Raw genomic sequence first — 57671 nt, forward strand, 5'->3', positions numbered from 1 at the left:
GGCCATAGCTGCGGGAGCTTCCCTCGCTCGCTGCACTCGCTCAGGTGATCTCCCTCCGCGCCGCGTTTATGCCAGAGAACATTTCCGCTCCGAATGGAATTCCGCTTCAGCCAACTACCATTGATTTTATTGCTGCCAGAGAATGAGCCTTGTACCTTTTTAGTTGCTCTGAATATTCTGGCAGTACTACGCGTGGATAAATTCTGATAGCAAACAAAGACATGCACCACTTCGACAAGGTGCATGTGATAATGGCAAGTTTCATTCAGCCATGACCAAAGGAATACCTTACGAGTCAGAAGAATATGTTCACCATCAGGCGCTGGTCGTGGAGCCGCCTTCCTTAAACTCGCCGGAGCAAACGCGAAGGCGATGGCTGGTGTTGGGCTAATTTGCAAAATACGCGTTTTGCGGTCTGAAAAGGAAGCGCCGGGATTTTGAGCGCAGCGTACTCAACAAGTACGTGAGCATCAAAATTTCGGCGCTGACGCATTCAGGGCGTAAACGTCGGGTTTGCGTAAATCAGCCTGACAGGCTCACCCACCCCGCAAAAAACCTCTCCCCTGCTTTTGCCTTTTCTTTCCCTGCCGCCCCTGCCCGGCCTGCCCCCTCTGCCTCAGCACCCCAGCCCACAAGGCTTTTTTTTGCCAGCACCTTCTGGTAGGCTCTGCCCATGAACAAGCCTTCTACCCAAGCCCCCAGCCCCCTGCTGCAACTGGAAAACCTCTCTGTGACCTTTGCAACCGCAGACGGCCCGCTGCCCGCCGTGCGCAGCATAAACCTCTGCCTGCATGAGGGTGAAACAGTTTGCCTCGTTGGTGAATCCGGCTGCGGTAAAAGCCTCACGGCCAAAGCCATTTTGCGGCTCACCCCGCCCAACGCGGTGCTTGAAGGGCGCATTCTGCTGCACGTTCAGAATCTGCTTGAGCTTTCAGAAAAAAAAATGCGCTCCGTGCGCGGTCGTCAGGTGGGCATGATCTTTCAGGAGCCCATGACCTCCCTCAACCCGGTGCTCAAAATTGGCGATCAGGTGGCGGAACCCTTGCGGCTGCATCAGGGCATGAGCCGCTCTGAAGCCCGCGAGGCTGCCATAGACCTGCTGACGGAAGTGGGCATTCCCGCGCCGCAAAGCCGCTATGACGATTACCCGCACCAGCTCTCGGGCGGTATGCGCCAACGCGTCATGATTGCCATGGCATTGTCGTGCAAACCTGCCCTGCTACTGGCTGATGAACCCACCACAGCTCTGGATGCCACGATTCAGGGCCAGATTCTGCGTCTGCTGGCGGCCCGCTGCCGCGAGCGCCGCATGGCCGTGCTGCTGATTACCCACGATCTCGGCGTAGCCGCCCAGATGGCGGACACAGTGGGCGTCATGTATGCCGGGCGCCTGGTAGAATGCGCTCCGGCCCAGGAGCTGTTCGCCGACCCGCGCCACCCCTACACGCAGGGATTGCTGCACGCTGCGCCCAGCGCCCGTTCACGCGGCCTTGAGCGCCTGCCAACCATACCGGGCACGGTTCCATCCCTTGCCAACATGCCTGCGGGGTGTCCATTCCACCCCCGCTGCAAGTCTGCCCTTGCGCGTTGCGCCGCCGAAATGCCGCCCGCAGTGGTCAGCGGCGCGCACAGCACGGCCTGCTGGCTTGTCGGCCAGCCCTAGCCGAGCCCCCACGCGGGCAATCATCACGCTCAGCCATTGCAGCAGACCACCTTGCGCAGATATATTGCCTCTGCTATAAACTTATTTTCCAGTTCTCCGTAAATTCAGACAGTGGCTCTGTCCGGCTTGTTCCTGAAGCCGCGCCATGCCGCATCTGATTGCTCCCCCCATCGCGTTGCATCCCCCCTACTGGCAACGCTTGGCAATCGGACTTCTGAATTGCGGCGTATCCAAGCATTCCGCCAGACTGTCAGTTTCTGGGCCGCCCCCCTACGGCCCGCCAGAGCATTTCGTGGCGCGGATTTTCAGAATCCGCGTGAACAGACAAACTTGTTCAATGTTCATCTGCTCTATGCTGTCAACAGCGCTGCCCGCGACAAACGGGGCAGTTTCAGCTGAACGTGGAGGATGCCTCACATGAAACTAGGCGCAAAACTTGTGCTCTCTTTCGGCAGTCTTATTGCCGTCATTCTGGTGTCTTCTGCCATCACGATGCACAACGTGGGCGAAATGAACGGCAAGGTGCGCGAGATTGACGAGGCATGGCTGCCTTCCGTCACCGCCATCCAGTCCATGAATGTGCAGCTCAATTCGCTCCGCGCCGATCTTGCGTCAATAATGTCGCAAACCTACGCCGACGAGATCCGCAAGTACGAAAAGAATCTTCAGGATTCCATGGACTCCATCCAGCGCGATCAGACCGCCTATCTGCAACTGCGCAACGCCACCCCCGGCATGGATAGTGAGCAAGGCAAGGCCCTTATGGCGCGCATTGCCGACCTTTCCTTGCAGGAAAGCAAGGCACGCGAAGGCATCATCAAGGGTGTGCTGGACGGTCGGCGCGGCGTGGCAAACGTGGCCTTTGACAAAAAATACCGCCCAGTTTTTCAGGAACTTGGCGAGACCTATGGCGAAGTTGTCCGCATGAACGTCACGGGCAGCAAGGCCGCGGCCCAAAGCGCCACTGACGCAGGGCAAAAAACCCGCAACATGTCCATTGCCATCACTCTGGCTGCCGTTATCATCAGCATCTGCATTACCTGGCTGCTCACGCGTTCTGTGGGGCGGCAACTGGGCAAAGACCCCGGCGAACTGGCCGTCATAGCCCGCCGGGTTGCCAACGGCGATTACGATATTGACGATGGCAGCACCAAAACTGGCGTGTATGCAGATATGGTTTCCATGGCGCAGACGCTTAAAGAAAACATGGCAAAGGCGCATCAGGAATCGGAAAACGCCAGGCAAAGCGCCCAGCGGGCAGAAGAAGCCCTGCGGCAGGCGGAGGCAGCAAGCGTTGAAGCCCAGCGCAAAGCCGAAGCAATGAGCGCCGCTTCTGAGGGTCTTCAGCAGGTTGCGCAGGTTGTGAGCGACGCTTCAACGCGACTGGCAGCGCACATTGAGCAGTCTGACAAGGGAGCATGCGAAACGTCGCTCAGGCTGACGGAGGCCGCCAGCGCCATTCAGCAGATGAACAATACCGTGCTTCAGGTGGCGCAGAACGCCGCAGCCGCCAATGCCGCTTCGCTCGAAACGCGCCAAAAAGCCGAGCAAGGCGCTGAAATCGTCAAGCGCTCCCTGCACAGCATCAGCGAGGTGCACCATGTTTCGCTGGCGACCAAGAACGATATGGCGCAGCTCCGGGAACATACGCAAAACATCAACCGCATCATGAACGTTATTTCGGATATTGCCGACCAGACCAACCTGCTTGCCCTTAATGCCGCTATTGAAGCTGCCCGTGCGGGCGATGCCGGGCGCGGTTTTGCCGTGGTAGCTGATGAGGTGCGCAAACTGGCGGAAAAAACAATGGCCTCCACACATGACGTGGCCAACGCCATCACGGCCATTCAGGACAGTGCAGCAAAAAGCATGGATTCTGTGGATAACGTTGCCCTTCAGATTGAGCAGGCCAATGACTTTGCCCAACAATCCGGACAGGCGCTGACAGATATCGTTGTGATGGTGGAATCCACCTCTGATCAGGTTACCGCTATCACTTCTGCCAGCGAGGGGCAGTCCGCCGCCAGTGACCAGGTCACAAGCGTTATTGACCAGATCAACGGCATGTCCCGGCAAACAGCCTCTGCCATGCGTGCGGCCACAGAAGCTGTGGAAGACCTGGCGGCCCAGGCCAACGGGCTTTCGGGCCTTATTGCGCAGATGCGCGCCCAGTAATTTTTTTCAGGGTATTCACGGTTTGTTGCAACAGGTGTTGCAAAAACGCCGGCCTTCGGGTCGGCGTTTTTGTTTGCGGTGTCATTCTGGGAGTCTGATCAACCGCTATTATACTTAGCCGTATGCATTTGCGGGAGACCAGCCATGAGCGAGCCAGCAGCGGCCATAACCAACCTTTCAGCCCAGGCCAGAGCAACCTCTCATGCAATTGGTAGAAGCCATGAACCACGATTTATTCCGGCTCGCGACAGCGTCCTCCATATACTGCATGGCGCGTACAAAGCGGGGTTCAGAAAAACCACCCCCTTTGTTGTATATTTTGTCCTTCATCCCACTGAAAAAATTTAGCACGCTCTTTGCATAAGTTATACATTCATCGCAAGTGTCTGTAGCACAAACCCCGGAGGTGAAAGCCTATGCGACTGATTGTAAAACTTGGACTATCATTCTTTTTTATTACACTTGTTCTGCTTGCGATGAGTGGAATGTCAATCAAAAACATTTCTGCAATGAATAAAAGATTCATTGAAATAGATACATCTTTGCTCCCATCTCTCATAGAACTTCAGGAAATGCATCTGAAATTCTGGATTATTCGCTCTGACGTATTGGCGCTTATTTCACAAACCTCGCCCTCAGAGATCGAACGATATTCCTCCAACATCACCAGCACGATGGATTCCATCAGGGAAAATCATGATAGATATTTTGCCATTGTGGGTGAATCCGAAGACCAGCACCATGCAGCAGCAAAGGAACTGATAGAAAAAATTGATGCAATTTCTCGCAAACTCAACACGGTACGCAAAGAAATCCTTGCATTTGTGCAATGTGAAGAACGTGGAGAGGCAATAAACATATTTGAAAATAAATACACCACGCTATTCAACAGCCTTGAACCACTCTATGAAGAGCTGATGGCGCTTACCAAGTCAGACAGCAAACAGGTGTCTGCCGAGGCCGTTGCCACAGGCGAAAGTGCAGTTAAAGGCGCATATGCGCTTAGTGCTGCCGCCGTTTTTTTCAGCATCATCGTTTCTCTTGTACTTTCGCGCTCCATAAAGCATCAACTTGGCAAAGACCCGGGAGAACTCCAGGCTGTGGCAAGCCGTGTTGCTGCCGGAGACTACGACATTCATGACGCAAATAGCGACAGCGTTGGCGTGTACGCTTCCATCGTCGCGATGGTGCAGGCACTGAAAACCCACATCGAAAGCGCTCAGCGTGAATCACTGGTGGCGCGGGAGCAATCCGCCAAGGCAACCGAAGCCCTGCGCCAGACGGAAGCCGCCAATATCGAGGCCCAGAGCAAAAGCGAAGCCCTGCGGATGGCCGCCGCCAGACTTCAGGAGGTGGCCCGGGTAGTGAGCGCGGCCACAGCGCGACTGGCGGCGCAGATTGAGCAGTCAGATAAAGGCGCGCAAGAGACATCGGCCCGACTGGGCGAGGCGGCCTCTGCCATGCAGCAGATGAATGCCACAGTGCAGGAAGTGGCGCGCAACGCGTCCGTTGCCTCGCAGGCCTCCACAGAAACCCGCGCCAAGGCGGAAAACGGCTCAGAAATCGTCAAACGCTCGCTGCGCAGCATTGATCAGGTGCATCAGGCATCCATGACGCTCAAGGACGACATGGCCCAACTGCACGGACACACCCAAAACATCAACCGCATCATGGGCGTTATTTCAGACATCGCCGACCAGACCAATCTGCTTGCCCTCAACGCCGCCATTGAGGCTGCCCGTGCGGGTGATGCCGGGCGGGGCTTTGCCGTGGTGGCGGATGAAGTGCGCAAACTGGCGGAAAAAACAATGGCCTCCACCCATGACGTTGCCAATGCCATTGAGGCTATCCAGTCCAGCGCTACCCAGAGCATGGATTCTGTGGACAGGGCCGCAAGGCAGATTGAACAAGCCAATACCTACGCCAGCCAGTCTGGTGCGGCCCTGACCGATATTGTGGCCACGGTTGAGGGCACGGCGGATCAGGTCAATGCCATTGCCGCCGCAAGCGAGCAGCAGTCTGCCGCCAGCGATGAAGTAAGCCGCGCCATAACCCAGATAAGCGAAATGTCGCGCCAGACCTCTGCCGCCATGCGCGAAGCGGCGGATGCCGTGGCCGAACTGGCAGGGCAGACCCAAAATCTTATGGATCTCATGTCCAGCATGCAGCAATAGTACAAAAGAAAGGGGCTGTTCCGGCAGCGCATTGCGCATCTCTGCCGGAACAGCCCCCACAGGCCCGAAATATTTTTTGTCTACGGCTCTTCCGCCACGGCAGGCTTGCACCGCCTGCCCAGCCAGCGGGCGATCACAGGGGGCAGCCAGCCAGCGGCCTTTTGCCCGGCCCCGACAGCTTCATCCCTGCTTGGCGTGTACTGCTTTTTGACAATATAGACGCCCACCAGCACCACCGCTATGCCCAGAACTTCCAGACCCGACAATTTCTCTGAAAATATGACCCACGAGTACACAGCGGCAATGGCAGGCTGGCAAAGGCAGATCACCGCAGAAAGGTTGACGCTGAGCTTGCCCTGACAATGCGTGAGCATGTTATGCCCAATCACCTGCACGCAGAGCGTAAGAGCCAATATGGGCCACAGATCGTCCCAGCTTCGCGGAATCTGCAAGCCCTCCACAGCCCACGAGGCAAAAAACAGGCCCACAAGTCCGCCAACGGCACTGCCAAGCATGATGACGCTGCTCTCCATCCTGTCGCGCAGGCGGTAGGCAATGAGCAGAAATCCCGCGTAAAAAAAGGCCGCAGCCAGTGCCAGAAAATCACCAAAATAGTTGCCCGGCACAGGGCTGGCCTTGCCCCCCACCAAAAGCACCACCCCGGCAAGAGTAACAGCCGCGCCGGGAATGAACAGCCTCGGCAGCCGCTCGTGAAACAGAAAATACGAAACCGGAATGACCGTGAACGGCGTCAGGTTGGTGAGCAGGTTGGCATTGGCAACTGTTGTGTAGCTGAATGCCGTATTCCACAGGGCCACGTCACCCGCCAGAAACAGGCCGGATAACAGCAGCAGGACAATATCCCTGCCGCTGAGCCGCCCAAGCCGACCATAGGCCAGCGGCCAGAGCAGCGGGATGGAAAACAGCATGCGGTACATCCCCGTATTGATGGGTGACAGGCCGCTCTGCCGCACAAATATGCCCCCTGTGGCCAAAAAGGCCACTGCCAGCACCGCCAGCAGAACATATTTTGTGCCGTTTCCCCGCCGCATTCCGCCCTGCGGCACTGTATCGCCTTGCGTGGACATGGATCCTCCCATCCTTTTGTTGTGTTTGCTGCCCCCTTTGATACAGTGGACATGGCACCATCAAAAGTGCCACATGACACATATTTTATGGTGCCACCTGGGAGCAGACATGATCAGCACGGGCAAGGACGGCTCCGGGCCGCTGTATTTGCAGATATACAGCCAGTTGAAGCAGGATATTGCCTGCGGCGCGCTTGCAGAAGGCACGGTTCTGACTGGTAGCAGAATGCTGGCATCCATGCTGGCGGTCAGCCGCAATACTGTGGACAATGCCTATAGTCAACTGGTGGCGGAGGGTTACATAGCCCCCCGCAGGGGCGTGGGCTTTGTGGTGCAGCACGTCCCCAGCATTGACGTCCCAGCCACGCCATCCGGCCACGCCGCGCCGCAGGCGGCGCAGTGCCCCACGCAGCCAGAAATATGTGCGCAAGGGCAGACGCTGGCGCACGGGCAGCCCCTGGTTTACGACCTGACAAACAGCAGCCACACGGTTGATCTTTTCCCCAAAAGCCTCTGGAAAAAATACACCTTTGAATGCCTTGAGATGCTGGAAAGAGAAGAAAAAATCTCTGCCTTGCAGGTCATGCAGGGCGAACCCTACCTGCGCAAAAACCTGTTGGCCTATCTCAAGCGCATTCGCGGCGTGAACTGCACGGAGGACCAGATCGTCATAACCTGCGGTTTGCAGCAGTCGCTGGAATACCTATGTAAAATAGCAGCCCAGCGCGGGCAGAAAATCCTGATGGAAGAACCCGGCTTCAACAAGGCGGCCGCTGTATTCCGCAACAACCACCTGCCCATTGAGACCGTACCCGTGGATGAACACGGCCTGAAAGTGGACGACCTGCCCCACAGGCCGCAGGCCTTTGCCATCTACACCACGCCGTCCCACCAGTTCCCCACCGGGGTCACGCTCCCCATCGGGCGCAGACATGCCCTGCTGCGCTGGGCGCAGAGCAACAACGTCTACGTACTTGAAGACGACTTTGACAGCGAGATGCGCTACTATTCCAAGCCCATACCTTCGCTGCAATCCATCAATACGGAAGCGCGGGTCATCTATCTTGGCACATTTTCCAAGGGCATATCCCCTTCCATCCGTATGGGGTACATGATTCTGCCTCCGCAGCTTGCCGCCGCCTTTCACGAAATGTTTGACGAATACAACAGCACTGTCCCCGTACTGAACCAGTACATCATTGGCCGCCTGCTCGAAACCGGCCAGTACGACAGACACATCCGCCGCCTGAGCCATGTGTTCAAAAACCGCCTTGAGCTGTTTATTCAGGAATTTTCCCGTCTGGGGTCGGGCCTGCGCATGACAGGCAACGGCACGGGCCAGTATTTTCTTTTGCGCTTTTCTGCCGGAACGGACCAGAAGCTACTCATAAAAAAAGCCCTGGAGCAGGGGGTGCGGGTCTACCCCACCATGCAGTTCTGGCAGGACAAGGCCGAGTGCCCGCCGGATACGCTGTTTCTGGGTTTTGGCAAGATTCGCCTTGAGGACATACCCGATTGCGTGACGCGACTTAAGATTGCCTGGGCGGAATGGCTGCACTGAGCTGGAGCAAGCGAGTCAGCAACATGCACCCCTTTTCCTGACTGAAGGGCAAATAATTTTTTCAGAAATAACTCAGAGAAGAAAAACAACGAGGGCCTCTGTGCGGCTTTGCACCGCACAGAGGCCTTCAGCATTTCAAGCTGCGGCTTCACCAAGACTCAAAAAAAGCCCTTCACGCACAGCCAGTTGGATAAGCCAATTATCTCAGGATATCCCCTTAGTTCAAATTTGCCGATGTGATCCAAGAAAATATCAACCTGCCTGGATGGCGAGTAGAAGCTTTTTCGTTCGCCATCCAGGCAATTTCAAAGAAAATGGCCAGTAACTTCCGCACGCCAACTCGGGCCTCAAAATGTTACGCAGAGGTCTCCGCGAATACCCTGGCTTCGGGTGTCGCCTGCAAACTGGCCAGTATAGGAGATGCCGAACGAGACATTCTGGCTGAGGTGGGTGGACAGGCCCGCTTCGACCAAAGCCATGTTCCTCGCTATCGGCACCCCCTCGATGCCGAACCGGTCGGAGCCGGAAAAATTGACCGTCGTCATTGGCGATATGTCGCCGGAGGCATGCCTCCATGCGAGCGAACCGGTGGCGGTCAGTGCGACACCGCCCAGCGTAAAGTCGCTCGCACCCCTCAGACCGGCTGTCGAAAAGGTGACGTTATTGTCGCCGCTCTGCGTCGTCAGCGCCGCAAGCCCACCCTCTTCGGTGAAGCCGTTGGTATGAACGTTCACATAGGCGAGGGAGACGAAGGGCTCGAAGGAAAGCTTGCCAAGCGACGTCTCGCCTGCATCCAGGCGGTAGCCGACATCGCCAAAGGCCTGAAAGGTACGGGCATCGTATTGACCGGACAGCCTGTCGGAGAAACCGGTGAAGTTCACACTTCGATCAGTACGGACGCCACTCCAGGTGTAGGCTGTACCAAGACGTACCCCTAACGCGCCGATCTCGGATCCACCATAAGCACCAAGGGTGTAATTGTCTGAGAAGCCGGAGGCGTTGTTGGAATCCGCATCGTAGGATGAACGACCGTAACCAGTGAGCAAGCCGAGCCGCCATGTGTCGAAGACAGGTGCATCGGCGCCGATCAGGAAGCCTCCTGTATTGTGCGAGAACTTCGCGGCATTGCCATCACTGTCGGTGTTGCCCCACGCACCGTAGCCGTTCGTCCAGACGGTCAGCCCCTCAAAACCATAGGTGGCAGACGGTGCTGCCTGCGCGCCCACGGCGTCGAAAGCCGAGCGTATGCGGTCAATAGCGGCGCTGCGAACAAAGCGACTTTCCTCGACCATCGCGCTCTTGATAGACGGGTAGATGTCGCCCGAAAGCTGGTCGAAAGCGTCGCGCGCCTCGCCGTCGGTCTGAAGATTGCCGATTGCTCCGCGCAAGGTATTGTTCAGCGACATATTTTGCAAAACGCCCGCCGTAGCTAACTGGTTTGGCGTTGCCGCCGCACTGGTGAAGGCGCGGGACTGCGTTACATTGAGGTAGACGTTGTTGGCGTCGTAGCTGTCAGTCGCGGCGTAGAAGCTGGAGAGCGCCGCATTGCTGAGGGAATAGGTGCCCGTCACCCCGCCAGCCGCCGTCAGCACTGTGTAGCGAGCGCCGGGCGTAAAGAATCCGCTACCGTACCGGGAGGCCATGAGGATTGCGCCACTATTGATCGTCGCCGTTCCAGACACCGAGATCAGGTCGGAGACGGAACCGCCGGGAACCAGCTCTGCACTGTAGGTGGAACCCGAAGCCTGGCTGTAGTTGCCCGCCACGGTCAGTGTACCGGGGCTGTTGCCGGGTGCCACTGTCGAGCCCGAGAGTGCCGTCACGCTCCCGACCGTCCCCGAGCCGGTCAGCCGCGCGCCGCTCTCGACCATTGTCGCCGATCCGGCCATCGAGCCGTTGACCGTCAGCACACCGCCGTTCACCACGGTATTGCCCGTGAAGAGCGAATTGTCGCCAGTCAGGATCGTCCTTCCGGCAAGCGCCTTCAAAGTTCCATTTCCGCTGATCGCGCTGTCGAACAACAAGCCGGAACTGGTATGATTGAAGACAATTGTGCCCGTCCCACTACCGAAAGCGATCGACGCAGCCTTGAACGTGCCCGCTGCGGCCGCACTGGAACCGGCGGCGGCACCGATGTTCAGCGTCCCCGTCGACCCGGCATTGGAAGCAATGGTGAGGGTACCGTTGTAGGCACCGTTCGTCAGCGTGCCAACCGTCACCTGGCCGCCATTGGCAACGGTCAGCGTACCCGTGCCATCATAACCGACACGCAGAATGGGGCCGTTATCGGTGAGTGTCGAGCCCGAGCCAGTAACGGTCACAGTGCCAACGCTGTTGGCGCTCAGTCCAATACGACCGCTCGTATTGATAACAGTTCCGCCGTTTTCAACGAGCAGTTCACCAGTCGACGCTCCAAAACCGATAACGAGCTGGCTGCCGATATCCCACGTCGAGCGCGACCCGGTCACCGTCACTTGACCGCTGCCACCGTCACGGGCTCCTATGAAGCCATTGCTGTTGGCAGTAACCCTTCCGCCGTCAGAGACGGTCATCTCACCCCTGCCGCTCCAGCCGACAACGAGTTCGTTAGCGTTCGTCCATGTCGAACCCGCACCAGTCACGGTCACCGTACCCGTACTGCCGACGAAGTGTGCGACCGTGCCGTTTTGATTGCTGACCGTGCCCCCGTTCAGGATGTTCAACGTACCCGTACCGTTCGCGCCGACATCCATATCTTGGCCCGTGGGGTTGGCCCATGCCGAGCCGGTGCCAGTGACGGTCACCGTGCCGTTGCTGCCAGCGTTGTATCCGATATTGCCGCCGATATTGCCGCCTGTTCCGCTGATCGTTCCTCCAGACTCAACGATCAGTGTCGCATTGTGGTCCTTCCCGACATACAGGTCACCAGTGTAGGAGGTCGACGTATTGACGGTGCGTGTCCCAGCATCAATTACCTCATCTGCCAGCGCCTCCCCTCCCCAAGAGACCGTAAGAGCCACAGTTGAAAGGAAGACAGCGAGGATAAGAACAGCCGAAGGCTGCCTCACTATCCTCTGCACCGAGAGGTCTTCTCTCAGTTTAGGATTGCTTCGGTTGCACATCCACGCCCCCAAGAATGCTTTGTTAGAATTAATGATTGGGCCATGACTAGCCGAGGCAGCAAAAGGTTAGAAGTTGATAATGGCAATAAAATACAATTGTTACCTCTCAAAAGTGTCAGAGGACGATATTTGGCAAATCGTAAAGCTGGACGCTTCTCAACTTGCTAAAGTTTCAAGCCTTATGCGTGACCTTACCCCACAACGCATGTCACGTATAGCTTAATGACTTTCCTTAAATGAAGCCCAAGATGGTGAGCCCTCTTATCCCCACAGGCTCAACTGTTCGAGCGATTGCTTTTCTTCAAGCATGCTGAGGTACTAAAAAATCTGCTTTGGGTAGTGCATAATTCCCTGCTGGTCTCAGCGGCTATGAAATTGGCTCGTCAGATGCTCACCTTTGGGGCTGCCCAGTATGTATAGTGTGCCGTAGGCGCGCACAGACTTCCCAATTATATGGAGGCAGTCCCTAGTTTTTCATGTCCACAATCAGCTCGGCCAGCCCCCTGGTCTGAACTGCCAGATCAGCCACTGCTTTTTGGGCCTCATTCATGGCTTCTGCCGTTTGGTGTGCAACCTGGGTGGCGTCGTCAATTGAATGGTTGATTTCTTCGCTGGCGGCAGACTGCTGCCCGCTGGCCTCGGCAATGGCGTTCACCTGGCTGGCGGTGGCTTCTACGGTAGCCACGATTTCCTCCAGAGCCTTGCCCGACTGATTGGCAAAATCCGTGGCCTGCTCTACCTGCTCAACAGCATCATCCATGTCCGAAACGCTCTTGGACGTGCTTTCCTGAATGGCCTTGATGGCGTTGCCCACATCCTGGGTTGAGGCAAGGGTCTTTTCCGCCAGCTTGCGCACTTCATCGGCAACCACGGCAAAACCGCGCCCGGCATCGCCTGCCCGGGCAGCTTCGATGGCGGCATTGAGCGCAAGCAGGTTTGTCTGATCCGCGATATCGGAGATAACGCCCATGATGCGCGTAATGGCCTGTGAATGGTCGTTGAGTTCGGCCATGCCATCCCTGAGCCGCAACGAGACTTCGTGGACATGGCCAATGCTCTGCACGGCCTTTTCCACAATGCCTGCTCCGCTCAGGGCGCGGTCACGTGTCTGGCTGGCCGCGTCTGATGCGGTTGCGGCGCTGAGCGCCACCTCCTGCACGCTGGCGTTCATCTGATTCATGGCTGTTGCGGCCTCTGCAAGCATCTGGGCGGAATGCACGGCCCCTTTGTCCGACTGCTCTATCTGGGCTGAAAGCTGGGTTGAGGCAGTGCTCACAGCCTGGGCAACCTGCTCCAGCCTTTCCGCGGCCTGGAGCATGGCAGCGGTCTTGTCCTTTGCCTTGCGCTCGGCTTCAAGGGCCTCTGTCTGCGCCTGCTGGGCCTCACTGGCGGCCTTGCCAGCCAGACGGCTCTGCTCTTCGGCCTGCCCGATAAATTCCTTGAGTTTCACAACCATTGCGCTCAAGGCCTGTTGCAGGGTCGCCACTTCATCGCGCCCTGTTGTCTCAAATTCTTCATCAAGGTTGCCCTGCGCCACGGCGCGGGCATGCCGGGTTATGCCAGCCAGGGGCCGGGTTATGGACACGACCATCACATAGGAAAGCGGGCAGACCACCAGCAACAGAACCGCCAGAAAACCACCACCATAGATCGCCAGCTTGCTGTGCAGGATGGAGCGCATGGTGGTGATGAGGTGGCTTTCGGCCTTGTCCACATTGTCGATATAGACGCCTGTGCCGATCCAGAAGGGCGTTCCGGCTATAGCTTCCGCATAGCCCAGCTTGAACACGTCGCCAGAGCCGGGCTTGGGGAACACAAAATCCACAAAACCGCCGCCACGCTGGGCGACCTTGTACAGTTCACTAACATAGTGGACGCCATGGCTGTCTGCGGTTGACGCCAGATCCTTGCCGATCAGCTGCTTCTGCGTGGGGTGGGCAGTATTGACCGTGCCCTTGTACACATAAAAATACCCGGAGCTGTCATCCTCAAACCGGGCGCTGTCCACATACTGCGCAATGATGCGCAACTGCTCGGCCTCGGGCTGACCTTGCGTCATGGCCGCCAGACCAAGCGCCTGGGAGTGCGTGATATCCTTGATGCGCGCCCTCTGGGAGTCGAGCAGCATTTCCTTGGCAAGTGCCGTGCCGTCTGCAATGACGCCTTCCGTCATGCGCACGGACAGGCCTGCAATGGCAATAATCAGGGCGATCATGAGGATGACAAAAAAGACAATCCGCTGACTGATACTAAAATTTCTGAGCACGTCTTAATCTCCTGAAAAATCAAGGTGCAGACCGACAAGCCGAAAAGCTGCACCAACTCCCCTGCGCAGGCGCGCGCTGTTGCAGCGGGCGCGGGGTACAAAAAAGTACAGCGCGGGCACAATGTCAGGGCAGGTCATACCAGCGTAACTGGCTGCGTAAATGGGCGGTCGCAAGGCAAAGGCGGGAAGCAATGCACACATGATAAAACCAAAAGCGGAAAGGCCATGCCCGTAAAATACGGCACACCGATGCAGCCCGCAGGATGCTCCGGCGCATGGAAGATAACAACCTTATATACAAGCTGTATGGCCTGATTGTGGCAAACAGTAACTATTTTTGCAACATACACAAGCCGATAAAATTGATCAATTTCCTATGGCAATATCCCCTGTAAGCCTGAAATAATGCCGGCTGTGTCCCAATCCGCTACAGGCTGGCCATTTGAAAAAAAATCTGTTTTATGATTTTAACCGGGCATAAAAAATGGGGCTTTCCACGAAAATTTCGTGGAAAGCCCCAACAAAACGCTTTCAGCCAGCAGCTGAAACAGCGGAACTAGTCTTTCTTGTCCTTCTTGAGCCAGGACATCATGCCGCGCAGTTCCTTGCCCACCTTTTCGATCTGGTGTTCAGACTCGTTGCGGCGGGTGGTGAGGAACATGGGGTACTTGGCGCGGGCTTCAAGAATGAAGTTGCGCGCAAACACGCCGCTCTGGATGTCCTTGAGCACGCCCTTCATTTCCTTTTTCACCGTTTCGGTGATCAGGCGGGGGCCGGTGACGTAGTCGCCGTATTCAGCGGTGTTGCTGATGGAGTAACGCATGCGGGAAAGGCCGCCCTCGTACATAAGGTCAACGATGAGCTTCATTTCGTGCATGCATTCAAAGTAGGCCATTTCTGGCTGATAACCGGCTTCCACCAGGGTTTCAAAACCGGCCTTGATGAGGGCGGAAACGCCACCGCAAAGCACTGCCTGTTCGCCGAAGAGGTCGGTTTCCGTTTCTTCACGGAAGGAGGTTTCAATAACGCCGGAGCGGGTGCCGCCGATGCCTTTGGCATAGGCCAGGGCAATCTTGAGGGCTTCGCCGGTGGCGTCCTGATGAATGGCCACGAGGCAGGGCACACCGCCGCCTTCGGTGAAGGTGCGGCGCACCAGATGGCCGGGGCCCTTGGGGGCGATGAGGAACACGTCCACATCCTTGGGCGGCTGGATCTGGCTGAAGTGGATGTTGAAGCCGTGAGCGAACAACAGGGCCTTGCCCTTGGTCAGGTGGGGCTTCACGTCGTTTTCGTACACGGCGGCCTGCACTTCGTCAGGCAGCAGAATCATGATCAGGTCGGCCTGAGCGGCGGCCTCGGCAGCAGACACGGGGGTGAAGCCGTGTTCCTTGGCCAACTCGTAGTTGGCGCCGCCGGGGCGCTGACCCACCACAACCTTGACGCCGGAATCACGCAGATTCTGGGCATGGGCATGGCCCTGACTGCCATAACCGATGATGGCCACGGTCTTGTTTTTCAAACAATTAAGGTCTGCATCCTGATCGTAATAAACTTTCATCTGAACATCCTCTGAGATCACTCACGGTTAGACAAAAAAATACATCCCTTGCCGCCCTTGCGGCAAGGACAGAGGGGGGGCCGACTGGATACGGCGGGCAAGGCCGCCTGTGGGACGCTTTGCCAATGACCCGGGCTGGTTTATATGGATATACTCACCACTCCGACCTCATGCGCGTTGTCAAGGAGACCTTGTGGGCCATTGACACGCTCACGGGCTAACGCTCCTGTAATCTCGCGGCGCAAGGCCGCGCGACCGGATTCTTTACGCGTGGTGGCAGCCATGCCTTGCGGTGTGTTTTGTGCCAAACACCCCCGGCAAAAGGCCGCACTTCGCGTCCCGGAACCCTAATCCGTTTTCTTGGAACGACGCATGGCAACTGCGCCTGTGCGCGCCAGTTCCTTGATTCCAAACCGTTGCAGCAGGCTGATGATGGCGTCCAGCTTATTCTGGTCGCCAGTGGCCTCAATGGTCATCTCATTGGGGCTTACATCAACCACCTTGCAGCGGAATATTTCAACAGTTCGCAGAATTTCGCCCCGCATGGGGCCTTCTGCCTGCACTTTGACAAAGATCATTTCACGCGCCACAGCGGGAATATCCGCAAAATCCACCACCTTGATGACCGAAACAATCTTGTGGAGCTGCTTCATGATCTGCTCCAGAATAAGACTGTCGCCATCGGTGGTGATGGTCATGTGCGAAACGCCCTCTTCCAGGGCCGGGGCCACATTGAGCGAATGAATATTGAAGCCGCGCCCGCTGAACAGGCCAGCCACGCGGGAAAGCACGCCGGGTTCGTTTTCCACCAGCACGGAAAGCACATGTCGTTGCATAGCCATCTCCCTTACACCAGCAACATTTCATCAAGCGCCGCACCGGCGGGCACGATGGGGTACACGTTTTCTTCGCGCTCTACCACCACGTCAATGAAGGCAGGGTTGGGCGAAGCAAGGGCCTTTTCAAGCACGGCCCGCATGTCTTCAGCCTTTTCAATGCGATAGCCTTCGGCCCCGTAGGCCTCGGCCAGCTTCACAAAGTCGGGCTGGGCTTCCATGTTGGTGGAACTGTAGTTGTTGTTGTAAAAGAGCTCCTGCCACTGCCGCACCATGCCCAGATAGCGGTTGTTCAGAATGACGACCTTGATGGGCAGCCTGTTGGCAACCACGGTTGCCAACTCCTGAATATTCATCTGCAGCGAGGCGTCGCCTGCCACGGCAATGACCTTTTTATCCGGAAAGGCAAACTGCGCCCCCACCGAAGCGGGAAAGCCGTAGCCCATGGTGCCTAGGCCCCCGCTGGTCAGCAGGGTGCGCGGCTTGGTGAACGAATAGAACTGGGCCACCCACATCTGGTGCTGGCCCACCTCGGTGGCGATGATGGCATCGCCGCCGGTGATGTCATACAGGGCCTCAATGACCGACTGCGGCTTGATATTGCCGTTTTCCTGATAGCACAGGGGCTTGCTTGCCTTCCATTCGGCCACGGCCGCAATCCAGGCGGCATGTTCACCCGCCCAGTCCTTGTTTTCCAGCTTGGCCTCGCAGATTTCTGCAATGCCCTCCAGCGCCAGGCGGCAATCACCCACCACAGGAACATGCACCTCCACATTCTTGCGAATGGATGTGGGGTCAATGTCGATGTGCACAATGCGGGCCTTGGGCGCAAAGGCCGCCAGCCTGCCGGTAACGCGGTCGTCAAAGCGCGCGCCCACGCACATCAGCACATCACAGTTGTTGATGGCAAGGTTAGCCGCGTAGGTGCCGTGCATGCCCACCATGCCCAGCCACAGGGGGTCTGTGGCCGGAAAAGCCCCAAGCCCCATGAGGGTGCAGGTTACGGGTATGTTCAGCTTGCGCGCAAGGCTCGTTAGAGCCTCTGCCCCATTGGACAGAATAACCCCGCCGCCCGCCAGAATCACCGGGCGCTCGGCCTTTGCCAGTTCTTCCACCGAGCGGCGCAACTGGTTCAGGTTGGGCTTGTAGGTGGGGTTGTAGCTGCGCATGTAGACGTCTTCAGGCCAGACAAATTCCGCCCGCTTCTGCATGACGTCCTTGGGCAGATCCACCAGTACCGGGCCGGGACGGCCCGAACGCGCAAGGTAAAAGGCCTGACGGATGGTCAATGCCAGCTTGGTGATATCCTTGACCAGAAAATTATGTTTGGTGCAGGGCCGGGTAATACCCACGATATCCACTTCCTGAAAGGCATCGTTGCCGATCAGCTGGGTGGGCACCTGCCCGGTGAACACCACCAGAGGAATGGAATCGGAGTAGGCTGTGGCTATGCCCGTGACCGTATTGGTGGCTCCAGGCCCCGAGGTGACCAGGCATACACCGGTCTTGCCCGAGGCACGGGCATAGCCGTCAGCCGCGTGCACAGCTCCTTGCTCGTGCCGTACCAGCACATGGCGTAGCTCGGGATGTCGCGGTAGTTCATCATAAATATCAATGACCGCACCGCCCGGATAACCGAACAGCACATCCACGCCCTCTCGCTTCATGGACTCAAGGAGAATCTGCGCACCAGTACATTCCATGTCCGACTCCTTAAAAAAAGCCCGGCTATCCTTGTTTCTTCAGACGATCAAGAACGGCCATGAGCTGGGTTTTTCCTTCGAGCTTCTGCTTTTTCAATTGCTTGAGCGTCTGCTCTTCAGTGGGCGAACGGAAGGCCTTGCCTTCGAGCTTTTCCACCTGTTTTTCGTAGAGCACGTGATCTTCCCAAAGGGATTTCAGCTCCGGATCAGTGGCAGCGTACTTTTCCAGCAGTTCCAGTTCTTGCTGATCCATAAGAAATCTCCATTGTTAGATGTTCATAGGCTGTTGCCTGCGCATCAACTGAGGCTTTTGCTCAAGGTGACATCAGCCCGCCTGTGCCGTTGCGCCGATGTGGCTTTGTGCAGCGCGGCTACAAGTCATATGGGCTTATTCTCCTGGCGCGGATTCTCAGACATCCGCATGGAGCATATGAAAAAATCAGTCCTCCGGCGGCGCCAGTTCTTTTAATGAAGCGTCATCGCGTACTGAGCCAGCGAGGCTATGACAATCCGGTTAAACAGCTCAATGGCCAGCAGCACCACCACGGGCGAAAAATCCATGCCGCTTGAATAGGTAAACGGCAACCATTTGCGCACGCGGTAAAACACAGGCTCCGTAAGGGTGCGCAAGGTGCGCACAATAGGATTGTAGGGATCGGGGCGCACCCACGTGAGCACAGCCGCGATAATGACAATCCAGAAATAAAGACTAAGCAGAGACCCGAGCACCAGGGCAATAGCGCTCATGGTATTGGCAACAACAATCATGCGCCCTCCAGCGTGGCTTTCTTTTGTATTCGCAGCGGGGTTAAGCCTTACAGGCCGGAAACAGGCGGCAGCACTGCGGCCAGCGCATTGTGCAGACCGGGATAATCCGCCACCGTAATCTCTCCCCGTAACGGGCCGCCATTAAATGCGGCAAATATCACGCCCGCCCCCCCGGCTGCCTCCTTGTCGTGCTCGCTGTCGCCAACAAAAAGCACCTGCTGCGGAGGGCATTGCCACGCGGCACATATGTGCCGCGTTCCCTCGGGCGAAGGCTTGGGTGCGGCTGTATCCGCCGCGACCACAGGATTAAAATAGGAGGGCAGGGAAAAAATGTCCAGAACCGTTTGTATTCCATCGAGCTTTCGATTGGTGTGCACGGCCATGCGCACCCCCCTGCTCCGCAGATTGCCGATAAAGTCCATAAAACCGGGCTGTAAGCGCAGCATGGGGACGATATCGCGCTGGTAAATAACCTCGTGGCGAATAACATGGTCGATCTGCCCGTGCAGGGATGGCGGCACAATATGCAGCAAGGCCTGACGCGATGTAGCCATGAAACAGTAGTTTTCCTGTTCAATGGTCATGGGCGGCAGGCCAAACCAGGCGAGAACACGATTGTAAAAGATGTTGTTCGCCTCGCGCGAATCAATCATCACGCCGTCGCAGTCAAAGATCACGCCAGCAATGCCGTGAGGGAACAAACCTTGCGCGGTGAGCTGCTGCGCCTGCTGGCTGCTCATGCTCCGGCCCTCCAGGTGATCCACACCCGCTCGGCATCAAGCGGCGGCTGCCCTGCGGGACGGGTATGCCCAAGCAGTTTCCAGCCTGGAGCGCGGACTTCTACCGCCATTGGCAACGGCGAACCTGCGGGGGCTGAGTCAGAAGCTGCGCCAGACGCGCCAATCAAAGCCTGACGGTCTGGAGCGGGGTCAAAAGTCAGAAGGTCCAGCACGTCTTCACGCATGGCCCCTTCAATAATAATAGGCGCATGGGGCGGCACAAAATAGAGCGCGTTGGCCACCACCAGCCGCCACGGCGGCACAAGCCCGGCATCAAGGGCTATGGGCGAGCCAAGGCGCACAAGGTCGCCCGTAAGCACATCCGGCATTAGTCCGGCAAGGTCTTCATCAGGGTCAACACCCAGAGAAGCTGCCAGCCCGCCCGCGTTTTTGGTAAAATGCGCGGTCAGCTCCGCCAGATCAACCAGGCGTTCCTCCTGCTGCCAGACCCAGAGCAGGGCCTTCTGCGCCTGAGTACGCGCAAGCAGCTCCTTGCGGGCCGCCTCTGCCGCCAGAGCGGCTGCGGCGTCGCCATCAGATTTTTTAAGGCCGGAGAGCATTGCCATTTCTGAACTGCGGCGCGCGGCACGCGCGTTGCCGACGGCGGCAGCGCCTACCGGCAGGCCGGAAAGGGCCGCATCGCCCAACTGTTGCAGATCGCCAAGGCAGGCCACGGCCTCGCGGGGTGAAAAGGGATAGGTATCCGGGCAAAAAAAACCTTCGGCAGGCGCATCAGGCAGACCGGGCCACAGGCGCAAAGCGCCAGCCCAGTGAGGGTCTGATCCTTTTCCGGCGGCAGAGGCCTGGCCGGACTGAGCGGACGCTTCAAAAGCGTGCAAAGGCAATGGGCCGCGAAGCAATGGCAAAAGAATGGGGAAACTTTCTGTCATCATACTTCCTTTTGAGTCCTTAAGCATAGCCAGAGGACGCCCGAAGCGCAAGCCGCATGGCCCCATGGCGGAAGTTTTTTGCGGCGGGCTGTCCTGTTGCGGAGCATGGCAGGTATCATATTGTCAGGTGCGGCTTATTGACATATATACACGCCAGCAAAGCCGCCCATGTGTGGCATGCAGACATCATCACCAGCCGGCCTCCGGCTCAGAAGGAGTAGAAAGATATGGAACAGGGCACCATCCGCCTGAAGACAGGCCTTGCTGAAATGCTCAAAGGCGGCGTGATCATGGACGTCACCACTCCCGAACAGGCTAAAATCGCCGAAGCAGCGGGAGCCTGCGCAGTCATGGCCCTGGAACGCGTACCTGCCGATATTCGCGCCGCAGGCGGCGTGGCCCGTATGGCCGACCCCACCATCGTCAAGCGCATCATGGAAGTGGTGAGCATTCCCGTCATGGCCAAGGCCCGTATCGGCCACTTTGTTGAAGCCCGCATTCTTGAGGCTCTGGGCGCCGACTACATTGACGAAAGTGAAGTGCTCACCCCTGCTGACGACAAATACCATATCGACAAGCGCGATTTTACCGTGCCTTTCGTGTGCGGCTGCCGCAATCTGGGGGAAGCCCTGCGCCGCATCGCCGAAGGTGCAGCCATGATCCGCACCAAGGGCGAACCCGGCACCGGCAACGTGGTTGAAGCCGTGCGCCACTGCCGTCAGGTTATGGACGACGTGCGCAAGCTGTGCAGCCTGCCCGAAGCCGAAGTTGCCAACTACGCCAAAGAAATCGGCGCACCCCTTGAAGTGTGCTACGCCGTGCGCAAGGAAGGCCGCCTGCCCGTGGTGAACTTTGCCGCTGGCGGCATCGCCACCCCCGCTGACGCCGCCATGATGATGCACCTCGGCTGCGACGGCGTGTTTGTCGGCTCCGGCATCTTCAAATCAGGCGACCCTGCCAAGCGCGCCAAGGCCATTGTGCAGGCCGTGACCAACTACAATGATTTCGCCATGCTGGCCGAAATCTCCCGCGATCTGGGCGAACCCATGGTGGGCATTGAAATTTCCACCATTCCTTCTGCCCAGCGCATGCAGGAACGGGGTTGGTAATGTCGCAGCTTTGCGTAGGCGTTCTGGCTCTTCAGGGAGCCTTTCGCGAGCATGTGGCCGCTGTTGCCAGCCTTGGCGCAATGGCCCGCGAGGTGCGCCAGCTCAAGGATATTGAGGGCATCGATGCCCTGATCATTCCCGGCGGCGAAAGCACTACCATCGGCAAACTGCTTAATGAATGGAACATGCTTGAGCCCCTGCGCCAGCGCATACTCGACGGCATGCCTGTTTACGGCAGTTGCGCCGGGCTTATACTGCTGTGCCGCGACATTGAAAACTCGGACCAGCCCCGCCTCGGCGTGCTTGACGCCACCGTGCGACGCAACGCCTTTGGCAGGCAGGTGGACAGTTTTGAAACCAACCTGAGCATACCCGAGATCGGGGCCCCCCCCCTCCCGGCTGTTTTCATTCGCGCTCCTGTCATTACTGGCGTGGGCGCGGGTGTAAAGGTGCTGGCTGAGGTTGACGGTCAGGCGGTAGCCGTGCGCCAGAACAATATTCTGGCCACGTCCTTCCACCCCGAGCTTACGCCAGACACGCGCATGCACAGCTACTTTCTGTCCTTCTGCGGCAAGTAGGCCGCTGCGGCAATCCGCCGATAAAGCCTGATATAAAGCCCGTCCCGCATTGCGGGGCGGGCTTTTTTGCATAGGGCCCCCCCCGCATTTTCTGCCCGCCATTCCGCTTCTCTCTCCATCACTTTGCCGCCAACATGACGCACAAATTCACCTTGGCGTCACCATAACGCAAACCAGCACGTTCATGATGCCCCAAGAGCAACAGTTCAACCATCGAAAATTCTCCGAAGGAGGCAGACATGGACAATTTGCACACTTTGCAGCGTCTTCAGGGCGAACTGAACGAAGAAATGCACCGTCTCACCCTGCTGCGCGATGTTTTTCAGGCTCAGCACTGCGCGGACGAACTGGACGCGGCCAGCCACCTTGAGGCGGCCCACATAGCCCATTGCAGCGCCCGCCGCAGCTCCCAGCGCATCCGTGAACTCCAGAGCCTTGTGGCGCTCCTGCGGCACGGCGGCCCTCGCCGCTGCGAAGAATGCGGCGAGGAGATTCCCCTTGTCCGCCTCATGGCAGCACCAGGGGCGACCCGCTGCTGCGAATGCCAGCAGAATATTGAAAACGACCTGCGCACAAATATGATCCAGATGAAGGCAACGCCGCTTCCTCAGGAAGTTTGCGCCGAATGCTGTTAGACTCCCGAATTTTACCATCGCCCGGACCGGCGCGCCGCAACGCGCAGAAAACGGAACCAGCCGGGCATGCGCCCATGCGCATGCCCAGCCCAAGCACAGGAGAATCCCCATGCCCGGCAATGCTGATATTTTACCCCTTGCACCTGGCCGCCCGCTGGTCAGAAGCGTCGGGCGGCTGGCCCGCGCCCTGGCCCGTCAGCTTTCGGGTTTTGCCCGGTTGGAAAAGATGGCCGACACACTGCCCCAGTGCGGCGACCCTCAAACCTTTGCCACCGCCTGCCTCACCGCACTGGATGTGCGTACAGAATGCCTGCGCGGCGATCTGGAGCGCATCCCTGCCCGAGGGCCGGTGGTGCTTTTTGCCAACCATCCCTCCGGCGCGCTTGAAGGGTTGATGCTTGCAGCCCTCTGCGGCAAGGCACGTCCCGATCTCAAAATTCTTGCCAGCGATGCCTTGCTGCGCATTCCCCAACTGGCGCAGCTTGCCCCCATGCTGCTGCCCCTGAATCTTTCTGGCGGCGCAGCCGCCAACGCCGCGGTGCTACGCACCGCCATGACCCACCTGCGATCGGGCGGAGCACTGGGTATTTTCCCTTCTGGGAGCGTGGCCCGCTGGCAATTGGGACGCGGCATTGCGGAACAGCCCTGGTCACGCCTGCTCAGCAGGCTTGGCGGTCGCAATGCCGACATCCCTGGCCTGAATTTTGTTCCCCTGCATATGGGCGTACGGCAAAATCCTCTGTTTATCGCCGCAACGGCACTGAAAGAAAATGTGGGCGAAATCCTGCTGCCCCACACCCTGTTCAAACAGCGGGGAAGCACGGCCCGCATGATCGTGGGCGAGGCCATCCCCGCAGAAATTCTGACCGGGCTGAACCACGAGCAACGCACTCACTGTCTGGGGCTTTGCCGCTCTGCCCTAGGTTCTGAACACGGCGCTGCCGGGCATGCAGCCAATTGTCAGCCTCTGGCCCCTGCCGCTGCCAAGATGGATATAATGGTCAGCCTTGCCGCCCTGCCGGAAAACCGCATGCTGGCCCGCGAAGGCCGCTACTGCGTCTATCTGCTTGAGGGCAACGAATCGCCCCTGCTGCTGGACGAACTGAGCAGAAGGCGCGAAGAGGCCTTCCGCGCGCTGGGTGAAGGATCGGGACAGGCGCGGGATACAGACCGCTACGACCCCCAGTATTCACACCTGTTGCTCATGGACGAAGAAGGCAAAAACATTGCAGGTTCATACCGGGCACGCGTGGTGCAACCAGAAGGAACCTGGCAGTATGACAAAAAACGCCTCTACACTGCCTCGCTCTTTGAGTACGATCCGGAATTTTTCCGCCAGTGCGGCAACGCGCTGGAACTGGGACGCGCCTTTGTCTGCCCCGAATACCAGCGCGATTACACTCCCCTGCTTCTGCTGTGGAAGGGCATTGGGCAAATGGCCCTGCGCAATGACGTGCGTACTCTTTTTGGCCCTGCCAGCATTGGCCTCAACTATCGCCCGCAATCGGTAGACCTGCTCTGGCGGCACCTGCGCCTGCGCCACTGGGATACGCCTCTGGCAAGTCTGGTGCGCGGCAAACAGCCTCGCAAACTGCGCGAAGAACTGCCCTTTGCCCAGCACCTTGATTACAAGTCCGTCAACGCGCTGGTGCGCCAGATGGAAGGCGGGCGCACCCTGCCCATACTTTTTAAGCACTACCTGCAACTGGGCGGGCGGATTGCCGCCTTTCACGAAGACAGATCCTTTGGCACCCTTGATGCCCTGCTGGTGGTGGATCTGCTCAACGCACCCGACAAACAGTTGCGCCGCTATGTGGGTGAAGAAGGCATGCGCAGGCTGCGCGAAGGCAGCTGGCCCGCATAGGACAGACGAGCATCAGGTATTTATGAGGGAAGGCCCTTTCGCCGTCCTGCCCTGAAATTTTATCCCAGCTTCAAACGATGGCAGTAAACCCCAGTGAAACGGGCCAACAACAGATAGTAGTCTGACGCGCTACCTGCGCACAGGGGCCATCACGCATGCCCGGCGTGACGGCCTCTTTTTTGTAGGGTTCTGCGCACAAGCAAAAAGCCCCTTTCGGGGCTTCTTTGCTTGCACAAAACATCTTTGATTTTATGACTACCGCTTTTTCGCGGGTTCCTTGTCCTCAGGTTTGAGGTAGGGCAAATAGGTGGGGTCAGTGCCCATGATGTGCTGTACCAGCCAATCCTTGAGGAAGGTCAGCAGATCCATGCTCACGGTGGCGGTGCCCATGCGCAACTGCCCTTCCACCTCATCCAGCTTGGCAACAAACTTCTTATGGATCTTCATGTGTTCCGCTGCGGCCTTGTAGGCGGGAACATTGAACAGCCTTTCTTCATCGCCAAAGTGGGTGGCCGTGTAGTCGCGCAGTTTCTTGAGCACCGTGATCATTTCAGACACGGGCTTGTTATGCGTCATGGCCTGATGCAGTTCGTTGATATACTCCACCAGCAGCTTGTGTTCCCTGTCCACCAGGGGCACGTGCAGTTCGAGTTTGGGCGTCCACTCCACAAACTTGTCGGAGAGGGCCTGATCAAAGTCGCCTGAAACAAGCGCGTTGACGATCATATCCAGCTCTTCCATGCCGCTCTGGAACGTCAGCAGCGAAGCCGTAAACATCTCCATGTTTTTGGAGGTGCTTTCCGCCACGCAACGCACTTCTTCCAGCGCGCCGCTGGTTCCGGAGCTCTGCTCGGACTGCTCAGCGGCGCCGGCAGCGATGCTGGCAAGGTGCCCGGCTGTATCCGCCATGCTTTGCAGAATAGCACGCATCACATCACCGGCGTTGTTGGCCTTGTCTGCCGCGTCCACGCTCAGTTGGGCGGCCTTGTCCACAGTCAGCACGTTGCGCCGAGTTTCATCCTGAATGGCCTTTACGGCCTCTTCGACTTCCTTGGTGGCGCCCATGGTTTTTTCAGCCAGCTTGCGCACCTCGTCGGCCACCACGGCAAATCCGCGCCCGGCCTCGCCTGCGCGCGCGGCTTCGATGGCGGCGTTGAGGGCCAGCAGATTGGTCTGATCTGCCACTTCGTTGATGACGCTCATGACCTGACCGATATTGCTGGCTTTTTCGCCCAGCCCCGCCATGGCTTCCTTGAGCTGCACGATGGTGTCGCGCACACTGTCAATGGAGCCAACTGCACCTTCCACTTCCTGCTCGCCCGTGGCGGCGCTGGCGCTTGAATTCTGGGCGCTCTCCGAGAGTTCACGCACACGCAGGGAGGCCTGACTGGCAGAATCGGCCACGCGCCCCATAGCCGCGCCTGTTTCCTCAAGCCTGTCGCGCTGCACGGCAACGCCGCCGTTCACGTCCGTAATGAGGCTGGCAAGCCTGCGCATGTCGCCAGAAAGTCTGGTGCACACCGCATGGGCCTTGTGCAGGGCGATAACACCTTTTTCGCGCCGCCCACGCAAGGTTACGACAAGTTCCTCAGATTCCTTGAGCTGCTTGGCAAGTTCGCTGTTCTGCGCCTGCAAGGATTCCACAACCTGAGCGTCCGCCTTGGTTTTCAGCGTTTCACGCAGGCTTTCAATGCACTGCATGGCCCGCTGTTCCACATCGCCATCAGCAGATGGCGATGTGGCCTGAGCGTCCAGATACTGCGCCAGACGGGCAGCACGGGAACGCCCGCTCAGCCAGAGCCAGATGTTTGCACCGGCGCAGACAAAAATAATGCCGACCACCAGCCAGCTTATTCCCTGTATACCGCCCAAAACGGCCAAACCGCCTAAAGCGGCAATGATTACTACCTGAAGCGCAATGCCCATATATGCCTACCTTAGTTTATCTTGCTTATCGGCTTTTTTCTAACTACCCTTACCCCTAATAGTTGTAAATCGCAGATATCATGAACAGGAGGATATTCATGGAACGATTTGATTGCAGAGGGCTGGCCTGCCCCCAGCCCGTCATGCGCACCCGCGATGCTCTGGCAGCAGGAGCAAATGCCCTTGAAGTGCTGGTAGACAACGAGCCTGCTCGGGAAAACGTGCGGCGTTTTCTGGAAGGCCGCGGCTTTACTGTTGCCGCCAGCCAGGAAGGCCCCGACTGCTGGCGCATCACGGCAAGTGCTGTGGAATCTGCGGCATCCGCCCCGCAGCAGGCCGAGGAAGCATCCCGCCCCCTGGGTGAAACCAACCGGACGCTGGTGCTCATCACCACTGAGACCATTGGCCGTGGCGACGACGGGCTGGGTGCAAAACTCATGGGCAATTTTGTGGCTACTCTGCCAGAACTTGGACCTCGCCTGTGGCGCATTGTGCTGATCAACGGCGGCGTCAAACTGGCATCCCAGCCTGGCCCTGCGCTGGATGCCCTGAAAAAAATGGCAGCCGATGGCGTTTCTGTGCTTGTGTGCGGCACCTGCCTTGCGCACTTTGGCCTGCTGGAGGCCAAGGAAGTTGGCGACACCTCAAACATGCTTGATATTGTCACCAGCCTTGATCTGGCGGACAAAGTCATCCGTCCCTGAGCCACCGCTCCTCGGGCATGGGCTGCCTTAACACGCAAAAAGCGGCATGGATTCCATGCCGCTTTTTTTGTTATGGAGCAAAGCCACGCAGTTTTTCATTTCATATTGCTGTCAGATACGTAGAGCTGAAACACGGCACACGGAGCGGGGCGGGGCGTAAACCACAACGCAAAAGCAAGAAAAACGGCGCGGAAAGCCCGCGCCGTTTTTCATACCGCAATGTCTGCCAAAGACCTGTCCCACCGGGGGGCATCAGGCAAACGGCCTACATTCTGGAGGACACTGTGTTACAGGGCCGCCTTGTAGATAGCCGCCACAGCCGCATCCGTCATGGAGCGGGGGTTGGTAAGACCGCAGGCGTCTTTCTGGGCGTTGGCGGTCATGGTGGGGATATCGGCTTCGCGTACTTCCTTGCCGTACTTTTTGCCAAGGGCGACCAGGCCATCAGGGATGCCCACGTCCTTAGACAGGATGTTGATGGCGGTGATGGCTTTGCGCGAGGCTTCGTCAGAGCTGATGCCCTGGGTGAGTTCACCCAGCAGCTGGGCAATACGGCCAAAGCGGCGACGGCTGGAGATACGGTTGTATTCACACACATGGGGCAGCAGGATGGCGTTGCATTCACCATGGGGCAGATCATAGAAGCCGCCCAGCTGGTGAGCCATGGCGTGCACGTGACCGAGGCTGGCGTTGTTGAAGGCCATGCCAGCCAGATACTGGGCATAGCACATGCCTTCGCGGGCTTCCTTGTCCCGGCCGTTGGCAACGGCGCGGCGCAGGTAGCGGTTGATGTATTCCATGGCCTTTTCAGCGCAGGCATCAGTCATGGGCGTGGCGGCGGTGGAAACGTAGGCTTCCACTGCGTGGGTCAGGGCGTCCATGCCGGTGGCCGCGGTCAGGGCCGGGGGCATGCCCATCATCAGGACGGGATCGTCAATGGCCACGCTGGGGGTACAGCGCCAGTCAACAATGGCCATTTTCACCTTACGCGAGGTGTCGGTGATAATGCAGAAACGCGTCATTTCAGAGGCGGTGCCAGCGGTGGTGTTCACTGCAACATACGGGGGGAAGGGCTTTTTGGACTTGTCCACGCCTTCGTAGTCATGAATCTTGCCACCGTTGCCTGCCAAAAAGCCTACGCCCTTGCCGCAGTCATGCGAGCTGCCGCCGCCAAGGGTAACGATGCTGTCGCACTTTTCTTTTTTGTACAGTTCAAAAGCTTCTGCAACGTTTTTGTCCGTGGGGTTCGGGATGGTCTTATCGTATATGGCATACTTCATCTTGGCGGCATCAAGGATGTCGGTGATCACTTTAAGGATACCGGCATTAACGATACCCTGGTCAGTTACAACCAGCGGCTTCGCACCATTGATGCTCTTCAATCGAGCAGGAATCTCTTTGGAACACCCCTCGCCCACCAGTGTGACGTTGGGGATAAAGAACGAGGTGATCTGACCCATATGCATGCTCTTAAGATCCGTACTCATTCGTAACTCCTTTTGTTATACAGAACGATATCAGTGCGAAATGCTCTGTCGTAAGTATGAAAGACTCCTGTGGAAAAAAATATACCATATAAAAAACCAATGCAAGCATAACACAGCATTTAGTTAGTTCTTTTTTTCCTTTTAGTTTCACATTCAAATGTTATTTTTTGCACAAGCAACTAGAGTGTAAAATTATTTTTTGCACAAGCGCACCTTTGATTGATTGACCACACAATGCACTCGCTTAAAATAAAACCGTGAAAAAACAAATAACTAACAGTTTTGCATTGTACTTTTGCTGCAACAATAAAAAACCACCGGAGCAGGCAAACCTGCAACGGTGGTTTGAAGACGGGAACCGCGTCGTTCCCATACTTCCGGTGTGTACTGGCGTTGCCTGTCAGGCAGGCGCGCCCTGTGCCCGGCGCAAAGACAAATGCCCGCGCCCGCTGTATGATTTTATTCAGATGACGCCTGCGTAGCAGGCAAGACCTGTTCTATTGCTATCCTTTGTCCTACGTCTGGCCTTCCGGCATCGGTTACGATCGATTGTCAGAAGGTTCCCGGCTCCCGCATCTTTCCGGGGCGGCACAGGCGGCTTAGCCGCCTCAGATATTCTTTACGCTTATCCAGATAAAAAGCCAGCGGCCGGGAAAAATTGCGCCCAAGCAATCCGTCCACCAGCATCTGACTGACCTCGCGTTCTCGCGTCAGCACCAGCTGCGCCCGCGCAAGCACGTTGCGGTCAGCTTCGGGCATGGCTCTGGCAATCTGCCGGAATGCATCCTGCGCACGTGGCTGGTAGAACCATATATACATGAGGTCAAGGGCGTTAATGATGAAAGCCCGTTCAAGCTCCTTGCCCATCACCCCGCCGCTGCCCTGCAAGCCGCCGGGTTTCGCCAGCTTGATAAGAGCGTCTTCGTCAGGAAACAACAGCTCCAGGCGCGTGTAGCAGTCAAAAACACTGGCAAGCTTACTGCGATAATCCCATCTGCGCATGCGCAGGTTCACCTGGCTGTCGGCATAACCTTCAATGAGAGCGGCAACCGAATCCGAGGCCATCTTGGAAATAACCGCAGCGCTCGGCACAAGATACATGGCCGGATTATCCACACCCAGCAGAAAGGCCACCTGATAGAGCACCCAGTTGTACAGCGACGACACCGGGATGGCCAAAAGGCTGCGGAACAGATTGCCAATGGACGCTTCTTTGGGAAAACCGCGAAACACATTGTGCGCGCACAAATAAATGCCGTTAACAAGGCTGAGCACGCCAAACACCACCCAGGGATTCTGCGCCGCAGTAATGCCGAGTGTTTTATCAAGCAGCAGCACGCGCACCAGCATTTCGAGCAGCAGCACCGAAAAACCCGTGAACATGAGCGAATCGCACAAGCGGCTCACGTTGACCTGATCTTTCCAGTGAATGAGCGTGGAACGCGTTGCCCCCTTGGCAGCCATGACCATCTGCACCACGTTGCGGAACCCCGTAATGCCAAACCAGATAAAGGTGCCGCACCAGGCGAGGAACCACCAGTTCTGCGTGTACATAAAGGAGAAAAACGCCGGGCAGAAGCCCATGAGCACCTTGAGGCAGTTGCTCACAAAACTGTTTAAATAGGCTGGCCCCAGAGGTTCGCTGCTGCCCTTTTCACAGTTTTTGTCCAGCAGGCCGTTGCCGCAGGCAAGGCTCAAGCCGCCAAGGTTGAGCACGTTGCCCTTGGTGCAGATGCGAAAGTCCACGCTGGCGGTCTTCCAGACAGACTGGCGTTCCATACCCATATGGCGGCAGCCGGGCAGATGGCGCAGCAACCGCAAGGCCTTTTGCCAGGGCGAGGGATTGCGGGGTTTGCTGTAACGCACGCATTCTTCAACCGGCGAACACACGGGAATATCCGGCTGTTTTTGATCCCTTGCGTAGAATTTGCGGCTGCGTGCGGGCAGGGTTTCGCGCAGCACAAAACCCATGCCATAGGAATCACGGCTCACCGAGCTTGTGCCAAGGCGTGAACCAAGGGGCTTGTTGCGATAGTGCTCCCACAATTTCGGTACGTTGTGCAGAATATGGCGGAACTTCGCCGCGCGCTCCTCGTCCTGGGTGCTCATGCGGCGCACCATCGTGCGGATCATCTGCTTCACACGCGGGCCAAGCCCTTCATTGAGAGCTTGCTGCAACTCGCTGATAGCCTTGAGGCAGGAGTGCTTGCCTTCCATCCAGCCGCGCATGTTGAAAATTTCCAGATGGCTGATGCTGCCCCGGCTGTCCCACAAAAGTTCCGCCACGTCTTCCACGCTCAGCCCCTTGGTGGTCAGCACAAGGCGGTAGCCGGGGTTCAGTTCGGAAAGTTCGCGGGTAATGTCGCCCACAGAAAGCTGCATGAGCGGCGGCAGGTCGCCGTGCGCGCAGGGCTTGTTGAGGTCGGGCATTTCCGGGTGTTCCAGGGGTGAAAGCCAGTGGTCGGCGATGTATTCAGCGCTCAGGTTATCCAGAAAAACCAGTTCGGCCCTGGCCTCCTCGCTATCGCTCTCGCGCAGCAGGGCTGCTCGTTCACGCAACGATGGCTGCACATGCGCATGCAGCGCCTCGGCAAGATGCAGGCCAGAGGCCTGCCCCCTGCCCACATGCCGCGAAAAACCCTCGCCGGTCAGTTCCGGCACAGTCACTCCCCACTGGGCTTCAAGCTGCGGACGCTGGATTTCGTTCCAGAGTGCAAGGCTTTCGAGCACGCGTTCACGACGCCAGCGCAGCACCTCGCGGCCCCGCTTCATAAGCTCGGCAACCTTGGGGCTGTGCAAAAACTCCAGAAAATCCTCGTTGGAGCTGAAGCCACGGGGAATCCAGAACAGGCTGATGAATCGCCCGTAAAAAGGCATATGAAATTCCAGGCCGATACGCACGCCGATACCGGTGATTTCCGCTGCGCGCAGAATTTCGCGCGCAGCATCGGGCTGTACCCAGTATTCATAGGCCACAGTAAGGGAACGCATACCCTTGATCCACGCGTCCATGATCAGATGGGTGGGTGTTTTGCGCCCCTTGGTGTTGGCGTCGTACACATGGTCGTCAAAGGCAAGCTGATTCCAGCTTTCGGGCATTTCAGGCAGGTGATAGCGCGCAAGCATGCGGCGCACCACGCGCGGCGTACCCTGCACGGTGCGTCGAAAATCGTGAGCCAGCTTGAGCTGCTCAAGCTGGCTGCCGTGAGCGCGCACCATGCTCTTCATGATCTGCATGAGGGCGCGCGCAGTGTTGCGCCGCAGGGCCGAGTGGGCACTGTTGAGCACTTCATCATACAGGGTCTTGAGGGCAAGCAGCCGGTCGCGAGCCTGTGTGCGGCCCGCCTGAAGGTTGCGCAGCAGGTTTATGACGGCATATGCCATGCGCGACACAGGCGAGGCCACCAGTTCCTTGATGCCGTGCGGATGCAGGCTGGGATCAAAAAGAAATGTGTCCGACTGTTTGCCGTCGGATTCCAGAATACGGTTGACCAGAGCCAGGATGTCCCTGTCCTGCTTGTCAAAATAAATACCTTGCATCTTCGCGCACACGGCGGATCTCCTTTCTGCCGCTTCCCATTCAGCCAAATCCTTTGGGGGAATGATCGGCAAGGAACTGTTCCCGCATATTTTCACGGCCTTTTGCTGGCAAAAGGCCGGAGCCAAGCACGGATGCGGCAGCGGTGACGCAACGCGCAAACTGCTTGTGACGGAGTGAACAGCCCTAGTATTTCTTATTACTTACCCTGTGACAATGGCTTCGTCAAACAGAGCTTTTTCCTTACCACTCAAAAAGTTAGGAGCGGGGCATCCTGCCCCGCTCCAGTTTGACGGCAAAACCCGCATGACGGGCTGTAACATATCGGCGGCGGCAAAACGGCCTTACCGAAAAGATCAAAAGCCAGAATGGCAAAACCGCGACTCAAAGCTTATCTGCTCAATATTTTTGACAGTATTCGCCTTTGCACGGCAAACCCGCCCACAAAGCAAACCTGATGCTACAGTTGCCCGCTCCGCAGAAAGTTCAAAAAAGTACAACCACTGCGTCAGGTGAGGGACGGCAACGGATTACTCTACACCTAAAAGGCCTTAGTGCCAAACACCGTATCCCAGAACGACTTTTCCTTGGACGAAGGATCAACCCAGGCCAGCACTTCGCGGCCCATATCCCACGCCAGAGAGCGGGCGATAAAGCCCGAGGGGTCGCCAGGGTTGCGTTCCCTGATGGAGAAAAGATAAAAATCATGCACCTGTCGAGCTTCCATCAAGCCACCCTGCGCCATGGACCAGAGCAAGGTGCCGGAGCGCGCGTCGTACACCTCCATAGCCAGCGAAAGCGAGCTGGAGCCGGTGCTGCCGCCGTCCATGTAGTGATTGATGTACCCCCCGACCACCATTTCCGCACCGCGCTGGCGGGCCAGAGCTATGGCGCGGGAGGGTTCGTACGGCGCGCCCTGCGGCGCATACTCAAGGGCCTGAAAGGCATTGAGCGAAAGCCAGACCTGCCAAACCTGCCGCGAAAGCATCTCGCTGAAGCTCACGGCATTGGCTATCTGCTGCGTGGCACGCAAGGGCACGAACAGGGCGCGGGGGCGCCGCCCCAGAACCATCTGCGGCGCCACGTAAATGGCAGGAGGCTGGCGGCGCACAAAGTTGTTTATCTGAAACTGAAAAGGCGTGCCAAAATCACCAGTGACGCTCACAGACCTGCGGCTGTCGTCTGGCGGCGAAGAGCAGCCGCCGAGGAGCGTAAACAAAAGCGTTGCCAGAATTGTAGCTGCGACCAGCGCCAGCGCAAGAGGCCCGCGCTGGCGCGACACCGCGCCGCCCAAGCCGCAAAACCGGGTATACAGATGGTTCATTGCGTTTTCTCCGAGGCCAGACATGCATTTTGCATGGAATCGAGCAGCTTTTCCCTGGCCTGCGCCAGGCTGTCGTGCAGATCGCGGCGTTTTTCTGCCGGGATGGTGCAAAACGAGGTCTGGCGGGTCATCTGCACAAGGCTGCGCATTTCCCGCTCCAACTGGGCCAGATGGAGCGATTCCGCTTCCGTCAGCGCAATACTTCTTCCGGCCAGTTCCGCCAGGTGCCCAAGGTCTTCGGCCTTGGCGCGAATGGTGTCTGGCCTGATGCTTGCGCCATATTTACGACAATTGCGAAATTCATGCCAGAATAGCGCAATTTTTCGCCAAAAGCGGGCCATGGCACTCCTCAGAATTGGGCAGCCTTCATCACCTGCAACAACAGCGGCGCGAGCAGCAGCACAACAGGGGCAAAGCCCATGAAGGTCTGCGGCCACGTAAGATTGAGAACCGTGCGGCAACCCACAAGGACGCAGGCGACCATCCAGATAAAGCCAACAATGGAACCCAGCAAAGGCACCACGCACAACAACGAGGGGGCTGCCGCATAGGCCGCCACCTGAAACACCAGCGAGAATTCGGGCTTTTTGCCCGTTATGAAGCCATAGGTAAAATGCATCAGCGCCGTCAGCACATAGAGCTGCACCACAGAAACGCCTGTTTTGATCAGGATGGTCATGGGCAGGCTGAGCTGGGGCGAAAGCAGAATGAGCATTTTTTCCAGCTCGGGGTCAGAAGCGGCGCTGGGTGCCATGAGCGAAAGAAAGATGCCCGACCACACCCTTTCGATAACAACCTGAATGACGCTGATGATCAGATAGAACACCAGCGGCCGCACCTGCGAGGATTCGGCCCGCATATGGGCAAAAAAGTTGTGCGCGCCAAACATGACCCGCATGCAGGTGTGGTAAAAGGCGGGTATCCAGCCATCCGGCTCAGGCGCGGCATCCCAGGGATTGGCTGGGCCGTGCTGGCCATCGTCCTGATTGTCTTCGCGGTCGTTTTCAAACCGCGCGGATTCACGTGCATAGGCCGCGCTGGCCTTACGGCTGTCATCAGCATCATCGTCTTCCGGGCCAAAAAGTCCGCGCTGCGAATTACGATTCTGCTGATTGTCGTCATCCCGGTCGCCAGCGCGTTTTTCACTGCTCTTATCGTCACGCTGACCAAAAATATTTTTGCCGCCCAGCAGCCCCCACAAGTTACCGATATGCCTTTCTTCCCCAGTATCCGCCTGGGGAAATTTTTTGCCAGACTGCGGCCTTTGCGCGGGTTCGGGGCTCTCGCTCCGCTCGTCATCCGAATAGGAAGGTTTCTGCACGGAATGACCGGGAACAATGGCCCCAGGGGGCAATGGATCATCATCGCCCGACTGCCAGGCTCCCCGCCCATGCGGTTCCGCACCCGAATTTTCAGGCCGCGCAGCGGCGACTTCGGAATCTTCACTGTGCGGAGGATTTTCAACGGGGTGTTCCGGTTCGGACAGCACATCCATCACGCCAACGCCGGGAACCAGACGGAACCGGCAGGCGCAGTGCGGGCATGTAGCTATAACTGCCTTGGAGGGCAGACGATCGGCGGGCAATTCGCGGCTGAAGCCGCAACGCGGGCAAGTAATATTCACAAAGAGCTCCTAGGCTGGCCGGTAACACCGGCACATAATTCACCGTCACTTTAGCCGCAGGCACCCATACTGGCAAGTGCCGCCTGCCCTCTTGCAACATTGCGGCGCAGGATTCGGCAGCAAGCCCTGTGCCCCGGATTTTGCAGCGCTGCAAGCCGCAGAATGCCGGGTGGAATTGTTGACAGCACCGTGAACAACGTCTATTTTGGCGGTTCAAGGGGAGTAACTGGGTTCTTGAAACCCGGGCGACATCAACAGCATGGCCTTATGGCCTGGTGTCGCCGTCGGTACAGCCGATTAGTGAGACCTTGGCGTTACATCGCCAAGGTCTTTTTTATTTTTTAAGGAGAACAGCATGACCATTCGCGCATTACGCCCTTACATCATTGCCGTGGGCATGACCCTGCCCGGCATTGGGCTGCGTTTTCTGCACCCTGACGTTTCGCCGCTGTTGGTGGCCCTGCTCTCGGGCATGGCTATTCTGGGCGCGTCATTTCTGCTCACCTGGGCGTGTGAAGTCGCCCAGATGGACATTCCGCAGGCTGTGGCCGTGGCTGTGGTGGCCTTTATCGCCGTGCTGCCCGAATACGCCGTGGACATGTACTTTACATGGATGGCGGGCCAGCACCCCGAGAGCGCATACTCCCACTACGCCATTGCCAATATGACCGGGGCCAACAGGCTGCTCATCGGCCTAGGCTGGTCGGCCATTGTGCTTGTTTTTGCCAAACGGTTCCATTCGGGCGTTTCCCTGCCGGACGACAAACGCACGGACGTGCTCTTTCTCGGCCTGGCGACCATTTACGCCCTGTTTATTCCGCTCAAGGGTTCGCTCACCTGGGTTGACGGCGTTGTGCTGCTGGGCATCTATATCTGGTACATCTGTATTATCGCCCGCAGACCCGTGGAAGAGGAAGAACCCGAAGGCCCCGCAGCCCTGCTGGCCCATTTTGCCAAAAAGGTACGCCTGCGCAGCGTTATTCTTATTTTCCTTTTTTCGGCGCTGGTCATTTTGTGCAATGCCGAACCCTTCAGTGAAAGTCTGGTTGCCAGCGGAAAGCTGCTTGGCATCAACGAATTCCTGCTGGTGCAGTGGCTTGCGCCTCTTGCCTCGGAGTCGCCCGAATTCATCATTGCCCTCATGTTTGCCTCGCGGGGCAATGCTTCGCTGGCTCTGGGCAGTTTGCTTTCGTCCAAGCTCAACCAGTGGACCCTGCTTGTGGGCATGATCCCCGGTGTCTACGCCGCGTCATCCGGCTCGCTTTCACCCTCCATAAACCTTGACACTCACCAGTTTCAGGAAATACTACTGACCGCCGGGCAGTCACTTTTTGCCGTGGCCCTGCTGGTGGATCTGCGCCTGCATGTCCGCGAGGCCCTGTGGCTGTTCATCCTGTTTGCAGCCCAGTTGCTCTCGCCGCTCTACGACACCCAGGTTGAAGCCCTGCTGGGGCTTGCGCACGATCCTTTACGCCTGCACTATTTCTTTGCGCAGGTGTATCTGGTGCTGGCGGCGGTGCTGCTGCTCAGAAACTGGCGCGGCCTTTTGCGCCTGCGTGAAGGATTCAAGGTTTAAAGCTATTGTATTTACCGCCCGCATGTGTTCCTGTGCCAGCACATGCGGGCTTTGCCGCAAAACCCCGTCGGTCAGATTTTCTGACCGCTACAATGGATGAATATGCCCCGCCTAGTCTTTTTTCTGCTTCTGCTTTTGCCGCTGCTGGCATGCGCGCAAGCCGCCCTTGCCGCCCGTCTGCCCGAAGTGCAGGCAGCGGGGTCACTGAAAGCTGAAACTCCTGTTCAGGGCATTAAAATAATACCGGCCCGCAAGGATTCCGCGGACGCGCCGCCCACTTCGCTGGCCGCTGCCGACCCCAATGCGGGTTCAGGCCAGCCCCCTCAGCACCCGACTAATGTGGACAAAGACAGCCCTGCCGTAGCGGACACTCCTGTCGCGGCAGATGCCGCACCAGCGCCGGCAGCAGTGGAAAAAGCCGACAAGAAAACCGCGGCAGCCATCATTTCCGGTTCTCGCCGCCCTGGCATCATTGAACACCAGATCGTGCGCACCAACCGGGAAGACAAACCGGATATCAATCTCAGCTATCCCTCGGTCGGCATCCGCGCAGTGGACGCCAATATCCGCGAATGGGCCACTGGCATAGCCGACGCCTTTGAAGAAACCTTCAATTCGCCCGGTCTGTACCCGGATGAAAACCGCCCCGTTCCTGAACTGTGGTGTTCCTATTCTCTAAGCCATCCTTCGGACAAGGCGCTGAGCATCACCTTTGAAGTCTGGACGTACACGGGCGGCGCACAGGGCAATCTGGACATCATGACCCTGAACTACAGCCTGCTGACAGGCCAGCGCCTGGGGCTGGTGGATATTTTTGAAGATCCGGACGCGGCCCTTGCCATCATGTCCGCATGGTCGCGCAGGGAGCTTTTCCAGCGCCTCGGCGGCATGCGCCAGGAGCAGTACCTGCGCACAGGCCTTAATCCCGTGCCGGAAAACTTCGCCAGCCTGACCCTGACGCCCTCGGGCATACGCATCAACTTTCAGCCCTATCAGGTGGCCCCTGGCATGGCTGGCGCGCAGAAGGTGGAAATCCCCATTGAAGAGCTCCAGCCTGCGCATCCCCTGATGCTGCTCTGGGGCAAATAACACCCCTCGCCGTCGCGCGCTCATATATGCAAAAAGCCCCTTTCGGGGCTTTTTTTTTGTGAGCAGTCGCCAGCTTGCACGGCGGCAATCAATCCAGACCGCGCAGCTTTTCGCGCAGCAGAGCGGCCTTGGCAGGGCCGATGCCAGGAATCTTGCACAAATCATCCACACCTGCGGCCCGCATGGCCTCAACACTACCAAAGTTGTCCCAGAGCAAACGCGCCGTGGCAGGGCCGATGCCCGGCAGACGCATCAGCTCGCCAGACAGGGCTGCACCTTGACGCGCCCGGCGGTGTCGGCCAATGGCAAAACGGTGGGTATTATCGCGCACGTTCTGCAAAAACAGCAGTTCCGGGCCGCCCTCGCGCAGGGGCAACGGATTTGCGCGGTTGGGCACAAAAATTCTGTCAGCCACATTGCCCGCGCGGCGGTCGGCATGGCCTTCCTCATCCCTGGCCTTGGCAATGGCCGCGAGGGCAAACAGGTCTTCCTGCCCTGCCTCGCGCAGGGCGCGCTGCACGGAGCCGAGTTGCCCGCGCCCGCCGTCTATGAGCAGCAAATCCGGCCACGGCGGGCCGCTCTCAAGCCTGCGCGCCACCCATGCATACAGGGTTGCGTAGTCATCCCCGCTGTCAGGCATGGCATAGGCCCGGTACTGCGAACGTTCGGGCTTGCCGTCCTCAAAAACAACCATGCCGACGCGGGTCTGCTGCCCGCCGGTGTGGGACACGTCCACGCATTCAATGCGCATGGGCGGGCCGGGCAGGTGCAGAGCTTTCGCCAGACGCTCCAGAATGTTCTGATCCGTTTTCTGTTCCTGACGGCGGGCTTCCTCCCGCGCGTTGGACTGCGCAAGGTCTATGAGCTGGTTGTCCCCCGCATTTTGCGGCGGCACAATGCGCACGGCTCCGCCCCGGCGATCGGCAAGAGTCTGCTCCAGCGTCTCGCGGGTCGATGCGCCGTTTTCACCTGCCTGAATGTTTTCATCAGTTGCCTTGTCGCCCTCTGCTCCCTGCTCCTCTTCCTGATCGGCGGGAATCCAGGGCAGCAGGATACGCGGGGGCGGCGTGGCCTGACTATAATACTGCCCCATGAACGACCACAAAAGCTCCGGCGCGTCTTCAAAGGTCAGGCCCGACCAGTAAAAAGCCCGACCGTCCGTCACGGCCCCGTTGCGCACAAAGATAAGCCCCAGCGCCAACCCCTTATCCGCAGAGAACAGGCCCACCACGTCCATGTCGCCACCGCCGGGCAGCACGGCGGCCTGCCGTTCAACAGTGCTTTCCACAGCGCGTATCTGATCGCGCAGGCTGGCGGCCCTTTCAAATTCCAGTTCTTCGGCGGCCTGTTCCATGGCGGCGCGTAGCCCGCCAAGCAGCTCGGCGGAACGCCCCTGGAGCAGATCCGTCACCTTGCGCACGTTTTCGTTATATTCCTGCGATGTCACCATGCCCATGCAGGGCGCGGGGCATTGCCCCATAAAATGATACAGGCAGGGGCGCACACGGTTTTTCATGGCCTTGTCGGTGCAGCGCCGCAGGGCAAAGGCCCGATGGATGAGTTTCCACGTTTCGCGCGCCGCCAGAGCGGACGTGAACGGGCCAAAGTAACGCGCGCCGTCCCGCCGCGCCTGCCGCACGATTTCCAGCCGGGGAAAGGGATGCTTTGGATTGATGCGAAAAAGCACGTACTGCTTGTCGTCGCGCAGCACGATATTGTAGTGCGGCCTGTGCTTTTTGATGCAACTGGCTTCCAGCAGCAGGGCCTCTTTTTCCGTGGTGGTGGTCAGGTACTCGATGCTCTCGGCATGCGAAAGCATGGCCCGCGTCTTGGCTGGCAGGCCTTCTGGCCGAAAATAGGAGAGCACCCGGCGGCGCAGTACACGCGCCTTGCCCACATAGATAATGCGGCCCTTGGCGTCCTTGTACAGGTAAACGCCAGGAGTAAGGGGAATGCTGGATGATTCGGGCTTCTGCATGACAAAAGAATGGGGAGTTAAAGAAAAAAAGCAAGTGCGGGGGAAAAAGCCAAAAGGCTTCCATCCCCCGCGCTCCTCCTGCAAAACTGGCGGGCGTCTGCTTCCGCAGCCGCCAGAGCAATTTTAAGAATTGCCCTAAATCAGACCCTTCTGCATCATTTCGGCAACCTGGGCCACGTCCTTGTCGCCACGGCCAGAGAGGTTCACCAGCAAAATGCTGTCCCCAGGCATGCCGGGGGCCATCTTCATGGCGTGGGCCAGCGCGTGGGAAGATTCCAGCGCCGGGATGATGCCTTCATGCCGCGAAAGGGCAAAAAATGCGTCCAGGGCTTCCTTGTCTGTCACGCTGACGTATTCGGCGCGGCCCATATCCTTGAGCAGTGCGTGTTCCGGCCCCACTGAGGGATAATCAAGCCCGGCGGAAATGGAATACACTTCGCCCGCCTCGCCCGCAGGGTCCTTGATCATGTAGGAATTGAAACCGTGCATGACGCCGGGTTCGCCCAGGCAGAGGGATGCGGCATGCTCGCCGTAGCTGTTGCCGCGACCGCCGGGTTCCACGCCCAAAAGGCGCACGTCCGTATCGTCAAGAAAACCCGCAAACAGGCCAATGGCGTTGGAACCGCCGCCTACGCAGCCAAGGCAGGCGTTGGGCAGGCGGCCAGTTTCGGCCAGCATCTGGGCGCGGGCCTCGCGCCCCACCACCGACTGAAAAACGCGCACCATATAGGGGTACGGATGGGGGCCAACGGCAGAGCCGAGCACATAGAACATTTCCGGATCTTCAATCCACATGCCCAAGGCTTCGTCCACGGCTTCCTTAAGGGTACGCTGACCACTCTTGGCCGCCACAACGCGCGAGCCGAGCATCTCCATGCGGATAACATTGAGGTGCTGGCGCTCAATATCCACTTCACCCATGCAGATGGTGCATTCCAGCCCCATCAGAGCCGCTGTGGCCGCAGTGGCAACACCGTGCTGGCCTGCACCGGTTTCTGCAATAACGCGCTTCTTGCCCATGCGTTTTGCCAGCAGGCACTGCCCAAGGGTATTGTTGATCTTGTGCGCGCCCAGATGGTTGAGGTCTTCGCGCTTGAGCCATATCTGCGCACCGCCAAGGTGACGGCTCAGATTGGCGCAGTGGAATACCGGATTGGGCCGCCCCGTGTAGTGGGAGCAAAGATAATCCAGCTCTTTCTGGAAGGACGGATCCGCCTCGGCGGCCTTCATGGCTCCGGCCACTTCGTCCAGACGGGCCTTGAGAGGCTCGGGTACGAACTGCCCGCCGTAGGCCCCAAAAAAGCCCTTGCTGTCAGGAATGCCGTAGGGGGCGGAATGCTGGCTCATGCGATCTCCTTCTTCATGCTGAGTTTCTGCAAATATCTGCGGCCTGCGCGGTTTTCAGCCTATGAAAGGTCATCCGGCGGCGGCATTTCAAAAAACTTCGTCACTCTGGCGTGTTGCCCGTGCCATGTCAAGATGCCGCCCCAAATACCCGCGCAGGGCGGGACTTTTTCGGTTTATCCGCGCTTTGCGCGGCACAGCCCGCAACCTTGCCCGCAGAGGCGCTTTGCCCTATAGTCTGCCTCTCTTTTACAGACCTGAGAGCAGTTAACGCATGAAGTGCGTTAACTGCTCTGCAAGGATTTTCAGGAAAATCCTTGCCACGAAATGAGCGCGGGCAGGCTTTGCCTGCCGTAAGCGGGCATTTCAAGTGTTAAATGCTCTAGATGTGAGGCGGAGGATCCATGCTTGACGAAAAATACACTGGCAACGGCAAGGTTGTGCTGCTGGCAGGCGGCGGAAAAATCTATACGGATATCGCCGCCCGATTTGTGCGCAGCGAGCGCGAGCTGGAAGAAATTGTGGCCTCGCCCTACTCGCGCCAGATAGTGCAGAATATTCTCGATTCCGGCCACAGGGCCGCGCTTGAGTTCGACTTTTTTCTCTTTGGTGTTGAAGGCTATTCGCGCGTTACCGAAACCCAGCTTGTGCGCAAGCGGCTGGCCTCATACCTCATCAAATCCGGACGGGCGGAACTGGGCGGCAAGCGCCGCTATTCCGTGGTGTATCCGCGCAGCGTGGCCGAATTTTCCGCGCAGGTGACCCTGCCCGACGGGCACACGGCAACCCTCAGTGGGCACGATCTGGCTGACATTTCACGGCAGTGGTATGATGCAGGCCTTGACGCGGGTCTGCCAGAAGAAGATTTGCGCTACCTGAAGCCACAGGCCACGGAATTCAAGGCCATCATCGGCATGAACGCCCACGCCCTGCTCGACTGGTTTGCCATCCGCTGCTGCCGCAATGCACAGCACGAAATACGCCATCTGGCGTGGCAGATGCTGCGCCTCAGCCGCAAGGCCGCGCCCGACCTCTTTGCCGGTGCAGGCCCAAGCTGCGTGCAGATGGGCTATTGCCCTGAAAACAAGCGCCAGCACGCCCGATGCGTGGGCCGAGTGCTCACCAAGGAACAGGCGCTTGAAATGCTGCGCTCGCATGGCGGGCAGCAGACCAGCGCGGAAGACTTTACCGATCAGTAAGACTCGCCCAAAAGGCGTGTAGAAAAGTTTTGCGGTTACGCGCACATTGTACGCGTAACCGCATTCTCTTTTGCTCGTATGGGGCTCTTTAAAAAAAAGTTTTGCCCACCGCTGCGGCCTCATCCTGACGTGCCTGATCGGCCAGATCTTCGGGGGCGGCATCCAGACCGTTGACCACAGCCCCGATCATGACCCCAAGGTGGCTCATGGCAAGCCCCAGCCACCAGATGCGGTAAAAATCATGCCCAAAGATGCCGTTGACCAGCCAGCCGCCAAAACCGATCCAGAACCAGGCGGTCATGCGCCAGTAGATGCTGGGGCTTTTGCTTTCAAGCTCTGCCAGCAGGCGCGGGCGTATACGCTTGTAGCCCCACCAGATGAAGCCCAGCAAAAAAATCATGCCCAGCACAAAGCCAACAATGCCGTGCGCGTACAGCATATCCAGATAAAGGTTGTGCGGATGGCTGATGGTGATAACGTCTTTTTCAGGCGCAAGGCCGAGCGCGCGGAAGGCCTCGTTATAACGGCCCGCTCCGGCTCCCAGCCAGGGATGTTCGCAAAACACCTGCCATGCCAGATGCCACAGGCTCCAGCGGCCATCGCTCTCCACCGCGCCCAGCCCGGCCCGGCCCTGTAATACGAGCACAGCCAGCAGAATGCCCAACGAGCCCACGGCAAGCTTGAAGCGTCCACGGCCCCCGCGCAGCAGCACCCACAACCCAAAAGAAACAGCTACAGCCAGCGCACCGCTACGGCTGCTTGCGCCAATCAGCAGGAAAAACGCGGGCCAGAGCGTTGCAAACCACAGCAGGGCCGAAGCCGCAGGCGTGAGGGCACGGCGCAGGATAAACCAGAGGGAAAAGGCAGGAATGAGCGCCAGGGCTATGTAGTTGCCCACAGTATAATCGCCGAGGCTCCCCGTGAGCCTGCCCGCATTAAGGGCGTAGCCCATGATGAAATCCGTGCCGGTCAGCGCCTGGTGCAGGCCGTCCAGCCCTTCCCAGAAGCAGGCCAGCACGCAGGCCCACACAAGGCGGCGCAGGTCTTTTTCGCTCCGCACGCATTCCATGCCGATAAACGGCAAAATAAAACCCTTGTTGATGCCTGTGCCCGCGTGGAGAAGCGAAGTCCATATGTGTTCTGAAAAAAACACGCCAATGCAGATCATGGCCCACAGGCAATAAAAAAGCGGACGCGCATCAAGCCTGTGCAAAACGCTTTCTGTCCAGCTGTAGCGATAATAGAGCAACAGAAAAACAAAGCAGATTACTGGCAAAACCTCACGCGCGCCGTACCCTATGGGAAAGGAGGCCAGCGAAATCCAGAACGACCAGAAAAGACAACGGCTCCACTGCACATCAGACGGATTGCGCAGTGCGCAAAGCAGGCGCTCCCGCACGTGCAATCCCCGGTTTTTTGCTTCATTAAATATATTCAGCACAGCTCATGCGCCCTTTGTTTGGATACAGATTATGGCGCAAGATGTATCCGTTGACGGGCGTAAATTCAAGTAGCAGTAAAGTCCTTGCATTAGGGAAACAGGCAAAATATACTTTTGCGATAAATTATTTCACCATTGAGGTACAATATGGCCAGATTTACCGGTTTTGACGAAGTATTCAGTGCACTTTACGTTGACTTCGACAATATTTACACCCGCTTTCTTGAAATTGACCCCGAGGCGGCCAGGGCCTTTGGCTCTGTTCCATACCGGTGGGTGCGCTGGATTGAAAACCATGCGCTACGCATTCTGTACGGCGAAGGCGTACGCCGCCGCATCCTTAAACGTATGTGCTACCTGAACCCCCAGCGCTATCAGGAATACCGCAATCCCTTCATCCGCAGCGCATTCCAGGTGGTGGACTGCCCGCCGCTGACCACCCGCGGCAAGACCAGTACCGATATCCATCTGGTGATGGACTGCATGGACGACCTCTCGCACTCCACCCACTTTGATGAATTCATCATTCTTTCCGGCGATGCGGACTTTACCCCCCTGCTCATCCGCTTGCAGGAACACGCCCGCCGCACCCTGGTGCTTTCTGTGGGCTATTCTTCGCCCGCATACACGGCTGCGGCATCCTGGCGCATCCGCGAAGACTGGTTTTTGCAGCAGGCCCTGCGCGACGAGCGCGCCGATGAGGTGGACGACCAGCCCATCCCTGTAGCGCCCACACCACCCATTGCCCGCACCGCGCATGCCGCGCCGCCCGCCCCTGAAAAAACCCCTGACGATGAAGACGAAGGCCCAGCCCCCGGAAATGCGTGGTAACTACCCGCAATCTGTCAGACCAACGGCCCGAAGCGCTTGACGCCGGGAGCCGCCAACGCTAAAAAGTGAGACGCTCTTTTCTGGTTGGTAGCCCGCCCTACTGGTGCACCCCGCGCTTACCGGCGAACCACGGACCGCCGCAGCCTGTTGCCGTTTTCAGTGATTACGGCCACTTGTTTACGGCGCAGGCGTCCCCCATGACGCATACAGCGGCGGGCCTGAATCATAAAACCTGGTTAGGAGGTCCTATGTTTCGCCGTGTTATTCTTGCCCTGATTACCCTTGCCCTGCTCTGCGGGCCGGCGGCTGCCGCCGAAAAATTCATTGTTGCCAGCGACTGCACATGGCCCCCCATGGAAATGCTGGACGCCAACAAACAGCCTGAAGGCTTCTCCACCGACTACCTCCGCGCCATGGCCAAGGCCGCCGGCTTTGAGGTTGAAGTGCGCAACATCGCGTGGGACGGCATTTTTGGCGGTGTGGCCACCGGACAGTACGACATCGTGGCTTCCTCGGTGACTATCACCCCCGAACGTGAAAAGCAGTTTGACTTCTCCGCTCCTTACTATGAAGTGGTTCAGGCCGTGGTGCTGCCCGCTGGCAAGAGCATCAAGACTCTGGCCGACCTCAAGGGCAAGAAGGTCGGCGGCCAGATCGGCACCACCGGCATCTTTGTCATGCGCAAGGCCAATGCCAGCGCGGACATCAAGGAATATGACGATGTGGGCCTGGCTATTCAGGACCTCGTGGGCGGCCGTCTTGACGCCGTTATCTGCGATGATCCGGTTGCCATGTACTATGTGAACAAAAAGCCTGACACCGCTGGCAAACTGAACATTTCGTTCAAGGCCGACGAAAAGGAATACTATGGCTTCACCGTCCGCAAAGGCCGCAAGGACCTCGTGGAAAAGCTGAACAAGGGCATTGCCGCTGTGAAGGCTTCTGGCGAAGACCGCAAAATTGCTGAAAAGTGGCTTGGTAAATCCAACTAACGTTCCGTTTTCGCGGGGCGTTCGGGCTTGTCCTGGGCGCCCCGCCGTATTTTAAGGAGTGGACATGATCCGTCGTCTGTTGCTGGCCCTGGTTGCCGTTTCTCTTTTGTGCAGCCAAGCCATGGCTGCTGAAAAATTCATTGTGGCCACTGACTGCACCTGGCCCCCCATGGAAATGCTGGACGCCAACAAGCAGCCCATTGGCTTTGATGTGGACTTCATCACTGCCGTTGGCAAGGCCGCCGGTTTTGAGGTTGATGTGCGCAACATCGCCTGGGACGGCATTTTCGGTGGCGTAGCCACAGGACAGTACGACATCGTGGCTGCCGCCACCACTATCACTGAAGAACGTCAGAAGCAGTTTGACTTCTCTGATCCCTATTATGAAGTTGCACAGGCCGTGGTGCTGCCCGCTGGCAAGAGCATCAAGAGCCTGGCTGACCTCAAGGGCAAGAAGGTCGGCGGCCAGATCGGCACCACCGGCGTGTTTGTTATCCGCAAGGCTGGCGTGACTGTTGACCTCAAGGAATACGACGACGTGGGCCTGGCCATTCAGGACATGCTGGGCGGTCGCCTTGACGCCGTGATCTGCGATGATCCGGTTGCGCTCTACTACGTCAACAAAAAGGCCGACACCGCTGGCAAGCTGAACATTTCTTTCAAGACCGAAGAAAAGGAATACTACGGCTTTACCGTGCGCAAGGGCCGCAAGGACCTGGTGGAAAAGCTGAACAAGGGCATCAAGGATGTGAAAGCTTCCGGCGTGGAAGCCCAGTTGCTCCAGAAGTGGATGGGCGCCTCCAAGTAGTTTGCTTTTTTTCGTGATATTTTGGTGGCTTCCGGGCTTTTGCCCGGAAGCCATTGCATAAACCAGGGCAATCCCTTACACCACAGGGCCAGCCCGTTATAACCCACGGCACCCCGGCACGGCCCAGCCGTTGCCTGCTGCCAGCCTCAAACGCCTTGTCATGAAGGACTGCGATGCACGATAAAAAAGATGGAAGCAAAGGCAACATCATTATGGTCACGGATGGCGCGTCCATCCCCGACCCACGTGAATGGCGCCTGATAAACGCATGGTCTATCGCCCTGGTGGGCGCGCTCGGCACCCTGTTTACCCTCTGCACGATCTGGCCCGAGCCATACCTGCGCATTCTGCTTTACCTGCCGGACGGCGTACTGATCACATTCAGGATCACCATGCTTTCCATCTGTTGCGCAGTGCCGCTGGGGCTGCTCACGGGGCTTGGCCGCATTTCAGACAACCGCCTCATAAATCTCATCGCCTCCACCTATGTGGAAGTGATACGCGGCATCCCTCTGCTGGTGCAGATATTTTACATCTACTACGCCCTCTCGCGCTTTGTGCAGGTGAGCGGCGTTACCTCTGCAGTGGTTGCCATCAGCTTTTGCTACGGCGCCTATATGGGCGAAGTGTTCCGCGCGGGCATCACGGCCATCAACAAGGGCCAGACGGAAGCCGCGCGCTCGCTGGGCTTCAACCGCTACCAGACCATGCGCCTTGTGGTGCTGCCCCAGGCCATGCGCACCATTCTGCCCCCCGTTGGCAACGAATGCATCGCCATGCTCAAGGATACCTCGCTTGTATCCATCATGGCCGTGCCGGACATCATGCAGCGCGCGCGCAGCTTTGTGGGCACCACCTATCTGTATTTTGAAACCTACACCATGGTGGCAATCATTTATCTCATTATCACCCTTGTGCTCTCCAAGGCTGTGAGCATCATGGAATCCAGGCTGAACTACTATGACGGAAAATAGCGCCGCCCCAATTATCTCCATCAATCACGTCTGGAAGTACTTTGGCTCGCTGCCTGCCTTGCAGGATGTAAGCCTGGATATTGCTCCCGGCGAACGTGTGGTCATTATCGGCCCTTCCGGCTCCGGCAAGTCCACCCTGCTGCGCTCCATCAACAGGCTGGAACAGATCGACCAGGGCAGCATTATTGTTCAGGGGCAGGATATCCAGAGCGATGAGAACAACATCAACGAGATGCGCCAGAACCTGGGCATGGTTTTCCAGCAGTTCAATCTTTTTCCGCACAAGACGGTACTGGAAAACCTCACTCTTGCCCCGCGCCACCTGCGCAAGCTGTCTCGCGAAGAAGCCGATGCCCGCGCTCTGGGTCTGCTCAAAAAGGTAGGCATCAGCGACAAGGCCAATGTTTACCCTGCCATGCTTTCGGGCGGACAGCAGCAGCGTGTTGCCATTGCGCGCGCTCTGGCCATGCAGCCCTCCATCATGCTCTTTGACGAACCCACCTCAGCCCTTGACCCCGAAATGGTGGGCGAAGTGCTGGACGTTATGGTGAAGCTGGCAGAAGAAGGCATGACCATGGTTTGCGTAACCCATGAAATGGGCTTTGCGCGCACTGTCGCCGACCGCCTCATCTTTATGGATCAGGGCCAGATTGTGGAAATGGGCAAGCCTGAAATGCTTTTCACTGCCCCCCGCCATCCGCGCCTGCGGCAGTTTCTGAATCAGATTCTGTAGTCCGCTTTTGCTCAGGAGGGGCCTTTGCGGGCAAAGGCCCCTCCTGCCATGCCTCCCCCCGCCCTCATTCCCTCCATCCCTTATGAGTTGCACCAGCAGCCTCGCCCTCAACGGCGACAACAGCAAGGGAGTGACCAAAGCCCATGAACGCCCCACACCCACACAGCCTTACCGTGGCCGTTGCCGTAAGCGGCGGCGTAGACAGCCTGTGCGCAGTGGTTATGCTGCACAATGCGGGCTATCAAGTATTGGCCCTGCACGGTCTTTTTTTGCCAGACGGCCCAACCATTGCCCCCGCAGGACTGGCCGAAGCTTGCGCCACGCTTGGGGTTCCCCTGCATGTGGCAGACCTGCGCGCAGCCTTTCAGCGCGAAGTGCTGGGTCCCTTTGCCGCAGCCTACGCACAGGGCCGCACACCCAACCCCTGCGCCTACTGCAACCGGGCCATCAAGTTTGGCGTGCTGCTCGATACCGCACTTGCTCTCGGTGCGGACAAGCTTGCCACCGGGCATTACGCCCGTCTTGTTCCCGGCCCGGACGCGCCAACAGCTGCGGGCGAAGGTGAAACTTTCGAAACCTATCCCCTGCTTGCCGCCGCTGTGGACGCCGCCAAGGATCAAAGCTATTTTCTCAGTCTCGTGCCGCGTCAACGGCTGAACAGCGCCCTGTTTCCGCTTTACGGACAGAACAAAGAGCAAACTCGCGCCATTGTGGCGGCAGCAGGGCTGGCTGTTCCCCTGCCGTCAGAGAGTCAGGATATCTGTTTTGCCCCGCCCAGAGCGCAGGCTGGCATATCGGCTGCCGAGGCTTACCGCCCCTTTCTGGAACGGCACTGGCAGGCGGCTGGCACCATCGCGCCGGGACCGGGGCCTGTTCTATTGCTGGACGCGGCGGGCAACAAGCGCGAAATTGCCCAACACAAAGGGCTTTGGCGCTATACGGAAGGCCAGCGCAAGGGCCTTGGCATTGCCCATACTGAGCCGCTTTTTGTGCTGACCAAGGATAGCGCGAGCAACACCCTTGTGGTTGGGCCGCGTGCTTTGCTGGGTATACGCACCTGCGTGACCGGGCCAGCTAATATCGCATTGCCGCCTCATCTTTGGCCTGACACGCTGCTTGTACGGCTGCGGCATCGGCAGCGGCCATGCCCGGCGAACGTGCAGGTTGAGGATGCGTGTCTACGTATAGTGCTGGCTGAGCCGCAGTTTCCCACGGCTCCCGGTCAGGTGGCAGCGGTTTATGACGAAGAAGGCCGCGTGCTGGCTGCGGGTGTTGTGGAGGAGATGGCCTGAAAATTCACTCAGGTATGTTTCCTTTATGATGGGTGTGGGTGAGCCTGTCAGGCTGATTTACGCAAACCCGACTTTTACGGCCTGAATGCGTCAGCGCCGGGATTTTGATGCTCACGTACATGAGTACGCTGCGCTCAAAATCCCGGCGCTTCCTTTTCAGACCGCTAAAACCGTATTTTGCAAATTCGCCCAACACTAACCATCGCCTCCGCTACGCTCCGGCGAGTCTAAGGAAGGCGACTTCACGACCAGCTCCTGATGACGAAGAATATCTATACAACTCGCGAGGTATTCGTCTGATTACGGTTGAATGGAGCACAGATTTACCGAAAATAAAGTAAAAGTGAAAAAAGCGCTTCTTTTGTTATCTGGACTATGCATGGTCATCCCAAGAGCTTTTTTTCGTCTACGTATTTCAAAAAACAGTGGACAAAAAGTTATAGACCTAACAGTTCAGTGATCACCAAACGCCCACAAGTTACTAAAAATGATACAAAGCCAGCACCTGAACCAGTAACTGTACAATGGTATCCGGCTGAAACGGAAAATCATCCAAAGCGAAAACGGACTATGGCATTTACGCGGCGCGGAGGGAGATCACCTGAACGAGCGGAGCGAGGGAAGGAAGCTCCCACAGCTACAGCCGCATTGCCCTCGCCACCTAACGACAATTGGAAACCTTTCCCAAAGGGGTGCTTCGGGGGGGATGCAAGGGGGGCCGAGAAGGGGGCGTAGCCCCATAACCGGCCCCACCTTGCCGCGCGCCGCGCAGGCGTCCCAAACTCCGCCGGACGGCGGAACCCCATGTCCGAAGGGCAGCAAAAATAAGCATGATCTCTGGACGCGCAGACGTCCCAAACTCCACCTGAGGGCGGAATATCGCACTCAAAGGGCATTCAAACAAAAAAATTTCGCCTCAACCCGATAACAAAAAAGACAGGCCTCAGCGTCAGCCAAGGCCCGTAATAAAAGTTTTTGCGGGATGGGGGTTTGGGGCTTTTTACAAAAAGCCCCCTGCCCCCAATTATCTCTACCCCATATCTTCCGTCAGCACCATCTGACGCGCGGCGGCGGTTTCGTCCAGACGACGCACGGGCAGATTGGTGGGCAGTTCCTGAAGGGACTGCGGATCAGCCTTGCCCGTGAGGACGATCTCCTTCAGGGCTTCAACGTAACCGTCTAGGGTTTCCTTGCTTTCCGTCTCCGTGGGTTCGGCCATGAGGCACTCGTGCACGATAAGCGGGAAGTAGATGGTGGGCGCATGGATGCCACGTTGCAGCAAGGCCTTGGCGATATCCAGAGCGCGCAGACCCTGCGGTGCGGACGCTACGAATTCGTGCGCGCAGAAGCGATCCTTGAAGGGAATCTCCAGCACGTTCTCAAGCTTTTTCTTGAGGTAGTTGGCGTTGAGCACAGCATATTCAGATGCGCGAGTGAGGCCTTCGCCCCCGAGGCGCAGCATGTAGGCCAGGGCTTTGATAACCACACCAAAGCTGCCATAGAAGGGGCCGATGGGGCCGATGGTCTGCGGCAGATTGTAATCAAGGAAGAAACGCCCGTCAGGGTGCTTTGCCACGCGCGGGGCGGGCATAAAGGGCAGCAGACGGTCAGTGACGCCCACGGGGCCAGCGCCGGGGCCGCCGCCGCCGTGCGGGGTGGCAAGAGTTTTGTGCACGTTGAGGTGCACCACGTCAAAGCCCACATCGCCCATGCGCATTTTGCCCATGATGGCGTTCATGTTCGCGCCGTCGTAGTACAGCAGGGCGTCGACCTTGCGCAGCTCGGCCACGATGCGGGGCAGGTGCACTTCCATGAGGCCGAGGGTGTTGGGGCAGGTCATCATGAGGCCCGCCACATCCTCGCCGTGTTCGGCAATGGCCGCCACGATGGCTTCGGGATCCACCATGCCGTCGCGCGATTCGATGTTGATGGTGTCAAATCCGGCAAGGGCGGCGGAGGCAGGGTTGGTGCCGTGGGCCGCATCGGGAATGAGCATCTTTTTGCGGTTGCGTCCCTTGGCCTTGTGATAGGCGGCAATGAGCTTGACGCCGGTGAATTCGCCGTTGGCCCCGGCCATGGGCTGGAAGGTAAAGGCCTTCATGCCCGTGAGTTCGCAGAGCAGATTTTCGGCTTCATACAGGCATTCCAGCGCGCCCTGGGCGCAGTCGGCACCGCCCTCAAGCTGGGCCATCATGGGGTGCAGGTGGGTAAAACCCGGCAGCGCCGCCACATATTCCATGAACTTGGGGTTGTACTTCATGGTGCAGGAGCCAAGGGGATAAAAATTGGCGTCCACGCTGTAGTTGAGCTGCGAGAGCTGGGTGAAGTGGCGCACCACGTCCAGTTCCGAGCATTCGGGCAGACGGGGAGCCTTTTTGCGCAGCAGGTCTGCGGGCAACATGGCCTCAGCCTTGGGGGCAGAGCTGTTCAGGCAGTAGGCAGTGCGCCCAGAAACGGATTTGGCGAAAATGGTTTTCACAGCAGACCTCCCATGATTTCGGCCAGCTTGTCTATCTGGGTGCGGTTGTTGGCCTCGGTGCACGAGAGCAGCAGCACGTTTTCCATGCCAGGATAATGATGGCCCAGCGGATAACCGGGCACAACACCCTTCTGCGTCATGGCCTTGACCACTTCAGCAGCGGGCATGGGCAGGCGCAGGGCCACTTCCGAGCCGTAGGGGGCGCTGTTGAGCAGGTCCACGCCCTTGAGGGCTGTGAGGCGCTCAACGGCGTAGCGGGCAAGTGCCATGTTGTTTTCGGCCACCCGGGTGAGGCCCTGCGGGCCAAGCAGGCTCATGTGGATGAGCGAGCGCAGGGCGCAGAGAGCCTGATTGGAGCAGATGTTGGAGGTGGCCTTGGCGCGGCGGATGTGCTGCTCGCGGGCTTGCAGGGTCAGCACGTAGCCGGTCTTGCCGTCCACATCGGTGGTGCGGCCCACAATGCGGCCAGGGAACTGGCGGATGTGTTCCTTGCGGCAGGCCATGAGCCCGAGGTAAGGGCCGCCGAATGAGAGGTTCATGCCAAGGCTCTGGCCTTCGGCCACGGCCACGTCAGCCCCCATTTCGCCAGGGGTTTTGAGCACGGACTGCATGACCGGATACACGGAGATGACGCCAAAGGCCTTGTTGGAACGGGCCTTGGCAAACAGGGCCGTGTAGTCCGCCACCGCGCCGAAGAAATTGGGATTCTGCACAATAACGGCAGCGCACGTAGTGTCGGCGGCTGCCATGAGGGCATCCATGTCGCTGCAACCATTCTGCTGGGGTACGGTCTTGATTTCCAGATCAAGGCTGGAAACATAGGCATCCAGCATGGAGCGCCAGATGGGGTTGACGGTTTCGTCTACCACCAGCACGCGGCGGCGCGTGGAGCGCACAGCCATCATGGCGGCTTCAAAAATGGCGGTGCCGCCGTCATACACGGAGGCATTGCCACAATCCATTTCCATCAGGCGGCTGACGGCGGTCTGGAATTCAAAAATGGCCTGCAAGGTGCCTTGCGAGCATTCTGCCTGATAGGGCGTATAGGCGGTGTAAAATTCGCTGCGGCCAGAAAGTGCGTCCACAGCCTTGGGAATGTCGTGGTTATAAAAGCCTGCGCCGAGAAAGGACACATGACCGGGGCAGTTTTTGGCTGCCAGCTCTTCAAGGTGTCCGCAGACGGCGGCTTCGCTCTGCCCCTTGGGCAGATCAAAGCTCTGGGGGCGCATGCTGGAGGGGATGTCGGAAAAAAGCTCATCCAGACTGCGCACACCAACTACGGAGAGCATTTCATGCAACTCTTCCGGCGTATGGGGAATGTATGGCATACTAGCTCCTTGCCGCCGGACACGTTGTACCGCTTGTGCGACGGCAGCCGCTGTGAAAGGGACTCCGGCTGGAACCCGCCGTTGTACGACGCTGCTCCAGCCGGTGCGAAAGAAAAAACTTCAGGCTGTTTTACACACTCGGTGCAAAAGTTTGCCAGCGCGCAGGCAGCCCAAAATCATACAAGGGTAACGTGGAGTTGCGGGAATTTTTGTTTCCTGCCAAGGATGGCGCGTTTGGGCGGCGCGAAGTGTATTCAGACATACATGAGCGCCGCACCAAGCAAGCCAGACGCAGGCAGGGGGCAAAAAAGCCGCAAGTCCGCGTTACCCTGTTTAATGCTTTTCGGTGGCGCAATGAGCCTCGTAAGCCACCGCGTCCAGCAGACCGCCGGGCTTGTGGGCCAGCTTGACGCGCACAATCCAGCCCTCGCCAAAGGGATCGCTGTTGCAAAGCTCGGGGGTGTTTTCCAGAGCTTCGTTCACGGCTATCACTTCGCCCGTAACGGGAGAAATCAGATCGCTGGCGGCCTTGACCGATTCCACAGAGCCGAATTCCTTGTCTTCAGAAAGCTGGTCGCCCACGGGGGGCAGTTCCACGTAGGTGATATCGCCAAGGGATTCCTGAGCAAAGCTGGTGATGCCGATGACGGCCTCGTCCCCTTCAATGCGGGTCCATTCGTGGCTGGTGCTGTACAGAACATCGGCGGGATTGGTAGCCATGTGCAAACTCCTGAAAAATTGGGTTCAATCGTTATAAAAATTACGCTGTCTTGCGGGGTATGCCGTGCGATGCGGCCCCCACAGGTCAACGACCGTATCAGGCCAGTTTTTTACGCGCGGTGCCTTCAGTGTAGAACGGCGCTTCAACCCGCGCGGCGGGCAGTTCCGTTCTGGCGGCGCGAACCACAAAATTCTCGGCTCCGGCATGCGCGGCCTTCACCCAGGCAAAGGCAATCACATAGCCCAGCGAGGGCGCAAACGAACCGCTGGTCACGTGGCCCACTTCCGTACCGTCAGCAAGGGCGACCACGTCGCCGTGACGGGCGGCGCGGCGGCCGTCAATACGCAGGGGCACCAGCACTTCGGCAATGCTCTGCGCGCCTTCGCGGCCCACATAGTCGGCGGTGCTGGTCATCATGCGGCCCATACCGGCTTCGGCGGGGCTGTGATTTTCGTCCAGATCGTGCCCGTACAAAGGCAGGCCAGCCTCAAGGCGCAAGGTATCGCGCGCGCCAAGGCCTATGGGCTTGACGCGTTCGTCAGCCAGCAGGGCGCTCCAGAAAGCCTCGGTCACGGAGCTCTCAATGTACAGTTCGTAGCCCAGCTCACCGGTGTAGCCGGTGCGGCTCACCAGCAGGGGCGTGCCCTGCCAGGTGGTTTCGCGAAAGCCGAAGTAACCGAGATCATGAAAATTCTGGCCCAGCAGCTTTTCGAGCACATCCAGGGATTCCGGCCCCTGGAGGTCGATCTTGCCGGTTGCTGCGGAAATGTCGGTCATCTTGACGCTTTGGGGCAGGCGGGCGCGCAGCACGGCGAAGTCGTTGGCGGCGCAGGCGGCGTTGACCACGGCCATGAAGGAATCAGGGCCGAAGCGGTAGATGATGCCGTCGTCCAGCACACCGCCCTTTTCGTTGAGCAAAAAGCCGTAGCGGCACTTGCCGGGGGCAAGGGTCTGGAGGTTGTGGCTCACGGCCTTGCTCAGGGCTTCGTCTGCGCCGGGGCCTTCAATAAGAAACTCGCCCATGTGGCAGATGTCAAAAAGACCTGCATGCTGGCGGGTGTGCTGATGCTCGACAATAATACCCTCATACTGGATGGGCATAACCCACCCGGCAAAAGGGGCCATTTTTGCGCCATGCGCCTCGTGCCAGGCAGTGAGGGGGGTACGCAGATCCGACATGGAATCTCCTTGAAGTTGGGCAAACAGCTTGCGCTGACGCTATAGAGGACGCGTCAAGGCTGCCCTGCCGCTGCAATGCGCTGCGGCAAGCCGGACCAAGCGCGAACAAACACCGAAAATATTTATCAAAAACATTACCAAGCCACCGTTTCGAGCGGCTTTGGACATGGTATCACTTCTGCCATGTGGACACAAGAACATACCCGTGCAAGGGCAGCCGCGCGGGCGGGACTGTCAGGGGCTAACACAGCATCATTCCTGCGCTGGCAGTCCAAAAAACCGGCGGGCATTGTTGCCGCAGGTACGCCAGAGATCTTCGGGTTTTTCTCCCCGCGCTTCGGCCATGGCCCGAACGGTAAACACCGTATAGGACGGCTCGTTGCGCTTGCCCCGCCACGGCAGTGGGGCAAGATAGGGGGCGTCGGTTTCCAGCAGCAGACGGTCGGCGGGAATAAGAGCTACAGCCTCACGCAGGGCCTCATTGGCCTTGTAGGTGACCGGGCCGGGAATGGAGATGTGCCAGCCGTTGCCCAAGATGCGCCGTGCAATTTCCGGCCCCTGACCAAAGCAGTGCCACAGGAGGGGATACCCGGCAAAGCCCTCGGCCTCCAGCGTCATGAGTGTTTCTTCCTCTGCATCGCGGCAGTGAATGACCACCGGACGTTCCACGGCGCGCGCCAGAGCAAGCTGATCGCGCAGGGCCTGATACTGGATTTCCCTCGGGCAATCCGGCCAGTAAAAATCCAGACCGATTTCGCCCACGGCCTTGAGCCGGGAGTCCGCGTCAAAGGCGGCGCGCATGGCGGCAAGACGTTCCTGCGTGCAGTTCTGCCCGTCACACGGGTGCACGCCCATAAGAAAAAACACTTCGGGGTGGGCATCAAAATAAGCCCGGCGGGCATGGTATTCTTCCGGCCCCAAAAAAACGTTGCCCACCTGGGCTAAGCCTGCCGCGCGGGCGCGTTCAAGCACGGCATCGCGATCCGCATCAAATTCCTGACCATCAAGGTGCGCGTGGCTGTCCACCCCGGCAAGGGGCAGGGCCAGAGTCAGGGGATCAATGCGGACGGCTGATTTTTTCGACATGGTTTACCTCGCGGCCGATACATAGCAACGGGCGCAGGCGAAAGGCAAGGGGCAAGTCCCGGCCAGCAGACACCCCCGTACCCAACCGCCATTGCAAAGCCCGGACAATGGGGCTATGCTTTGGGGGATTTGCCAGTTTTTACTGGTTTCCTATACTTTTTTCGGGGGAATCATGCATCTCCGCAAGCGCATTCTTGTCACCGGCGGTTCCGGCTTTTTGGGTTCGCAACTGTGCGAACGCCTGCTCAACGAAGGGCACGAAGTGCTCTGCGTGGACAATTTCTTTTCCAGCGCACGCGCCAACGTAGAAGCGCTCATGGATAACCGCAGGTTTGAGCTTATCCGCCACGACGTGACATTTCCCCTCTATGTAGAGGTGGATGAAATTTACAATCTGGCCTGCCCGGCTTCGCCCATCCATTATCAGCACGACCCGGTGCAGACCATCAAGACCTGCGTTCACGGCGCCATCAATATGCTGGGGCTGGCCAAGAGGCTTGGCGCGCGTATTTATCAGGCATCCACCAGCGAAGTGTACGGCGACCCCGAGATACATCCGCAGCAGGAAAGCTACTGGGGCCATGTGAACCCCAACGGCATCCGCTCCTGCTACGATGAAGGCAAGCGCTGCGCCGAAGCCCTGTTCTTTGCCTATTGGCGTCAAGGCGGCCTGCCCATCAAGGTGGGACGCATCTTCAATACCTACGGGCCCAAGATGCACCCCAACGATGGCCGCGTGGTCTCCAACTTCATCATTCAGGCGCTCAAGGGCGAAGCCATCACTATTTACGGCGATGGCTCCCAGACCCGCTCTTTCTGCTATGTGGATGATCTTGTGGAATGCATGATCCGCTTCATGGCTTCGCCCGATGATTTTGTGGGCCCCATGAACATGGGCAACCCCGGCGAGTTCACCATCCGCGAACTGGCAGAAAAGGTTGTGGAAATGACCGGCAGCAAGTCCGTGATTTCTTACGAACCCCTGCCCGGCGATGACCCCAAGCAGCGCAAGCCTGATATCACTCTGGCCCGCGAAAAGCTTGGCTGGGAACCCAAGGTCGCCCTTGAAGAAGGCCTGGTAAAAACCATCGCCTACTTTGAAAAACAGCTGAAAGACGGCCTGGCGTAGGTATTCCGGCAGTCATGTTCCTTTTTATCACGGCCATCGGCATATTGGCGGCAACAGCCGCCCTGTGCGCACTCCTGGCCGTGCGCCCGCCCTCAAAGGCAACCGGACGCGCGGCCAATGCGGCTGGCGTTATCGGGGCCT

General features: G+C 58.2%; 45 protein-coding genes (1 of these 45 running past the window's edge). 21 read left to right on the forward strand and 24 right to left on the reverse strand.

Translation table 11 applies throughout. The features are described 5' to 3' along the window. Positions 1 to 673 precede the first annotated feature (673 nt). The 4 genes from RDK48_RS13340 (at position 674) to RDK48_RS13355 (ending at position 6012) form a co-directional block, all read left to right on the forward strand. Entirely contained in the window at positions 674 to 1663 is a 990-nt protein-coding gene (locus RDK48_RS13340; protein WP_298994912.1) for an ABC transporter ATP-binding protein, read from the forward strand. 417 nt (positions 1664 to 2080) lie between these two features. Next, positions 2081 to 3838, forward strand: a complete 1758-nt coding sequence (locus tag RDK48_RS13345) for a methyl-accepting chemotaxis protein (RefSeq protein WP_298994902.1) — start codon at positions 2081 to 2083, stop codon at positions 3836 to 3838. Between the two features lie 144 nt (positions 3839 to 3982). Next, on the forward strand, positions 3983 to 4186 hold the full coding sequence (locus RDK48_RS13350; RefSeq protein WP_298994899.1) for a hypothetical protein: 204 nt from the start codon (positions 3983 to 3985) through the stop codon (positions 4184 to 4186). A 68-nt stretch (positions 4187 to 4254) separates the two neighbouring features. Continuing rightward, positions 4255 to 6012 (forward strand): methyl-accepting chemotaxis protein, encoded by a 1758-nt coding sequence (locus RDK48_RS13355; RefSeq protein WP_298994896.1) that lies wholly within the window; start codon positions 4255 to 4257, stop codon positions 6010 to 6012. A gap of 80 nt (positions 6013 to 6092) precedes the next feature. On the opposite strand, the gene RDK48_RS13360 is transcribed toward RDK48_RS13355, so the two are convergent. Further along, entirely contained in the window at positions 6093 to 7100 is a 1008-nt protein-coding gene (locus RDK48_RS13360; RefSeq protein WP_298994893.1) for a DMT family transporter, read from the reverse strand. Between the two features lie 109 nt (positions 7101 to 7209). On the opposite strand from RDK48_RS13360, the gene RDK48_RS13365 reads away from it, so the two are divergent. Next, positions 7210 to 8661: a PLP-dependent aminotransferase family protein gene (locus RDK48_RS13365; RefSeq protein ID WP_298994890.1), complete on the forward strand. Its 1452-nt coding sequence runs from the start codon at positions 7210 to 7212 to the stop codon at positions 8659 to 8661. Between the two features lie 347 nt (positions 8662 to 9008). Here the strand turns inward: RDK48_RS13365 and RDK48_RS13370 are convergent, their stop codons facing one another. The 9 genes from RDK48_RS13370 to RDK48_RS13410 all read right to left on the reverse strand — a co-directional run bounded on the left by RDK48_RS13370 (position 9009) and on the right by RDK48_RS13410 (position 20562). Continuing rightward, positions 9009 to 11762, reverse strand: coding sequence for an autotransporter domain-containing protein (locus RDK48_RS13370; RefSeq protein ID WP_298994887.1), 2754 nt, complete (start codon positions 11760 to 11762; stop codon positions 9009 to 9011). A 466-nt stretch (positions 11763 to 12228) separates the two neighbouring features. Then, positions 12229 to 14028: a methyl-accepting chemotaxis protein gene (locus RDK48_RS13375; protein ID WP_298994884.1), complete on the reverse strand. Its 1800-nt coding sequence runs from the start codon at positions 14026 to 14028 to the stop codon at positions 12229 to 12231. A gap of 556 nt (positions 14029 to 14584) precedes the next feature. Continuing rightward, the gene (ilvC, locus tag RDK48_RS13380; protein ID WP_298994881.1) at positions 14585 to 15586 is read right to left on the reverse strand and encodes a ketol-acid reductoisomerase; all 1002 of its coding nucleotides are present in this window, start codon (positions 15584 to 15586) and stop codon (positions 14585 to 14587) included. A 347-nt stretch (positions 15587 to 15933) separates the two neighbouring features. After that, the gene (gene ilvN, locus RDK48_RS13385) at positions 15934 to 16422 is read right to left on the reverse strand and encodes an acetolactate synthase small subunit (RefSeq protein ID WP_022659634.1); all 489 of its coding nucleotides are present in this window, start codon (positions 16420 to 16422) and stop codon (positions 15934 to 15936) included. A gap of 11 nt (positions 16423 to 16433) precedes the next feature. Continuing rightward, a complete protein-coding gene (gene ilvB / locus RDK48_RS13390) occupies positions 16434 to 18125 on the reverse strand; it encodes a biosynthetic-type acetolactate synthase large subunit (RefSeq protein WP_298994877.1) in 1692 nt (563 codons plus the stop codon). Between the two features lie 25 nt (positions 18126 to 18150). Continuing rightward, entirely contained in the window at positions 18151 to 18378 is a 228-nt protein-coding gene (locus RDK48_RS13395) for a DUF465 domain-containing protein (RefSeq protein WP_240824927.1), read from the reverse strand. A 212-nt stretch (positions 18379 to 18590) separates the two neighbouring features. After that, positions 18591 to 18893 carry a YggT family protein gene (locus tag RDK48_RS13400; RefSeq protein WP_298994872.1) on the reverse strand — a complete coding sequence of 101 codons (303 nt, stop codon included), beginning with the start codon at positions 18891 to 18893 and terminating at the stop codon, positions 18591 to 18593. Between the two features lie 47 nt (positions 18894 to 18940). Continuing rightward, a complete protein-coding gene (locus RDK48_RS13405) occupies positions 18941 to 19633 on the reverse strand; it encodes an HAD family hydrolase (protein WP_298994868.1) in 693 nt (230 codons plus the stop codon). Further along, positions 19630 to 20562 carry a hypothetical protein gene (locus tag RDK48_RS13410; RefSeq protein WP_298994866.1) on the reverse strand — a complete coding sequence of 311 codons (933 nt, stop codon included), beginning with the start codon at positions 20560 to 20562 and terminating at the stop codon, positions 19630 to 19632. The genes RDK48_RS13405 and RDK48_RS13410 overlap by 4 nt, the downstream gene beginning before the upstream one ends. 227 nt (positions 20563 to 20789) lie before the next feature. Between RDK48_RS13410 and pdxS the strand changes: the two genes are divergently transcribed. From pdxS to RDK48_RS13430, 4 genes are all read left to right on the forward strand, one after another. Next, the gene (pdxS, locus tag RDK48_RS13415; protein ID WP_022659628.1) at positions 20790 to 21671 is read left to right on the forward strand and encodes a pyridoxal 5'-phosphate synthase lyase subunit PdxS; all 882 of its coding nucleotides are present in this window, start codon (positions 20790 to 20792) and stop codon (positions 21669 to 21671) included. Next, complete coding sequence (gene pdxT, locus RDK48_RS13420) at positions 21671 to 22249, forward strand: pyridoxal 5'-phosphate synthase glutaminase subunit PdxT (protein ID WP_298994861.1); 579 nt, start codon at positions 21671 to 21673, stop codon at positions 22247 to 22249. The genes pdxS and pdxT overlap by 1 nt, the downstream gene beginning before the upstream one ends. A 239-nt stretch (positions 22250 to 22488) precedes the next feature. Further along, positions 22489 to 22884, forward strand: coding sequence for a TraR/DksA C4-type zinc finger protein (locus RDK48_RS13425; protein WP_298994858.1), 396 nt, complete (start codon positions 22489 to 22491; stop codon positions 22882 to 22884). A gap of 109 nt (positions 22885 to 22993) precedes the next feature. Further along, complete coding sequence (locus RDK48_RS13430) at positions 22994 to 24748, forward strand: lysophospholipid acyltransferase family protein (RefSeq protein WP_298994855.1); 1755 nt, start codon at positions 22994 to 22996, stop codon at positions 24746 to 24748. A gap of 255 nt (positions 24749 to 25003) precedes the next feature. On the opposite strand, the gene RDK48_RS13435 is transcribed toward RDK48_RS13430, so the two are convergent. Then, complete coding sequence (locus RDK48_RS13435; protein ID WP_298994852.1) at positions 25004 to 26674, reverse strand: bacteriohemerythrin; 1671 nt, start codon at positions 26672 to 26674, stop codon at positions 25004 to 25006. A gap of 98 nt (positions 26675 to 26772) precedes the next feature. Here RDK48_RS13435 and yedF point away from each other — a divergent pair, with 98 nt between their 5' ends. Then, the gene (yedF, locus tag RDK48_RS13440; RefSeq protein WP_298994849.1) at positions 26773 to 27378 is read left to right on the forward strand and encodes a sulfurtransferase-like selenium metabolism protein YedF; all 606 of its coding nucleotides are present in this window, start codon (positions 26773 to 26775) and stop codon (positions 27376 to 27378) included. Positions 27379 to 27665: 287 nt separating this feature from the next. Here yedF and RDK48_RS13445 read toward each other — a convergent pair whose 3' ends face one another. The 5 genes from RDK48_RS13445 to RDK48_RS13465 all read right to left on the reverse strand — a co-directional run bounded on the left by RDK48_RS13445 (position 27666) and on the right by RDK48_RS13465 (position 35351). Next, entirely contained in the window at positions 27666 to 28865 is a 1200-nt protein-coding gene (locus tag RDK48_RS13445; RefSeq protein WP_298994846.1) for an iron-containing alcohol dehydrogenase, read from the reverse strand. Between the two features lie 552 nt (positions 28866 to 29417). Continuing rightward, a complete protein-coding gene (locus RDK48_RS13450; RefSeq protein WP_298994843.1) occupies positions 29418 to 32417 on the reverse strand; it encodes a hypothetical protein in 3000 nt (999 codons plus the stop codon). Between the two features lie 527 nt (positions 32418 to 32944). Further along, a complete protein-coding gene (locus RDK48_RS13455) occupies positions 32945 to 33727 on the reverse strand; it encodes a hypothetical protein (protein ID WP_298994840.1) in 783 nt (260 codons plus the stop codon). Continuing rightward, a complete protein-coding gene (locus tag RDK48_RS13460; protein ID WP_240824914.1) occupies positions 33724 to 34068 on the reverse strand; it encodes a hypothetical protein in 345 nt (114 codons plus the stop codon). Before RDK48_RS13460 ends, RDK48_RS13455 begins: the two co-directional genes overlap by 4 nt. A gap of 8 nt (positions 34069 to 34076) precedes the next feature. Then, positions 34077 to 35351: a YIP1 family protein gene (locus tag RDK48_RS13465; protein WP_298994833.1), complete on the reverse strand. Its 1275-nt coding sequence runs from the start codon at positions 35349 to 35351 to the stop codon at positions 34077 to 34079. A 355-nt stretch (positions 35352 to 35706) separates the two neighbouring features. Here RDK48_RS13465 and RDK48_RS13470 point away from each other — a divergent pair, with 355 nt between their 5' ends. Continuing rightward, positions 35707 to 36927, forward strand: coding sequence for a sodium:calcium antiporter (locus tag RDK48_RS13470; RefSeq protein WP_298994830.1), 1221 nt, complete (start codon positions 35707 to 35709; stop codon positions 36925 to 36927). Positions 36928 to 37029: 102 nt separating this feature from the next. Next, positions 37030 to 38016, forward strand: coding sequence for a DUF3298 and DUF4163 domain-containing protein (locus RDK48_RS13475; protein ID WP_298994827.1), 987 nt, complete (start codon positions 37030 to 37032; stop codon positions 38014 to 38016). 88 nt (positions 38017 to 38104) lie between these two features. On the opposite strand, the gene uvrC is transcribed toward RDK48_RS13475, so the two are convergent. Together uvrC and trpB are read right to left on the reverse strand one after the other, a co-directional pair. Beyond that, positions 38105 to 39994, reverse strand: a complete 1890-nt coding sequence (uvrC, locus tag RDK48_RS13480) for an excinuclease ABC subunit UvrC (protein ID WP_298994824.1) — start codon at positions 39992 to 39994, stop codon at positions 38105 to 38107. Positions 39995 to 40129: 135 nt separating this feature from the next. Next, entirely contained in the window at positions 40130 to 41341 is a 1212-nt protein-coding gene (trpB, locus tag RDK48_RS13485; protein ID WP_298994818.1) for a tryptophan synthase subunit beta, read from the reverse strand. Between the two features lie 401 nt (positions 41342 to 41742). Between trpB and RDK48_RS13490 the strand changes: the two genes are divergently transcribed. Beyond that, positions 41743 to 42537, forward strand: a complete 795-nt coding sequence (locus RDK48_RS13490; protein ID WP_298994816.1) for an FAD-dependent thymidylate synthase — start codon at positions 41743 to 41745, stop codon at positions 42535 to 42537. An 88-nt stretch (positions 42538 to 42625) separates the two neighbouring features. Here the strand turns inward: RDK48_RS13490 and RDK48_RS13495 are convergent, their stop codons facing one another. Then, positions 42626 to 43978 (reverse strand): O-antigen ligase, encoded by a 1353-nt coding sequence (locus RDK48_RS13495; RefSeq protein WP_298994815.1) that lies wholly within the window; start codon positions 43976 to 43978, stop codon positions 42626 to 42628. 147 nt (positions 43979 to 44125) lie between these two features. On the opposite strand from RDK48_RS13495, the gene RDK48_RS13500 reads away from it, so the two are divergent. The 6 genes from RDK48_RS13500 (at position 44126) to RDK48_RS13525 (ending at position 49608) form a co-directional block, all read left to right on the forward strand. Continuing rightward, positions 44126 to 44809, forward strand: a complete 684-nt coding sequence (locus RDK48_RS13500) for an NYN domain-containing protein (protein WP_298994813.1) — start codon at positions 44126 to 44128, stop codon at positions 44807 to 44809. 248 nt (positions 44810 to 45057) lie between these two features. Then, entirely contained in the window at positions 45058 to 45801 is a 744-nt protein-coding gene (locus RDK48_RS13505) for a basic amino acid ABC transporter substrate-binding protein (protein WP_298994812.1), read from the forward strand. Between the two features lie 64 nt (positions 45802 to 45865). Next, the gene (locus RDK48_RS13510; RefSeq protein ID WP_298994810.1) at positions 45866 to 46609 is read left to right on the forward strand and encodes a basic amino acid ABC transporter substrate-binding protein; all 744 of its coding nucleotides are present in this window, start codon (positions 45866 to 45868) and stop codon (positions 46607 to 46609) included. Between the two features lie 173 nt (positions 46610 to 46782). Then, positions 46783 to 47583, forward strand: coding sequence for an amino acid ABC transporter permease (locus tag RDK48_RS13515; protein ID WP_298994808.1), 801 nt, complete (start codon positions 46783 to 46785; stop codon positions 47581 to 47583). Continuing rightward, the gene (locus RDK48_RS13520) at positions 47570 to 48316 is read left to right on the forward strand and encodes an amino acid ABC transporter ATP-binding protein (protein ID WP_022659603.1); all 747 of its coding nucleotides are present in this window, start codon (positions 47570 to 47572) and stop codon (positions 48314 to 48316) included. Before RDK48_RS13515 ends, RDK48_RS13520 begins: the two co-directional genes overlap by 14 nt. Before the next feature lie 143 nt (positions 48317 to 48459). Continuing rightward, a complete protein-coding gene (locus tag RDK48_RS13525; RefSeq protein WP_298994806.1) occupies positions 48460 to 49608 on the forward strand; it encodes an MnmA/TRMU family protein in 1149 nt (382 codons plus the stop codon). Between the two features lie 1030 nt (positions 49609 to 50638). Here the strand turns inward: RDK48_RS13525 and gcvPB are convergent. The 5 genes from gcvPB to RDK48_RS13550 all read right to left on the reverse strand — a co-directional run bounded on the left by gcvPB (position 50639) and on the right by RDK48_RS13550 (position 56401). After that, the gene (gcvPB, locus tag RDK48_RS13530; protein WP_298995588.1) at positions 50639 to 52087 is read right to left on the reverse strand and encodes an aminomethyl-transferring glycine dehydrogenase subunit GcvPB; all 1449 of its coding nucleotides are present in this window, start codon (positions 52085 to 52087) and stop codon (positions 50639 to 50641) included. After that, positions 52084 to 53415 carry an aminomethyl-transferring glycine dehydrogenase subunit GcvPA gene (gcvPA, locus tag RDK48_RS13535; protein ID WP_298995591.1) on the reverse strand — a complete coding sequence of 444 codons (1332 nt, stop codon included), beginning with the start codon at positions 53413 to 53415 and terminating at the stop codon, positions 52084 to 52086. Before gcvPA ends, gcvPB begins: the two co-directional genes overlap by 4 nt. Before the next feature lie 333 nt (positions 53416 to 53748). After that, entirely contained in the window at positions 53749 to 54135 is a 387-nt protein-coding gene (gene gcvH, locus RDK48_RS13540) for a glycine cleavage system protein GcvH (RefSeq protein WP_298995619.1), read from the reverse strand. A 97-nt stretch (positions 54136 to 54232) separates the two neighbouring features. After that, entirely contained in the window at positions 54233 to 55315 is a 1083-nt protein-coding gene (gcvT, locus tag RDK48_RS13545) for a glycine cleavage system aminomethyltransferase GcvT (RefSeq protein WP_298995621.1), read from the reverse strand. 252 nt (positions 55316 to 55567) lie between these two features. Then, complete coding sequence (locus RDK48_RS13550; RefSeq protein ID WP_298995624.1) at positions 55568 to 56401, reverse strand: TatD family hydrolase; 834 nt, start codon at positions 56399 to 56401, stop codon at positions 55568 to 55570. 172 nt (positions 56402 to 56573) lie between these two features. On the opposite strand from RDK48_RS13550, the gene RDK48_RS13555 reads away from it, so the two are divergent. Both RDK48_RS13555 and RDK48_RS13560 read left to right on the forward strand, forming a co-directional pair. After that, on the forward strand, positions 56574 to 57530 hold the full coding sequence (locus RDK48_RS13555) for a UDP-glucuronic acid decarboxylase family protein (protein ID WP_298995627.1): 957 nt from the start codon (positions 56574 to 56576) through the stop codon (positions 57528 to 57530). 14 nt (positions 57531 to 57544) lie between these two features. After that, positions 57545 to 57671: the 5' portion of a proton-conducting transporter membrane subunit gene (locus tag RDK48_RS13560; RefSeq protein WP_298995629.1), read on the forward strand. The gene runs 1934 nt beyond the window's last position; 127 of the gene's 2061 nt are visible here — the first part of the coding sequence; the start codon lies at positions 57545 to 57547; its stop codon lies off the right edge, out of view.

Origin of the sequence: uncultured Desulfovibrio sp. (assembly GCF_902477725.1) — a bacterium.
In the GTDB taxonomy this organism is placed as follows: domain Bacteria; phylum Desulfobacterota; class Desulfovibrionia; order Desulfovibrionales; family Desulfovibrionaceae; genus Desulfovibrio.

Excerpts from the sequence above, each read along its gene's own strand:
- RDK48_RS13340 (WP_298994912.1), top strand. The coding sequence starts at position 674 with ATGAACAAGCCTTCTACCCAAGCCCCCAGCCCCCTGCTGCAACTGGAA.
- RDK48_RS13345 (WP_298994902.1), top strand. The coding sequence starts at position 2,081 with ATGAAACTAGGCGCAAAACTTGTGCTCTCTTTCGGCAGTCTTATTGCC.
- RDK48_RS13350 (WP_298994899.1), top strand. The coding sequence starts at position 3,983 with ATGAGCGAGCCAGCAGCGGCCATAACCAACCTTTCAGCCCAGGCCAGA.
- RDK48_RS13355 (WP_298994896.1), top strand. The coding sequence starts at position 4,255 with ATGCGACTGATTGTAAAACTTGGACTATCATTCTTTTTTATTACACTT.
- RDK48_RS13360 (WP_298994893.1), bottom strand. The coding sequence starts at position 7,100 with ATGTCCACGCAAGGCGATACAGTGCCGCAGGGCGGAATGCGGCGGGGA.
- RDK48_RS13365 (WP_298994890.1), top strand. The coding sequence starts at position 7,210 with ATGATCAGCACGGGCAAGGACGGCTCCGGGCCGCTGTATTTGCAGATA.
- RDK48_RS13370 (WP_298994887.1), bottom strand. The coding sequence starts at position 11,762 with ATGTGCAACCGAAGCAATCCTAAACTGAGAGAAGACCTCTCGGTGCAG.
- ilvC (WP_298994881.1), bottom strand. The coding sequence starts at position 15,586 with ATGAAAGTTTATTACGATCAGGATGCAGACCTTAATTGTTTGAAAAAC.
- ilvN (WP_022659634.1), bottom strand. The coding sequence starts at position 16,422 with ATGCAACGACATGTGCTTTCCGTGCTGGTGGAAAACGAACCCGGCGTG.
- ilvB (WP_298994877.1), bottom strand. The coding sequence starts at position 18,125 with ATGGAATGTACTGGTGCGCAGATTCTCCTTGAGTCCATGAAGCGAGAG.
- RDK48_RS13395 (WP_240824927.1), bottom strand. The coding sequence starts at position 18,378 with ATGGATCAGCAAGAACTGGAACTGCTGGAAAAGTACGCTGCCACTGAT.
- RDK48_RS13400 (WP_298994872.1), bottom strand. The coding sequence starts at position 18,893 with ATGATTGTTGTTGCCAATACCATGAGCGCTATTGCCCTGGTGCTCGGG.
- RDK48_RS13405 (WP_298994868.1), bottom strand. The coding sequence starts at position 19,633 with ATGAGCAGCCAGCAGGCGCAGCAGCTCACCGCGCAAGGTTTGTTCCCT.
- RDK48_RS13410 (WP_298994866.1), bottom strand. The coding sequence starts at position 20,562 with ATGACAGAAAGTTTCCCCATTCTTTTGCCATTGCTTCGCGGCCCATTG.
- pdxS (WP_022659628.1), top strand. The coding sequence starts at position 20,790 with ATGGAACAGGGCACCATCCGCCTGAAGACAGGCCTTGCTGAAATGCTC.
- pdxT (WP_298994861.1), top strand. The coding sequence starts at position 21,671 with ATGTCGCAGCTTTGCGTAGGCGTTCTGGCTCTTCAGGGAGCCTTTCGC.
- RDK48_RS13425 (WP_298994858.1), top strand. The coding sequence starts at position 22,489 with ATGGACAATTTGCACACTTTGCAGCGTCTTCAGGGCGAACTGAACGAA.
- RDK48_RS13430 (WP_298994855.1), top strand. The coding sequence starts at position 22,994 with ATGCCCGGCAATGCTGATATTTTACCCCTTGCACCTGGCCGCCCGCTG.
- RDK48_RS13435 (WP_298994852.1), bottom strand. The coding sequence starts at position 26,674 with ATGGGCATTGCGCTTCAGGTAGTAATCATTGCCGCTTTAGGCGGTTTG.
- yedF (WP_298994849.1), top strand. The coding sequence starts at position 26,773 with ATGGAACGATTTGATTGCAGAGGGCTGGCCTGCCCCCAGCCCGTCATG.
- RDK48_RS13445 (WP_298994846.1), bottom strand. The coding sequence starts at position 28,865 with ATGAGTACGGATCTTAAGAGCATGCATATGGGTCAGATCACCTCGTTC.
- RDK48_RS13455 (WP_298994840.1), bottom strand. The coding sequence starts at position 33,727 with ATGAACCATCTGTATACCCGGTTTTGCGGCTTGGGCGGCGCGGTGTCG.
- RDK48_RS13460 (WP_240824914.1), bottom strand. The coding sequence starts at position 34,068 with ATGGCCCGCTTTTGGCGAAAAATTGCGCTATTCTGGCATGAATTTCGC.
- RDK48_RS13470 (WP_298994830.1), top strand. The coding sequence starts at position 35,707 with ATGACCATTCGCGCATTACGCCCTTACATCATTGCCGTGGGCATGACC.
- RDK48_RS13475 (WP_298994827.1), top strand. The coding sequence starts at position 37,030 with ATGCCCCGCCTAGTCTTTTTTCTGCTTCTGCTTTTGCCGCTGCTGGCA.
- uvrC (WP_298994824.1), bottom strand. The coding sequence starts at position 39,994 with ATGCAGAAGCCCGAATCATCCAGCATTCCCCTTACTCCTGGCGTTTAC.
- trpB (WP_298994818.1), bottom strand. The coding sequence starts at position 41,341 with ATGAGCCAGCATTCCGCCCCCTACGGCATTCCTGACAGCAAGGGCTTT.
- RDK48_RS13490 (WP_298994816.1), top strand. The coding sequence starts at position 41,743 with ATGCTTGACGAAAAATACACTGGCAACGGCAAGGTTGTGCTGCTGGCA.
- RDK48_RS13500 (WP_298994813.1), top strand. The coding sequence starts at position 44,126 with ATGGCCAGATTTACCGGTTTTGACGAAGTATTCAGTGCACTTTACGTT.
- RDK48_RS13505 (WP_298994812.1), top strand. The coding sequence starts at position 45,058 with ATGTTTCGCCGTGTTATTCTTGCCCTGATTACCCTTGCCCTGCTCTGC.
- RDK48_RS13510 (WP_298994810.1), top strand. The coding sequence starts at position 45,866 with ATGATCCGTCGTCTGTTGCTGGCCCTGGTTGCCGTTTCTCTTTTGTGC.
- RDK48_RS13515 (WP_298994808.1), top strand. The coding sequence starts at position 46,783 with ATGCACGATAAAAAAGATGGAAGCAAAGGCAACATCATTATGGTCACG.
- RDK48_RS13520 (WP_022659603.1), top strand. The coding sequence starts at position 47,570 with ATGACGGAAAATAGCGCCGCCCCAATTATCTCCATCAATCACGTCTGG.
- RDK48_RS13525 (WP_298994806.1), top strand. The coding sequence starts at position 48,460 with ATGAACGCCCCACACCCACACAGCCTTACCGTGGCCGTTGCCGTAAGC.
- gcvPA (WP_298995591.1), bottom strand. The coding sequence starts at position 53,415 with ATGCCATACATTCCCCATACGCCGGAAGAGTTGCATGAAATGCTCTCC.
- gcvH (WP_298995619.1), bottom strand. The coding sequence starts at position 54,135 with ATGGCTACCAATCCCGCCGATGTTCTGTACAGCACCAGCCACGAATGG.
- gcvT (WP_298995621.1), bottom strand. The coding sequence starts at position 55,315 with ATGTCGGATCTGCGTACCCCCCTCACTGCCTGGCACGAGGCGCATGGC.
- RDK48_RS13550 (WP_298995624.1), bottom strand. The coding sequence starts at position 56,401 with ATGTCGAAAAAATCAGCCGTCCGCATTGATCCCCTGACTCTGGCCCTG.
- RDK48_RS13555 (WP_298995627.1), top strand. The coding sequence starts at position 56,574 with ATGCATCTCCGCAAGCGCATTCTTGTCACCGGCGGTTCCGGCTTTTTG.